Origin of the sequence: Clostridium neonatale (assembly GCF_900465025.1) — a bacterium.
In the GTDB taxonomy this organism is placed as follows: Bacteria; Bacillota; Clostridia; order Clostridiales; family Clostridiaceae; genus Clostridium; species Clostridium neonatale.
The window spans coordinates 2,320,586-2,378,256 of sequence record NZ_UICR01000001.1 but is presented as its reverse complement, the minus strand read 5'-3'; the positions used below and the strand labels follow the sequence as shown (position 1 = coordinate 2,378,256).

Below are 57,671 nucleotides of genomic sequence, written 5' to 3'. Positions count from 1 at the left end.
CTTATGCTTTCAGTAAGCTCTAAGTTTCTTCTTGAATTACTGTCGATAACCATGTAATTTACTATTTCATATTGTTCAAGTAAATTAATATTGCTTAAACTCATCATTTGAGTTTCATATATATATTTAAGAAGCACTCTACTTGTAATTTCACGTAAGTTTTCAAGAGCACCGGCTTCAAGATCTGAAAATTGAGCGATGAGTTCTTCCTTAGATACTAAAAATTCATTAAAGTTCTTTTTAGTTATAAGTGCAGAACATACACCTTTTATTTCGTTTATAATATCCTCACTTGTATTTTCATCTAATAAAATTTCTTTTGGTGAAAGTTTTGCTATTTCATCTAAAAGACTTGCCATAGAATATGAAAAAGATGTTGTCTTAAATTCTCCTGTACTTATATCAGATGTAGCAATTCCAATTATTTCACCATCTTCATGTATAGCCATTAAATATGTATTATCATTTTCAAGATTAGAATTATTATCTACAAATGTTCCTGGAGTTATGATTTTAACTACTCCACGTTTTACAATTCCCTTAGCTTGCTTTGGGTCTTCAAGCTGTTCACAGATAGCTACCTTATATCCCTTATTAACAAGTCTTGGTATATATGCAGCTGCAGCATGATGTGGTATGCCACACATTGGAGCTCTTTCTTCAAGTCCACAATTTTTCCCTGTTAAAACAAGTTCAAGTTCTTTTGATACTGTTATAGCATCTTCGAAGAACATTTCATAAAAGTCACCTAATCTATAAAATAGGATACAGTCACTATACTGCTCCTTTGTCTTCATGTATTCTACCATCATTGGCGTTAAAGCCATAATAAAAAGCCTCCTTTATCGCAATGCTATACTTTTATATCTATAATTTAATTTCTAGTATTGTATAGCTAGAGTGTTGTCTATTTTTATATTTTTTAAACTTAAAATTCAGTCTTATTTTAACATAGCTTTATTATGTAATCAAAGTATTTAATATAACTCATTTGTAATGAGGAGTTAAAAATGAATAAAGAAGAAGAAATAAAAGTCAGATATTAGTTTAAAATTCAAATCATAAATTTTAAACTATATCTGACTTTCTAACAACAAATTAATTTTCCATTCTTAAATTTATATATGATCTAATTAATTGTACACTTTTTTCAAATCCGAGCACACTGGTATCAATACTCAAATCATAATTTTTAGGATCTTCCCATTTTTCTCCTGTATGATAATAATAATACTCACTTCTGTACTTATCCATTTTTTTAATATGCTTAGCTGCATCTTTTTCGTTCATACATAGGCGCTCCATTTCATGCTTAATACATTCTTCAGCACATGCATGAATAAATATTTTAAATACATTTGGCTTATCTTTCAATATATAATCTGCACATCTTCCTATGACAACATATGATTCTTTTTCAGCTAGTTCACGAAGTACCTTGGCCTGATAATTAAATAAATTATCATTAGACGTAAAATCACTGCTTTCAGGAGGTATTAGTTCTCCTTGATAAACTTTTTTAGATACTTTATATAACAAACTCTTTTTCACATGTTCATCTACGTTTAAGAATAATAATTCGTTAATTCCACTATCTTCTGAAGCAAGACGTAAAAGCTCTCTATCATACATATTGATACCATAATCATTTGAAATCATTTTCCCAATTGTTGTTCCACCACTTCCACATGTTCTTGTAATTGCAATCACAAAATTTTTCATATCTCTGCTACCCCCTATTTTAATAAAAATGATTATATTTAATTATCGAAATATTTTTATTAAATTTATCAATTATTGTAAAAATATAATTTACTTAAATTTTAATTATTAACCATTCTTTAAATTATATGTAATAAAATTATAAAAGAATCATATATATTATTATTTGTATAATTTTTTAATAAAATAGATTCTAAAAAAATGATTAATTTAAAATATAAAAAACTTATAAGCAAATAAAATAATCGATACATTTGCTTATAAGTTTTTTATTATTTATCTAAATTCTACTTAATTTTACTAATATTCTCTTTAATTACACTGCAAGAATGCTTAAATTCTTTTAATTCTCCATCATTTAATTTAAGCTCTAATACTTTTTCAACTCCATCTTTTCCTATAATACATGGAGTACTTGCAAATAATCCTTCTTCACCATATTGTCCTTCAAGAAGTGTTGAACAAGGCATTATTTGCTTTTCATCATGGAATATGCATTGAACAAATCTAGCCAAAGTTGAAGCAATTCCAAATTCTGTTGCACCTTTACCAGTAAATGTTACCCATCCTGCAGCAGCAGCTTCTTTAGCTAATGTTTTTTTATCTAAATTTCCAAATGTTTTTGGATCTTCAATTTCAAGTTCTGAAAGTGGCTTTCCAGCAAATGAAACTTGTGACCATGCAGCCATTTGAGATTCTCCATGTTCTCCAAGCATATATGCACTTATTGATTTATGATCAACACCTGTTTCACGAGCTATGATTGCTCTTAAACGTGAACTATCAAGGCCTGTACCTGTTCCAAACACTCTGTTTTTAGGAAAACCTGAAAGTTCATAAACTCTTTTTGCAATAATATCACATGGATTTGTTATATTAATAAAGATCCCATTAAATCCGCCATCTACAACTCTTTTAATAAAGCTATCAACCATGTCTATGCTTCCTTGTAATTCATCTAAACGATCATGAGTTTGAGTTATAATTCCAACACTTATTACTACGATATGGCAGTCTTTAAGATCCTCATATTCACCTGTTTTTATGTTTACTCTGTGAGGCAGATATGTAACACTATCAATTAAATCCTGTCTTTCACTGATTGCTTTTTGCTTGTTAGTATCAACTAAAATTAATTCATCTACAATTCCTTGAGTAGCTAAACTAAATGCACAATGTGCACCAACATGTCCAACTCCAATGATTCCCACTCTTTTTAAATTTGTTGTCAAAATAATCATCTCCTTACACTACTGTAAATTATAGTCTTACAAGTGATAAAAATCAATTATTTTATATATTTTATTGATAAATTCACTATAGAGTTAGTGCTTTGTTAGCACATTCATATGTTTAGTTTTATCTTTTGACCTTTTATGCTTATCTTTTTTTGGATTAACATCTATTTTTGATAAAGCTCTTTCGCTGTTAATATGGAATGTAACTTTTACATCATTATATGCATATTGATACAATGTTTTTAGTATCAAAAATTCTATTAAATACCTAATTGCTCTTAATAAATAAACAAACCAAACTATAAAAATAGTTTGGTTATAAAAATTTAATCTATACCCTTCGTAAAATATTAACAGTAATACTAACATAAGTTTCACTCTGTATATTTTAATTCTGTGAGCATATTTCCACAAACTCTTGAAAAAGTCTTAGCTGATCTTCCATTCCTTCTGGATGCCATTGAACTCCAGCCATATAGAAGTCACCTTCATATTCAACTCCTTCAATGACACCATCTTCACAGCACTTTGCTGCAACTCTTAAATTTGATCCTATTATTTTTATACATTGCTCATGAAAAGAATTAACCTGAACTTCGTTCTCATTATATATATCTTTAAGAAAGGAATTCTCACACAGCGTAACCTTATGAAGCTTTTCATCAATCCTATGACCTGTTCCTTTATGATACACTTCAGTATTCAGTTCACTATCAATACTCTGTACAAGAGTTCCACCTTGAAGTACATTAATAAGCTGGCAGCCTCTGCATACACCTAAAATAGGCTTTTTCTTTTTCTTTGCTACTAAAAACAAATCTCTTTCAAATTTATTTCTAAGATCATCTTCTTTTGCTTCTTTTTCCAAAGACTTTTCTCCATACCAATTTGATTTTACATTACATCCTCCAGTAAATATAATTCCATCAACATCTTCAATAAGTCTATTAAGCTCTTCCTCACTATATTTCTGAAGCAATGGCAGAATTATAGGTATACCATTTGCTTTTTCAATTTTATCTATATATTCATATCCAACCTGTGAGTAATTTCTAAATACATCTTTTCTAATATATGATGTAATCCCTATAACTGGCTTCATTTTTAATCCCTTTCTTCTCAAATTTATTTATCATTTAGTATTTCTGATCTTATACATTATATTATGTTTAACAACTACATATATTTACATCATTTATCACATATCCATCATTATTTTTCAATATTATGACATGCTACAAAATGCTCTTTTTTTATCTCTATTAATTGTGGATTTTTTTTAAGGCACACTTCACTTGAATACTTACATCTGTTATAAAAGCTGCATCCCTTATTTTCTTTTGAAACTTCCAATTCATCCTCATCAAGATTTACCATCACTTTTCTAAGTTTTGGATGTTTTACAGGAATTGATTCAAGAAGCTTTTTAGTATATGGATGAACAGGATTTTCAAAAAGTTCATCTCTGTTTCCTATTTCAACTATTTTACCAAGATACATGACAGCAATCTTATCACAAAAATACTTCACCACACCAAGATCATGTGATATGAATAAAAAAGTAAGTGAATATTTCTCTTTAAGTTCATTTAATAAATTAATGATTTGCGCTTGTATAGAAACATCTAGCGCTGCTACTGGTTCATCTGCCACTATAAATTTGGGCTGTACTGCTAGAGCTCTTGCAATTACAATCCTCTGTCTTTGTCCTCCACTGAATTCATGTGGATAGCGGTCCATAGCTTCTTTATCCACTCCGCATATTTCAAGATAATGCTCTGCCATTTCAAGTGCTTTTTTACCTTTTGCAAGTTTATGCTTTTCTATTCCTTCTGTAATTATCTTTCCTATTTTCATTTTGTTATCAAGGCTTGCAAAAGGATCCTGGAATATTATCTGCATATCCTTTCTCAAGGCTGACATATCTTTACGGCTTATTTCATGCTTATTTTCAAAATCGAATAAGATCTTATCTTCAAATACAACTCGGCCTCCATCACCTTCTATGAGTTTTAATATTGCTCTTGCTGTAGTAGATTTTCCACATCCTGATTCACCGACAAGACCAAAACTTTCACCTCTTTCAATGGAGAAAGAAACATTATCTACTGCATTTACAGATGATTTTTCCCTTCCAAAGAAATCTTTATCAATAACGTATTTTTTTCTTAATCCTTCAACCTTTAAAATAACATCACTCACTTTTATCCACCTCCTTTTCATAAAGCCAGCATGCAGCCATGTGTTTTTCATTTATTATAAATAAAGGTGGCTCTAAATCTGTACATTTTGAACAGAACTTTTTACTACACCTTGTGCTAAATCTGCAGCCCTTTGGCATTTCATCTAGTTTAGGCACCATACCATTTATACTTGGAAGAGACTTTCCAACTTGTCCCATATGAGGCTGTGATTCTAAAAGACCGATTGTATACGGATGTTTTGCATTATCAAAAATCTCATTAACATCTGCTTTTTCAACAATCTTTCCTCCGTATAAAACTACAACTTCATCACATATTTCTGCAACTACAGATAAATCATGAGTAATAAAAAGGATTGATGTATTCCTCTTTTCATTAAGCTGTTTAAGAAGATATAAAATCTGAGATTGTATTGTAACATCAAGTGCAGTTGTTGGTTCATCTGCAATTATTATTTCAGGCTCACAACTTAAAGCCATTGCAATCATGACACGTTGACGCATTCCTCCACTTAAATTATGTGGATAAGCATTATATATTTTTTCAGGATTAGGTATGTGAACATCCTTAAGAAGCTCAATGACTTTATCTTTAAGCTCCTGTCCCTTAATATTTTTATGTATCTTTAACGGTTCTCCAATCTGTCTTCCAATCTTGAATAACGGATTAAGGGAAGTCATTGGCTCCTGAAATATCATAGAGATATTGTTGCCTCTTATTTTTTGAAGCTCATTTTCCTTAAGCTTTGATAAGTCTTTTCCATTAAAGAAGATCTCACCTTTATCAATACTGCTTGTCTTCTCTGGAAGAAGGTTCATTATTGATAATCCTAAAGTACTCTTACCACATCCTGATTCCCCGATCATGCCAAGGATTTTTCCATTATTCATATCAAAGCTGACATCATCAACTGCAGTAACCTTACTATCACCCTGAAGAAAGCTTACACTTAAATTTCTAATAGAAAGCTTTTTTTCATCCATAATATTACGCCTCCTAAATTTTCATTTTTGGATCAAGGGCATCTCTTAACCCATCACCTACAAAATTAATACACAATACTGATAAGAATACCAAAAGTCCTGTCGGTATCCATAACCACCATTCATACTGAAGCACCCTCATGCTCTGTGCTGCTGAAAGCATATTCCCCCAGCTTGGCTGTGGCTGTTTTACCCCAAGACCAAGAAAACTTATTCCTGCTTCCATCAAAATTCCATTAGCAACATTAAGTGTTGCATTTACAATAATAGGCGACAATACATTAGGAAGAAGGTGCTTACTTATTATTTCAAAACTACTAAGTCCCATAGCTCTTGCTGCTTCAATGAATTCACTCTGTTTTAAAGATAGAATTTTTGCCCTTACAATACGTGAAACTCCAGTCCATTGAAGACACCCTATTATAAGAATGATATTCCATACACTTGCACCAAATAGTGCTGCTATTGTAATTGCAATCACAAAAAAAGGAAAACACATTACAGTATCAACTACACGCATTACTATATTATCAACCCATTTTCCATAAAAACCACTTATGCATCCAAGACTTACTCCAATTAGAAGCTGTATTACAGTAGCGCATAATGCCACTCCAAGAGAAACCCTGCCTCCATAAAGAAGTCTTGTAAATACATCTCTTCCAAGTTCATCTGTTCCAAGAATATGTAATGAATTAGGTGCGCTTTCTATATTCATAAGATCTATAGAATCTCTGTCAAAAGATGTTATAAACGGAGCAAAGACTGCTGCTAAAACAAATATAGTCAGTATAACTAAGCCAATAACAGCCAGTTTATTTTTTAGAAATCTCTTTAAAACTTCATTTTTCACCTGTATCTTCCTCCTAATCATATTTAACACGCTTATCTACAACTACATAAAGCACATCTGCAAGTAAATTGGCAAAAAGGCTTATTACTGCAACCATCATTACAATTCCAATAATAAGAGGATAATCACGTGCCATTACTGCATTATAATTAAGCCTTCCTATTCCAGGCCACACAAAAATTGTTTCTGTAAGCAGCGCTCCTGAAATAAGTGATGGTATTTGCATTGTTACAACAGTAATCAAAGGCAGAAGTTCATTCTTTAATGCATGTACATAAATTATCGCCTTTCTTTTTACTCCCTTAGCCTTTGCTGTACGTATATAATCAGACTTTAAAATCTCTATCATATCAGAACGTGTGTAACGCATTAAACTTGCAGTATTCATAAGTCCAAGGACAATCATTGGAAGTATCATATGTTTTGCAATATCAAATATCTGTGCCCATCCACTATAGGACATTCCAGTTGTAACCATCCCCGAAATTGGAAGCCATCCAAGTTCTACAGAAAATATCTTTATTAAAAGCATTCCAAAGAAAAATGCTGGAATAGACAATCCCATAAATGCAAATACTGTAACAATATAATCAATTTTTGTCCTCTGATGTGTTGCACTTATAACACCACATGGAATAGCTATTGCTATGCTTAATATAAGTGAGCATATGGATAAAATAACTGTATTTCCAATACAGCTTCCTATTACTGAAACAACCGGCTGTTTAAAGGCAATGGAATATCCAAGATCACCATGAAGTGCGCGTATAAGCCATTTGAAATACTGCACAGGAAGAGGATCATTATATCCAAGTCTCTCAAGCATTTGTTCCTTCATCTCAAGTGAAAGATTAGGATCCATCATTGTTGAAAATGGATCGCCTGGCTGGAGATTTACAAGAGCAAATACAATTATAGATATTCCAATTAAAACTGGAATAGTCTGTATTAATCGCTTAACAATATATTTTTTCAAATTTTATCCAACCCCTTTAAATTGCTACATGAAATTAGTTTGACCTTCTTATAATTAATGTTTATTTTTGATTCTTTTATTTATTAACAGATCTTTTATTAAATGATTTTATATATTTTAAATCTATGTTATTTCTAAATATGTATTTTTTAACTCAGTTAATTATCTAATATATTAATTTCTGAGTAAATTAACTTCTATTAAAGATGGCCTTATAGTTTATATAATATTTAATACACTTAAATTATTGAATTTTATATTTAAATAATTAATGAGCAAATTATTATATCGACTGAAGCACAGACTTCAGCCGATATTTTTAAATTAATCATAAAGACAGGACATTAATTAAATTGGAAGGTATTTCAAAATAGTATAGTTATTTTTCATAGATAGTTTAGGAAATCTTCTTACTTTGATATTGTCCAATTCTCTATTCCAGGAAATACTGAATATGCTGAATAAGTATATCCTTCTAATTTAGGATTATATGCACGAATATCATTTTGTGAATACAAAAATACATATGGTGCTTCTTCATTAATTAATTTTCCCCATTCTGCATAGATTTTCTTACGTTCATTTTTGTCAATTGTCTTTGTAGCTTTGTCTAATAATTCATCACTTTGTGTATTTATAAAGTTCGAGAAGTTGAACTGTGAACCATTTGCAATTGATGAAGCCCAATAACGGTCAGCATCACCTGGATCTACTTCAAGTGTGAATCCAAATAGTCCCATGTCATAGTCACCTTCGCCATGTGTTTTTGCCATTGCAGATGCAATATCCATTGTGCTTATATTAACTGTTATTCCAACATCCTTTAAGTTCTGCTGTATTATAGGTGCACTCTGCTCACGAACTTTGTTTCCAGTTGGAACTAGCATATCTACTTCAAATTTAACGCCATCTTTTTGAAGTACACCATCCTTTTCAGTCCATCCTGCTTCATTTAACAATGATTTTGCCTTATCAACGCTATAATCATAAGTATTAAGTCCTGATTCAGGATAAGCCCATCCTGCTAATGATATTGGTGCATTAACAACTTGTCCATGTTCACCTATAAGGCTTTTTGCCATTCCCTCTCTGTTAATTGCATAAGTAATTACCTGACGAACCCTCTTATCCTTGAAGAATTCTTTGTTGCTGTTCATTGTCAAAAACTGATAATTTGCACTTGGCTTCTCTTCAATTTTTATTCCGGCATCTTTAAGCATCTTAAAATCTTCTTCTTTTGTGCTTGTAAGTGTTACAATATCAAGATCACCCTTAGCTAATTCTGATAATTCTGTTTCTGTATTTGTAACTTTAAATATGAATTTTTCAATCTTTGGAGCTCCTCCAAAATAATCTTCATTTCTTTCAAGTTCAACATATTGATCTGGCTTGAACTCAACAAACTTATATGGGCCTGTACCTATTGGCTTGTTAAGTAGTTCACTTGAATTTTCCCAATCAGCAATGTTCACCTTGCTCCATATATGCTTTGGAATAATTCCACGCTGTGAAAAATTAGATAATGATGGTGCAAACACTTCTGTATAAGTAAAGCTTATAGTATTTTCATCTATTACTTTTATTCCACTTATGGAATCAGCTTTTCCATCATGATAATCCTGTGCCCCAACAATCTTTGATATTTCATTGAATCTTGAACCTGTATAGTTTGGATCAGCCATGCTTGTAAATGTAAATAACACATCATCAGCTGTAAAAGGCTCTCCATCATGCCACTTAATACCTTTTCTCAAATGAAAGGTAATAGTTAAATTATCATCAGAGAACTCATACTTCTCTGCCAATCCTGGCTTGTATTCATTGTTTTCATCCAATAATATAAGTGGTGAATAAACTAAGTTATTTACATTGTTATCGTATGTGGTATTTGATAATAAAGGACTGAAAAGACCTTTAGGTGAAGAAGCTACTGCATATCTTAGTACAGATGAATCACTTTGCGATTCATTTGATGCTGAGCCTGCATCACTTGGTATTTCTGCAGATGTACTTCCGCATCCCGTAAATAGTAATAAACTCAATGCTATTGAAGATAGCCCTGATAAAATTTTTTTCTTTTTATAAAGCATACATTTCCCTCTTTTCTCTTACTTACTGCTTTTTTATTTATATTGTTATACTGCATTCAAATTAAATACAGTTTAACCACTTAATTAATAATAATCTATAAGTTCTAGTAATATAAAACTTAAATACAACAGAATAAATTTCAATAATACTCTTATAAAAAACACAATAGCCATTATAAATTGAGATATATTTACTATATTAGTTTATCTTTTTTAATTCATACTATTTCTATATGTTTTATTTTATTTAAGTATATACTCTCATGTATATATTGTCAATGAATATAATAATGTGTATTTTTTCATATATTTATTTTTTGCGTATAATATTATATATTTATACTAGAAATTCTATAAAAATATACAGCAAACATGAATATTGTTTTTCATTGCTAATATCAATACTATAATCCCAAAATAAAAAGAAGCCTAAGCAGCTCCTTACATTTCAATCTATATTCTATTTTCTATGTAACAATATCTATATATATCTGTGCCGCTCTTAATAAATCCTCTACTCTTTGCCCTATTAATGTATAATACATATCATCCCTACAAACCACATTATCAGTATGAATATATATCTTTCTTGGATTTATACCATTTTCACAGATGTACTTAACTATATCATAGCCATTTTTATCAATATCATTATCATCAATCCCTAAAGCATGATCTAATTTTAACTGTCTACTATAAAATGGGCCCATATCAAAACAATACTTTTTTCATTCCCTTTATTAATATAAAACACTCTATAAAAATATAAATTATCATAATAATTAATGGCATAATTAAATTATGTATATTAAAATGCATAAGATTTAAATATGCTTTTGAAATTTCATTTATAGGTGGAAAAACCCACAGTACATATTTTGAATATGAAAACTCCTTAAGCACTTCTACTTTAGCTATAGTCATAACCACAATAAAGATTGCACCTAGCATAGCCATTTTCCTATTTTCTATCATCCTTGGCTGCAATAACAGTCCTATTAATGCTCCCATTATTGATGAAGTCATATGAATAAGAAATGAAACAAATACATCGCTAAATGTAACAGGAACTTTAAAAACATTAAAAATCAAATTGAAAATAATAGGAACTCCCATAGATAATATAGAAAAAAACACTCCTACTACACTCATAAAAATAATTTTAGATATCCAGTAGCGTGTATGACTCTTTAATTTTAATATTAAAACTTCTTCCGCAATTAAATCTACATTATTACAATAAGTAAAACCAATCCATGTCATTAAAGCAAAAATTAAAGTTGCTGAAGATATCATGCTGCCTACAATATCAACTGGAATTATATAATAAGACATTACTGTATATATTATAAACAGAAAAAAAGGCATTATATATTTGTATGATTTCATATACATTTTAAAATTATATTTTAATACTGATATTAACATAATCTGTTTTACCTTTACCCTTCAAAATACTTTAAAGTATAACCATTATTGATCATTTCTGTTAGAACCTTATTGCTTTCGCTCACTTTTGTTTTAAATTTTATATAATCTTCATCTTCATCTTCATAATAACCACAAATGCCTTTAACCTTTTGAGTTATAAAAGATTTATCTGCTTCTTTTTTATAAAAAGTCATTGAAGCATATTTTTCAAAACTGATATCTGTCTTTTTAATTTCAAATATTTTAGAATCTTTTATCTGTAATATTCTATTAGATAACTGATCTATTAAAAATGACTCGTGACATGACATTATTACTGTCACATCATCCTTTATAAGCTCTTTTACCATTTTAATAAACATTTTTTGTGACTCACTATCTTGTCCAGATAGTGGCTCGTCTAATAGCAAAATATCTGGTTTCGATAAAAATGCCTGAATTACAGAAATCTTTTGTAGTGTTCCTTTAGATAGGTTTTTCATAGAAATATTTATCATTTTCTCTAAGTTAAATTCCTTATAAAAATAATTAGTTTTTTTCAACAAATTATCTCTTGATATTCCTTCTATTTCTCCTATTAATTTAATATATTCCCCTGCTTTTATATTAAGTTGCGAAAACTTTTCTGGAATATAATTGAATTTGAGATTTTTGTCTCTAATGATTTCTCCAGAATTTATACTTGTAAGACCACATAAAGCCTTTATTAATGTACTTTTCCCCATACCATTATTGCCTGTTAAAGCAATGCTTTCACCTTTCATTATATTTAAGCTTACATTATCAAAAATTACTCTATCATCATATTTTTTCACTAAATTTTTTATCTTTATTATTGGTATATTCATAATCTTCCTCCATTTATGACAATAAACAATGACTATTCGTTTATTGTACCACTTTTTAATATTAATTCAATTAATTGTAAAAATATGATTTTATATATTTTTTATAGATTTTAAAATTAACTATAACTGCTCTTGATAAATAAACAAACAAAACTATTCAATAGTTTGATCATAAAAAGTATATTTAACTTATAAGAGGTTCTTATTGTTCTTCTATATGTTTTGATACAGAGTATTCTTCTAAAATATCTTTAAATGTTAATATAGTCTTATCTCCAACATTATACTCAAATTTTACATTATTCATCTGATAATCAAAATACTCTAAACATTCTTGTAGCGCTATCTCTTTCCAAATAAGTAACGCTTCTTCTTTATTCATTTCTATTAATTCTTTTGGATTTAATATTGATGATATATTCTCATGTCTTGAATTTGGAAAATCAATATTTAAAGCATACTTTACTTCATAATATATAATATGTCGTGGGAATTCTACTTCATCATCTGAATTAGGAAATGCAGAAATATCTGATTCAGGACTAACTACTATTATTCCCTTTCTTGTTAATTCTCTTAATATTTCTTTAGTTAATTTTGCTGTAGGCGCTAGATTTCTTTCTACAGAATTTAATCGCTCAATTGTTCTCATATCTTCACTTAGAGCTGTTCTTAAAAGAGCTCCTAAATAAACTAATTCTCAAAAAGATATATCTGATAATTTTACTAGTTTACTTTTTCTTAAATCATATACTTCATTTATTAGAATTCTCTTTCTTCATTCTTTTTCACTTCTTCTAAACTTTTTAGTAACTTTTCTTCTCTTTTTTTCTCCGCCAAAATTGCATCTACAAGATGATTTTGATTCTCTATTCTTTATCATCTGTATCTTACATATTGGACATAATATCTTTAATTATGTACTATATTTCTTCATATATAATATCATCTTGATTCATTCGTAAATAATTACCTTCAGGCTTAACCGCAACTATGTTGCCAATGAAAGCCAATCTATCCAACTTCCATTAGTGTCAAATACATATTTACCCAATTGAAAAACATACATAATCTTTATATGACTTAAATAAATGTTTTACATTTATAGTATTCTCGTTATAAAAATTCAGTGTGCAAATTTAAATTAGAAAACTAGCCCCAAATTAGAAAATGTATACTAAGTAATATTACTTGACTATCATGGTTAAATAGACATAACGAAAAGTTAAAATTAAACTTTAAAGCGTTCTACTAGTTTATCAATAGCTCACCTCATTCTTAAAAAATTAATATTTGCTTTCAACTATTGTATTACATCAAACCCTACCATTTTAGCCTTTTCTGTAAACTCATTTATAAAAGCACTTATCTTACTTTTATCAACTATAATAGTAAGATTTTTTCTTGCTCTAGAGCAACCAACATAGAATAATCTATATGCACTTAAAACGCCATATACAGTACTGTTCTTAAAACATTTTTTAGCATTTCCAACAGTCTGTTTTTTCAAATAGTCAACATACACTTTACCAGCGATTTTTTCAAATAATTTGCTATTTGCAAATTCTGAAAGAATTTTATCAGACTGTTGAATTAGATATTCTTTATGTTTTTCATGTAGTTCCTTATTTAAGTTATCTGTTTTTATACCAATGGTATTCTGTACATCAGATACAAATTTGGCATATGAGAAATAAAAGCTTTCAAATTCATTAAGCGAAAAATCTGTTTTAGCCCAAACTTCAAAAAATTTATGTATATGAACAGTTGGTTCATTAAAACTATCTGCTGCAATAAAAACCACCGTATCATGACTTTCTCCTTTAACACCATGTTGCGTAGATATATGTGGTTCTTTAAGGTACTTGTATAATGACTGAACTTCCAAAACTGAAACTTCAAGTATCTTATCATATTCGTTATGAGGATTTATTTTATCTAAACATGACTCTACAATAATTTGATTATCTTTTAAGTATTTAATAAGTTCTCCTATATTTTTTGTACTATCATTAAATATTTCAAAAAATGCCGCCCATAAATGTTTAATTCTTAATTTGTCAGTATGTTTTGTAATAGAATTTACACCCGTGTTAAAATACTTTTTATATTTCTTACATTGGAAGATAAGATTTCCATATTGCCCACTTGTCCAATAATCACTCATCTCATTTATCCTAAATAAAAATTTCATCATCTCATCTGGATTATCTTCCCTAGTATCAGTTAAAACATTAATTGCAGAATATTTTTTTCCAAAACCATATTGATCCATTCTACTGTATACATCCAATAATGAACCTGCTCCTATTTCCTGAAATCTTTCTTTATTAAAGACGTATAAAATAAGTGTATCTGGATAACTCTTTAAATTACTATCTATATCCTTATGAATGTTATCAGACAAGATTATTCTTGGATTATATTCTGGATGTTTTCTCTTATTTTCTTCATATACTTCTTGCTTATATTTAGGATTATTATATAGATTGTTCAATATGTCTACAATAACAGGAATTGATCGATGATTTGTACCTAGCGAAACTTCTGTATTAAATTTCGAAAAAATACTTTCAAAGGAACCATCATAGGTTTTATATATCTGTTGCATTTTATCACCTAAAAAGAGGAGTTTAGTATCTGTATTTTTAATTGCCCTATAAAATATGTTAAGAACATCAGAGGAAGTATCCTGATACTCATCGATAAATATCAATTGATACTTATCGGATATCTTCTTTCTCACATTAGGATATCTATCCATTATTATTCTTGCAAACATTAATAAATCTTCATGACTTAACTTACCATAATACAAGGAGCTAAACTTTGTTTCACCATAAGAGATACGTTTAATATTTGTTTTTAATATGTTAATTGAAAGTTCTCCATATTTTTCGGTGTAACTCTTATTGCTTTCTTCTATTTTTTCATCATTGTTTACATTATTAATCCGCTCTTGTATACGCTCACCAAAAAATTCCCAATATAAATCTTTAATTGGAGTTAACACCAAAAGAGGTGCTACTAATGCATTAATAAATGAATGTATCGTGCTAATAAATATATGTTTATTATTAATACCAATCTTTAATTCATCAACTGCACGATTTGTATATGTAATGCATAATATATTATCTTCAGGATACCTAATAGTATGATCAATTAACATTTCTTTTATTTTTGTTGTTTTTCCACTTCCTGCAGGTGCATTAACTAAATATATATTTTTTTCTATCTCATTAGCCATTCTAGCCCCTCCTCAATATATGTTGGCAGCATCTTCTCATCAAAACCATACATAATAACTGAATACATAAAATCCGTTTTTCCGTTAGATGTAGCTTCCAAAATATCATATAATGAGAATACACTATCATCTTCTCTTTTTTTGGTTTTAGAATCAATAATCCTATCATTAGGGATCGAAAATTTTAATTTTGTAGCTTTTCTCTTTTTAACCCACTCGCTTCTTTTAATTTGATCATATGCATTAATATTAAATACTTTAGCTAACATTGCAGCCTCAAGTGTTCTAGCGTAATTATCTTTTTCTGTTTGAAATGCTAAGTATATTAAATCCTTTTTATCTTTATTCTCAGTTTCATATATGCAAACCACATTTTTCTTATCATTTATCCATTTATACAAATCTTGTATTTTGATTATAGTACCATGGGGCGCAAACTTACTACCGAATTTATCTTCACAATAAAACTTTATTATTGTTGAATTAGTTGATTTTGAAACTAATATATCATTTTTTGTCCTTGGATTTGAAGTATAATCAATATCTGTTATTATAAGAGTCTTTATCTTTAAATAGCTAATTAATTTCTTAAAATTATATGCATAAGCTCCTCCTACTTGAATAAATGCAATATACTTTTCCTGGAGGCTTTCAAACTTTGACCTTGTAATTACTCTTTTTATATATAATCGTTCTGTATCTCCTTCATATAAAATAGCAGAATCTGCAAATACGATTTCAGAATAACCAATCTCAAAAAACCAGTCATAAAAGTTTTCTAAGATATCATTGACTTCATCTACTGCGGCAGCAACTTCATCTTGTGCTTTTACTTCCTCCTCTGTGACCGTTGCATATTTTGATTGCACCTCTTCTCTTAGTTGCTTTCTAAATAAGCTAAGATTAAAAATTTCACTCTTAAATAAAGAGGTCATTCTGATGACCCTTAATTTAGATATGCTACAGTATTTAACAATTTCATTTGAATGTGTTGTAATCAATCCTTGAATATTATAATTGCTGTAGTATGTTAATAAAAATTTTATTAATACACTCTGCATTTGAGGATGCATATGTGCTTCCGGTTCCTCAATAAAGAACAAATTAACAACTTTTGGATCAATAGTCTTTAGAAACTTCTGAAGATCAATATGTATAAAAATCAAGTTACTATAGCCTAATCCTTGGGATGATTCATCTAATGAATATTGGTCAATATTATATTTAGCACATGTAATCCTGTTTAATAGACTATCAATATCCTCTTCTTCTATATCCATATTTAACTGAATTTTTCCAGCGTGGCTTCCATTAGTCTTTGACATAACATCAATTGTTTCATTTAACACTTTAGTGGATGTTTCCTTTACTTCATCTCCAATTTTAGAACTTTGAATTGGAATTAACACTTTATCTGGTAAATCCTTTATAAGATCTTTCCATTTGTTATCTTTACTGGCTAAAGAAATTAATTTTTTGCTTAAATTATGCCCATTATCATTTCCATAGTCATCTAATGGTCTTCCTGCATTAATAATTTCAAGATTGAATAATTTTCTAAATTGATTTAATTCCATTATTGAAGCATTTTCATATTTTTCATCAGTAAAATAACATTTTTCCTCAACACTTCTCGCATATATTCTGATAAGAATATCCTTTATAGACTCTTTATTTTTATTATTTTCAAACCTTGACACCAATTTATTATAACTTTCTATTATCATCTTTCCAAAGGTACTAACATTTAATTGAAGTGTGAAAACAAAATAAAATGAATATTTATCCTCATCTAAATCCATTAGATAATCCATAAAATTTCTAAGATCATCATCAACAGAATAATCAATTTTAAACTTTACTCTACATTCTGGTATTATTATTTTATTGTCTTCTGGAAAGACTTTATTTAGTATATTAGCTACATTTTTTTCTGGCTCATTTTTTAATTTCATATTTTCTTCAAAAATATCAAAAACACTATTGAACCACTTGTCAATTTCCATCACAGGAATATCCTGTTCTCCAAACTTAAATACATCCGACTTTATTATCTTTTTTAATAAATTAATCAGAGTTGTTTTTCCACTGTTATTTGGCCCCGCTAATACAGTCATATTCTTTTCAAGAGAAAGAGTAACATTATCTAATTGTCTAAAATTTTCTACTGCAATACTACTGATATACATCCAATTATCCTCCCAAACAATGTAATTATAGATTGTTTACTAATATAAATTTTCAAAATATAATGCTGTTAATTTTATTTAGCATTCCACTTTATTAAATTCCATATTTATCCTTAATAATCTCGTTAATTTTATTTAATATTTTAATTTCATGATAATCTTTCATATTTCTCTGATTATTTTTTCCATCCAAATCCTGATACACCACTGGTTTAATTTATAGCAACATCTATTAAATTTCTCCTACGAAGTGATACTAGACCTATTAGATATTTAGAACCTTACGTAAACATACTGCAATTATATTGGTATATGCAATTAATACCTCCTAAATTTTATTAGTCGTTTATTCAAGTATTATAAAATATCAATAACTTTATCATTACAATTCAATTACTCTAGTACTATTAATTCCCTTAACATATTATCCACCCCAATTATTACTATAAATATATCATTTGTAAACTTCCTATTATAGACATACCAAGAACATAAAAACATGAATGTACCGTATAACAACTCGAATCATATTTTCTACCTTTAATTGTATATATTTACACTTTTTAAATTTATTATATATTTTTATTTATATTATCGCAATATAATTAGACCAATTTATTCATTTAATACTAATTTATAGATTTATAAATATAAAGTAAAATTATTAATTTAAGTCCAGGCCCACTTACATTGCAGTGACATTCTTAAATTCAATAAAAAAAGCCAAAACCATAAAAATAGTTCTGACTTTATAATTATATCTACTTGTTATTCACTTTTAATTTTACTTTTCAATTAATAGTTACATTTTAATATCTCTATGTATGTACAATCTTCCTACTTAACCTTAACAAACACAACCTTCAAATAATCCCCTTCTGGGAATTTATCAGTAACAGCAAAGTCCATTGGCAGGCTATGTTCTTCTAATATATCATACTCCTTATTGCTTTCTTTAAATGCATCATCTATAAACTTCTTAAACTTAGCCATATTAAATGTAGCACAGTTTGTTGAGCATACAATTACTCCTTCATCTTTTGTAACATCTATAGCAAGCTTAACTAAGTCTTTATAATCCTTAGCTGCAATAAATCTATTATCTTTAGAAGTTGCAAAGCTTGGAGGATCTAGTATTACCACATCAAATTTTAATTCTTTCTTTTTTGCTTCCTTAAAATATACAAATATATCTTCAACAACTATTTCATGTTCATTATAATCTATATTATTTATCGTGAAGTTTTCACGAGTCTTTTCTAAGCTTCTGCTTGCTAAATCAACGCTTGTTGTTACAGCTCCGCCTTTAGCTGCTGCCATAGAAAATGCTCCTGTATATGAAAATGTATTTAATACAGTTTTTCCTTTTGAGTAAAGATTTTTTATGGATTTTCTTACATCCTTTTGATCTAAAAATACTCCAACCATAGCTCCATCATTTAAGTAAATTGCAAAGTTTACATTGTTTTCTTTAACTATAAGAGGTTCTGGTGCATGTTTTCCTATGTAGAAGCTGTCTTCATCTACTACCATTCCATTATTATCAAATCTCTTCTTTTCATATATTCCATCAAATGAAACCAATGATTTTATAGCTTTAATTATATGTTCTTTAAATACATACATTCCTCGGCTGTACCATGTAATAAGGTAGTATTCATTAAAGTAATCAATAGTTAAGCCGCCTATTCCATCACCTTCTCCATTAAATACCCTGAAAGCATTTGTATCTCTTGAATGATATAATTTAAGTCTTTTTGAAAAAGCATTTCTTAGTTTATCATAAAAGAATTTATAGTCAAAATTACTCTTTGGACTGTTGCTTAAAATCCAGCCTATGCCCTTATTTTGAATTCCATAATATCCTTTTCCTAAAAATTGTTTCTTTTTATCTAAAAGTACAACTATATCACCTTCATTTCTTAAAGCTTCAGGATTTTCTAAAGCTTCTTCAAGTATTAAAGGATACTTATTCATATATTTCTTAACAAATTCATTTTTAACTATAACATTTATTTCTTTCATCTTATCACATCCCAAATTTAATAAATAATATAATATATTTAAAGGGCTCTCTCACAAATATAAGATTATACTACATATAGTAATAAATGCTTAAATTTAAGTATTATATATAGTAGATATAGTACTTAGTGTGACATCCCATCAATAATTGACAATTATCCATTATCCATTGTCAATTGCATTAACATGTGTTATTATATCATACATTAAATTTTCTTTACTACCTAATTATTTCTTTTTTTATGCCTAAGACACAAAGTTTTAAAAATGCTACTATAAAAACTAAATTTGAAAATACAAATAAAATATTATTAGTCAAACTCAAACTATTTCTATTAAGCGCGCCTAACCCTATAATAAGTAAAGAATATGGAAAATACATGCCAGCATTTTTTACATATAAAAATAATCCAAAGAAGCATAAAACAAATCCAATTCCTATAGGTACAGCAAAACTTTTAAACTTTATTGATAAAAATAGCTGAACTATACCAATAGATATAGATGCTACATATCCTCTTATAAACCATCCTAATGCTTCACTTGGAAATGTTCCTGCAAAGCCAAGGATTTTTCCGCTTATAAAATACAATAAGAACAATACACAATGAATAATGAATGTAATTATAGATAAAACTATTAATTTGCTTATAATGATATGTTGTACTTTTAATGGAAGTGAAAATACTTTACTCCAGTTTTTATTTGTATATTCCATTCTACATAAATATGCTGCACAAATTCCAATTGTAACTGGATAGAAAAAATCACCATAAAATAATCCAACTTGTGTCCATAAACTATACCATTCTTTACTTAAAACCTCTTGATTTAAATAAAAGTTTGCATCACCAACAATTATACTTAATATAGGTAGTACTATCATTGGAATAAATATATAAGATTTTTTTAATTTAATAAGTTCACTTTTTATAACATTACTTAACTTCATTTCATATCTCCTCGTATAATATTTTTAATCTATTTCCGGTTTAATAATAATTAAATTTCTTTTTTACAAAACATCTTTTTTCCTAATATATATATCAAGATTCCAATAAGAAAAATAATTATAACTGGTATAATACTAATTCCTTGATAATTTATACCTGATATCTCATTTTCTTTAAAAACTAATGATATTGGTGATAGATCCCAATAATATGACCATAATATAATTCTTCGTATCCCTTCAGGGAAAAGTCCAGCTGTAAATCCTACAAATGAACCTGCAAGTCCTAAAGTTATTGCATATATTTGATTTTTATAAAAACTTGATATTAAAAGCTGTAATGCTATTATTGGAATACTCACCATAAACGTACATAATGAGAAAATCATAAGTAATAATAAAGAAAACTTAATTTTTGCAAAAAGTGAATAAATCAAAATAGTTGCAAATTCTCCACTTATACATAAAAATATTAAAATACTTGAAATAATGAATTTATTTAAATAAATACATTTTTTTGAAATTCCAACACAAAAGAGATTTTTCCAAAAATTATCTTTATGTTCAATTTCACATAATCTTGATATAATAACTGCAATTAGAATTGGAAAAAAGATTGCATTTAAATCTGTTAATTCCATAATTAAATATTCCATTTCAAATCCCTGAATGTTATAACTTAAATTACGCTTGGCTAAATGTACTCCAAAAATACATTCAAAGGAAATAAGCAAAATCATAAAAATAAATACTTTTTTCCTTTTAAGTTTAAAAAACTCTAAATATAATGCATTCATTATAATGTACTCTCCTTTCCTGTAAGTTCCATAAAGATTTCTTCTAAAGTTTTTCGATTTTTCTCTATTCTGTATATATTAACGCCTGACTTTACAAGAAAAGAATTAATACGTGAAACTACATTATCTTTTATATCCCCAAGTACTAAGTAATCATCTTTAATCTTTGAGCTAAATCCATTCATATTTAAAATATTTTGTGCTTTATTTAAATTATCACTTTTAAGTAAAATGCTAGCTTCTCCTTTTTCATGAAGTTTTTCTAATTTATCTTGAAATACAAGTTTTCCCTCTGTAATAATTCCAACTTGTGTTGCAATCATGTCAATTTCATTTAAAAGATGACTTGATATGATAACTGTCATATCATATTCTTTAGGAAAACTCTTTATAAGTTCACGAATTTCATGTATTCCTGAAGGATCTAACCCATTTGTTGGCTCGTCTAAAATTAGTAACTTTGGAAAATTTAAAATTGCCATAGCTATTCCAAGTCTCTGCTTCATTCCTAGTGAGTAATTGCGTACTTTTTTATCTTTTGCATTTTGAAGTCTTACAATTTCTAATGCTTTATCTATATTTTTAGGCGGTGCATTTAAAAGCTTCTGCATTATCCTCATATTTTCAAGGCCTGTAAGATGATCATAATATGCAGGCGACTCTATAAGTGAACCAATATTTTTTAATATTGATATTCTATTTTTCTCATTAAACTCCTTATTAAATATTTCTATTTTCCCATTAGTAGGCTTAACAAGGCCTAAAAGCATTTTTAAACTAGTAGATTTTCCTGCTCCATTTGGGCCTAAAAATCCATAAACTTCACCTTTATTAACTTCTAAGTTTAAATTTTTTACTCTCATAGTCTTGTCATATTCCTTACATAAGTCTGTTGTTGTTATAATATTATTCAAATTAATTCCTTCTTTCTTCATTTTAAATAAATATTAGATTTTCTTAAGCTTTCAAAAACATTATATAAATCCTTCCTTACGCAATTCTGACGCTTACCTTAACTGAACCTTAATTAATTTATTTCTTTAAAAACTATAAAAAATTTAATGATATAATATTTTTGGGTGATTTTATGAAAAATATAGAAAATGTGAAAAATCTCAAAATTTTAGTTGTTGATGATAATACTGAGATTTTAAATATGATTGATAATATTTTAAGAAAAGAAGGTTTTACAAAAATCTTTTTATCTTCTTCATTTAAAGATGCAAGTGAAAAATTCAAAACTATACAGCCTCATTGTGCGATTTTAGATGTCATGCTTGATGATGGTGATGGATTTACACTGCTTACTGAAATAAGAAAAACTTCTAAAATACCAGTAATTTTTCTTACTGCCAAAGGTGAAGATGAAGACAAGCTTCTTGGATTATGTCTTGGAGCAGATGACTATATGGTTAAGCCTTTTCTTCCAAAAGAACTTACACTTAGACTTACAGGAATTTTAAAAAGAGTCTACTTACCATTTACACAAGAAAAACTGCCATCATTTGAACTTGATTCATGCAAAGTTGATCTTGAATCTGGAATTGTATATAAAGATGGAAAAGAAATCCCTTTAACTGCAAAGGAACTTGCACTGCTTTTAAAACTATACGAAAACAAAGGAAAAATAGTAACTAGCGATGCTTTATGTGAGGCTGCATGGAATGATACTTTGTATGGATATGAAAATACTCTTATGGTACATATAAGAAGAATACGTTCAAAAATAGAAATTGATCCTTCTTCACCAAAACATCTCTTAACAGTGAGAGGCCTTGGATATAAATTAAAATAAGGGAGGCAGATTTATGAGTACTTCTAAAAATATTTTAAAAAAATTTATATTAACTACTGCTTTAATAACTTTGATTTTATTTCTATTTAATTACAGTATTATAGTAATGTATATGTCAGAAGGAGTAAGTCTAAATTCTTCTGAAAGTCCTGAAAATTTGCTAACTGATATTGAAAATAATTTAAAATTAGAAAATGGTGAATATTATATTAATGATAATACAAAGACAGAATTGAAAAATGCAGATGTGTGGGCTATGCTCATTAATAATGATGGCAGCGTAATATGGAATTATGATTTACCTAAAGATGTTCCCCTTAAATACAGCCTTACTGATGTGGCTTTATTTTCCAGAAATTATTTGAATAGTTATCCAGTTTATTCTTGGAAATATAATGAGAATCTTATCGTAATTGGATATCCAAAAGATAAATATGCAAAATACCAATATACATTTCCAGTTGAATGGGTAAAATCAGTTCCTATAAGAATTTTGGTATTTCTGTTATTAAATATACTGCTTGCATTGATTTTATCTTTGTTTATAGGAAGTAAAATGATTAAATCTATTAAACTGCTCATTTCTGCTTTGGAGAAGCTTTCAAAAGGTGAATTTGTAAAGGTGAATTGTGAAGGAGTCCTTAAAGGTATTTCAAATAGTATAAATGAAACATCAATAATTCTTAAAGAAAAGGACGAATTATTAAAGAAGAAAGATAAAGCAAGATTAAGCTACATAGCAGGAATTTCTCATGATATAAGAACTCCCCTTTCTATGATACTTGGCTATTCAAGTGAACTTCAAGATAATGAAAATCTATCTTTAAAAGAACGTGAAGAAATGAGAACTATCGTTAGGCAAAGCATTAAAATAAAAAGCCTAATCAGCGACTTAAATCTTGTATCATCATTAGAATATGATATGCAGCCAGTTAATTTAAAAAAAGTTAGAATTTCTTCACTTCTTCGAGAAATTATCTGTGACTTTATAAATAATGATTTAGATGAAAAATATGATATTTCCTTTGAAAATGATAATGAGAATATTATTATTTCTTGTGATGAAAACTTAATAAAAAGAGCAATTACAAATTTAATACAAAACAGCATTAATCATAATCCAAATGGATGCTCTATTGTTACAAAGCTTATATGTGATAATTCAAATAACTGCATCATAAAAATATATGACGATGGCATTGGAATAACAAAAGAAAAACTTCAAGATATTTTAAAAACACCTTACGAAAAAGAAAAAATATCAAATGATGGAACAGTAACTCATGGACTTGGCCTTGTTATTATAAATAGTATTATTAAAGCACATAAAGGTGAATTCATTATAGAAAATGATATAGATAAGGGATTTTCTTCTTTAATAAAACTACTTATTTAGAAACAAATAAGCCATAACAAGAAATTAAACATTCCTGTTATGGCTTATATCTTTATTTAAAATTGTGTTTATTAAGTTTTTATTAGAACATTTTATTTTTCAACAAGAATTTCGCTTGGATCTATAGAATCTCCATAAGCAGGAAGTAATGTAGCATCATATGCTTCCTTCATAAATCCATTTCCATTAAGTGTATCTATTTCTGTATTAAGCCATTCTAAAAGATCAGTGTTTCCTTTTTTAACTGCTGGAGCAATTGTATCTTGTTCTCCAAGATTTGTTATTCCAACTTCAAATCCTTTATTTTCTCTTGCCCATGCAAATAATAATGTATTATCATGTGCTAAAGCATCTCCACGTCCATCTTTTAACGCTTCAAATGTTTCAGTATTTTGGTCAAATTTTAATAATTCTATATCTGGATAGTTTTCAGTGAAGTATGTCTCTGCTGTTGTTCCTTTATTAACAAGAAGTTTTTTGCCTTTTAAATCATCAACAGACTTAATTGTTCCATCTTTTGATACAACTCCAAGTGCAACTTTCATATAAGGATTTGCAAAATCTACTACTTCTTTTCTTTCATCTGTTACAGTAAAGTTTGCAAGGATTATATCAACTTTGTCTGATTGAAGAAACTCTACTCTGCTTGCAGCTTCAACAAGAACAAATTCCACCTTGTTTTCATCTCCAAGTAAATCTTTAGCTATTCTCTTTGCAATATAAACATCGTATCCTTGGTTTTCACCATTAGAATCAACATATCCAAAAGGTGGTTTATCGCTAAATACACCTATTCTTACAGTTCCTCTCTTTTTAATTTCTTCTAATTTACTAGCAGTACTTGAACTAGCTTCTGATGAATTTGCATTACCACATCCTGCAAATATTCCTACGAATAATAACAGTGACATTAATAATCCAGTAATTTTTTTTACAGCTTTCATTTTTGGTCCCCCTAATTATTGTATTTAAATATATTTAAAAAGCGCCTAGCCCTTTCAGTTTTAGGCTCTTTAAAAAACTCATCTGGAGATGAAGTTTCAACAATCTGCCCTTCATCCATAAATATTATTTTATCCGCAACTTCTTTTGCAAAGTTCATTTCATGTGTTACAAGAATCATTGTCATTCCACCATTTGCAAGTTCAAGTATTACATCAAGCACTTCCCTTACCATTTCTGGATCTAGTGCTGCTGTTACTTCATCAAAAAGCATTATTTCAGGATTCATGCATAAAGATCTTACTATTGCAATTCTTTGCTTTTGTCCTCCAGATAACTTTCTTGGAAGTTCAAACTTTCTCTCAAAAAGTCCAACTCTTTTAAGTAATTCATCAGCTTGCTTCTCAGCTTCCTTAGGATCTCGTTTTTGCGCTTTTGTAGGCCCAAGAAGTATGTTTTTTATAACATTCATATGCGGGAACAATTCATAGCTTTGAAAAACCATACCTATTTTTTCTCTTGCTTCTTTCCAAGCTATGTCTTTTCCTATCAATTTATCTTCTAAGTAAATACTACCTGAATTTATCTTTTCAAGACCATTTAAACATCTTAAAAAAGTACTTTTTCCACATCCAGAAGGTCCAAGTATTACTATAACCTCTCCCTTATAAACATCTAAGTTTACTCCCTTTAATGCTTCAATATTTTCATAGTTTTTAGTCAGATTTTCTATTCTTAAAATAGATTTAGAAGAATCTATATCTTTTTTGTTTTCTATTATTTCGTTTTTTATTTCACTCATTTATTTTGCCTCCTTTTGTTCTAGCCTACCCACTTCTGTTCTAAAATTTTGGATATCTTAGAAAGAGGATAGCAAATTATAAAATATAAAAAGAATATAAATCCATAAACCCAAAATGATGCTGTTGGTGCTTTTAAAATTGAAGTTTCTATTATCTGCTGACCTATTTTAACAACTTCAACTACTCCAATTAAAACTACAAGTGATGTTGTTTTTATCATTCTTGTAGATAAATTTATTGCACCTGGAAGTATTCTCTTTAAAGCTTGTGGAAGTATTACATATAAATAAATATCTTTTCTGTTTAAATTAAGTGATATAGCCGCTTCCTCTTGATGTTTAGGTATTGATGTTATTGCGCCTCTTACAATATCACCCATTTCAGCAATTCCCCAAAGTGAAAATACTACAATTGAAACTACTTCACCACTTATATTTAAGTTAAATGCTTTATCAACTCCAAAATACAGTATGAAAAGCCACACAAGTATTGGAATTATTCTTACTATTTCAAGATATAATCTACAAATAGCATGTACTATTTTGCTTTTAAAAGTCATTACTATTCCAAATAATACTCCTAATATGCAAGCAATTATAACTGAAATAAATGCTATTTTAGCAGTAACATATAATCCACCAAAAAGCCTTTGCATATTCATTCCTTCGAACAAAACTCTGTAATCAGTGTTTTGTATTCCTAATAAATTAGTTACCATATTGTGCATATCTACTTCTCCTTTCTAAAACGCTAGTTAATATTGACACAGGGAGTAGAATTATTAAATATGCAACAACAAGCATGAAAAGTGCTTCATTTGTTTTATAATACATACCAATCAAATCTTTAGCTACAAACATTAAGTCCGCTATGGCAATTGCTCCAACTATTGATGTTTCTTTTAATAAGAATAAGCAATTAGCCCCAATAAGTGGAACTGATACTGAAAATGCTTGTGGTAAAATTATATATCTAAAAACTTGTAAATTGTTTAACCCTATGCTTGTTCCTGCCTCAATTTGTGACTTAGGTACAGATTCAAGCCCCGCTCTAAAGCTTTCACACATATAACTGCCTCCCAAAAAGGCTAGTCCAATTATTCCGCATGAAAATCCACTTAAATGTACTCCTATTTTAGTAAAACCATAATATAAAAAGAATAGTTGTATTAAAAGTGGTGTATTTCTAGACAATTCAATATATATATTTACGATTTTACGTAATACTTTCACTTTAAAATATAAAATAGAACTGCATATAATTCCAATAATAACTGATAACGCTATTCCACCTACTGCAAGTGCTAAAGTTAAGTACATTGCATCAATATATTTGGGAACATGCTTAAATATAAACCCCCAGTCCATTTATTTACCTCCTCTTATGATATTCTAAAATTGTCATACAATAATCCCGATTATCTTTATAGGAATTATTATATAACAATTTAATTAGATGTCAATACCACTACTTAAAAATAATGTAATTTGTTTATCAATTATGTATTTTTAACAAAAATTATTTTACTAAATAATATACCAGATTATTTTGTTGCTAAATTTGTAATCATCCTTCTCTAATATATGATTTTTATGGCCTATATTTAATAATGTATCAGCATCAGTATATTTTGTTACAAATCTAAATTAGGCTTTATTATTATTTTTTATAAGCTATAATAAAAAAATATCCCTTATTTATAGTTTTGCTAACCATAAATAAAGGACGTAGAATCATGGTTTAGTGGATAACAACCGAAATTCAATATATAAGAAAAGTTCCGAATTACAGTATAGCTGCTCTTTGGCATATAATGCTTGGTGAGGTACGAACTTAGCAGTATAGCCCCTATTCATCTAATGATGAATAGGTTTCCTTATAAGTGCACATTCGTAAGGATTTATATTCTGATATTTATAAATCTATATCTTTTAAAAAATGGTAAAATATTAACTTTTTAAATCTTTAATATCTATAAATAACTATTCCTTAATTTAAAAATGTATTTATGTATAGCAGCAATAATACAGATACTCTGAATTTAGATGAAACAAAGAAATAAAGCTCTTATGTGTGCGGTGTCTTGCATTCAAAAATTGAGCTTTAGAATTCTTCATGTAGACTTGTTCCAAAATTGTTTGTCCAATTTTATATTGGAGCAAACATTTGTGGGTGCAAGTCTGCATGTTTGAATTCTTAGCTTCATTTTTGTAGCAAGCGAGCACCACATAAGAGCTTTATTTCGGTTATTCACACTAAACTCAGTACGTCCCTTATTTAAATTGAGTATATGTCAGAAAATTCAATATCAAATCTTTCAACTTTTGATGTTATTTGTTTTGTATATGTATAATTCTCATTCTTTTCTTCAGTTAATCTAATTGGAAGAATAAATACAAATTTGCTACCTTTTAATTCTGATGTATCTACATAAATTCTCCCTCCATGCAATTCTACCAATAGTCTAACTAAAAACAAACCTATTCCTGTTCCTTCTCTTTGTCTTGTATATAAATTTTCAGACTGAGTAAACCTTTCAAATATTTTTTCTTTATCTTCATTATGTATGGGATCTCCATCATTTCTAACACTTATTATAACTTCATTTTTTTCAGAGTCCATATCAACAAATACTTCGATATTACCTTTTTCATATGTATATTTTAATGCATTTGAAAGTAAATTAAGTATTATCCGTTCTATTTTCATCGGATCACAAGCTAAAATAATTTCTTCTTCAGTTGTATCAAAAATTATATTTCTTTTATTTTCAGTTATATATTCTGCAACTGAAAGAACAATATCTTCAATTAGACTCACAATATTGTGATTTCCAAGTTCTAAACTGTAGCTTCCGCTATCAATTTTAGTAATATCCATTATATTATTTACAATCTTTAAAAGCCTGTATGAATTTTGCTTAATACCTTTTAAATACCTATTCATATCTACTTTACAGATATTACATGTATTGTTAGAATTATTAAATCTCTCTGCTAGTACTTGTACAGTTGTAAGTATTATATTTAATGGGGTTTTAAACTCATGAGACATATTAGCAAAAAATTCTGTTTTTAAACTTTCTAATTCAATTGTTTTTTCTAACTTCCTTTTTTCATCTTCTAATTTTAATCTAGAAGTTATATCTTTTCCTGAAATAAAAAATTTATTATCTTCACTAATGTACATTATATTCCACTCAATACTTTTATACTCATTATTTGCACATAAGTATCGTACTACAATTCCATGTATTTTCTTGCATTCTTTTGCAATTTTATATATCTTATCAACTTTTTCTTCATCATCTGGATGACGTAAAATTTTCTTTTTATATCTATCTCCTATTTCTTGAATATCATATCCAAAAAACTTCTCTAAATGTTCTATTTCACCTCCATTTTCAAAATAATTTTGCTCACCATCAAATATAATATAAAAATCAATTGTATTTTCTAAAAAAATCTGAAGCTTTTTTTCACTTTTTTTTCTTTTTTGCAGTTCCATTTTATACTTATTTGTAAGAATTCTGTTTTTTATAATTACTCCAAGTCTATCACATGTATTCCAAATTAAATCTTCCTCAATGTATGAATATGAACTTTTATCATCATAATGAATATTTAATATTCCAATTAATTCATTTTCATATTTTATAGAATAGGTTTTGATAAAACTTATGATATTCTTACCATTATATTCTATTTTAAAAGGCTTATTAACATTATTAGCATTCATCAAGTAATCTTCATATTCTTTATGTAATTTAACATTATAATCTTTTGGAATTATACTATCATTATATGTCTTTAAAAATATATTCATTTTTTTATTTTCTTCATCAAATATAAATACTGTTACCCCACTTGCTTTTAAGGTATTTTTCAAAATATATGGTAACTCGCTTGTATTGTTAGCGTTCTTATTATCTAATAGTGTAAGTGTACTTTCCTCAATTTCTTTATAAAGATTCTCATTAAGTGTTATATCTCTTCCTATTCCACCGATTAATTTTATATCTTTGTTGTTATTTTCTAATATCATTCTAGAAACTTCAAAAAAATTCTTGAATTTCATATTAACAGGGATTTTCCTATGAAATACAGTTTTCTCATTATCCAATATTTCTCTATCTTCTGATAAAAATAGTTGTGATGTTTCCTCATCTCTAATATCATAGTCACTTTTTCCTATTATGTCTTCTGGGACCATGTTAGTTATTTCTGCATACTGCTTATTAACATACTTATATATTCCATCGCTACCTTTAATCCAAACTGGATAAGGAATATTATCTATTAAATATTTTAAATCTTCTAATTTATAATCTTCAGTGTATTTATAATTATTTCTCATACTCTCAACCCTTTATATGTTATTTTAGCAATTATTCATAAGATATTTGTACAATATACAATAAGTATATCCTGTTATTATAATATTTACAATAAAATATAATTAATTACTTAATATTGAATTTATTCTTTGATAATTACAATTTCTCCAAGAATTTTTCAAGTATTTCAGCAGTTATTCCCCATATAACATAGTGATCATATTTATAAAATAAAGTTCTTCCTATTCCTTCTCTGAATTTATAATTTTCTCCATCTTGTATCAAATCATAAGGGAAATCTTTCTCACGTATAGCTATTAATCTTTCTTTTGTTTTTATAGGTTCTATATTATATATTTTCTTTATTGGAATATAAAAGATATGATCAACTTCATCCGTATTGATTTCTAATTCATCTAAATTCTTCACTTGCCCCAAAAAAGGATATATTATTGTAGACTCAAATTTAACAACTGTATCAAGTTCACATATTATATCAATTGACTTAAGACCGATTTCTTCTTTGGTTTCTCTAAGTGCTGCCTCATATGGGAATTCATTTTCTTCAATTTTACCACCCGGAAAGCATACATCCCCTGGCTGAGTTTTTAATGTTTTAGCTCTAACTTCAAATATTATATTCAGTTCGTTATTAATATTAATTAATGGTATTAATAATGAATATTTTTTCATAGTCTTATGTCCGCTTATATTAACTTTTCTATCTTTTAATTTATTTTTTATTATTTCAATATCCATATCTATAAAAATCCTTTTCTTTCATACTATGCTTATTATTATAATTTATTTTTTCAATGAAATATAATTCTTTACATAAAATATTGTTAAAATTCTTTTACTAAAGTATACTTATTTTATAAAGTATATATTAATTTTTTGTTACTTAAATGTTTTATTTTTAGAAAGGTTTGTTGTTATGGGTGATGTTTTAATAATTGGAATACTATTTATTGTAGCATACATAATTGGAAAAGTTATTGGTAATGTTATTTATAAAAAACGTAAAGGAAAAAAATAAAAAACCTGGGAGAACCCAGGTTTTCATTTTTTAATCATTATATTCGTAATTTGTTATTTCGTTTATTGTGTTATCATCATTCATAAATACAACCTTAGGTTTATGCTCTTTTGCTTCTTCCTCACTCATTTGAGCGTAAGCAATTATTATTACTTTATCTCCAGGCTGTACACATCTTGCTGCAGCACCATTTAAGCAGATTGTACCTGAACCTCTTTTACCTGGAATAACATATGTTTCAAGTCTTGCACCATTGTTATTATCAACAATTTGTACTTTCTCATTTTCAAGAATTCCAGCAGCATCCATTAGATCCTTATCTATAGTTATGCTTCCAACATAATTTAATTCTGCTTGAGTAACCGTTGCTCTATGAATTTTTCCTTTTAACATTGTTAATACCATTTTATATTTCCCCCATTTGTTTCTAAGTTATAATACATAAACAAAAATCATAGTTTTTTCAATTTTTTAATAAAAACTGTTTTTAGGTTTTTGTAAAAAATATTGTATTTTTAGATTTTATTAAAAATTTAGATTTTTATATATTATTTAAATTCTTATAGTTTTTTAATAATTACGTTTTTATAAAAATATCAAAAAATCAGATTATCAATAAGTCTTGTTTTTCCTATATAAACTGCTATTGGAATTAAAATTTTATTTTCTATTGTATTAACATCTTCTAAACTTTCTGCATCCACAACTTCTACATAGTCAATCCTAGCTAATGGATCTAAGTTTAACTCATTTCTTATTATCTCTTTAATTTTTTGTACATCTCTTTCTCCTGACATTAAAGCTTCTTTAGCTAACTTTAAACTTCTGCTTAAAACTAATGCTGACTTTCTTTCATCTATTGAAAGATAAGTATTTCTTGAGCTTTTAGCTAGTCCATCTTCTTCTCTTATTATTGGACATTCCACTATTTCAACATCAAAATTTAAATCTCTCATCATTCTCTTTAAAACAGCAACCTGCTGAGCATCTTTTTGACCAAAATAAGCTTTATCTGGAGTTACTATATTAAATAATTTAGATACTACTAGGCAAACTCCATCAAAATGGCCTGGTCTTTTAGCTCCACAAAGTTTATCTGTTAAATTCAATACACTTACACTTGTAGATTTATTTTCAAAATACATTTCACTTGGTTCAGGGTTAAAAACTATACATGATCCTGCTTCTTTTGCAGTTTCTAAATCTTTTTCTATATTTCTTGGATAAGCATCATAATCTTCAGTTGGTCCAAATTGAGTTGGATTTACAAATACACTTACAATAACTTTATCGTTTTCTTTTGCTGCTCTTTTTATTAAACTTTGGTGACCTTCATGAAGTGCTCCCATGGTTGGAACAAATCCTATGGTAAATCCTTGTCTTTTATATTCTTTAATTATATTTCTTAATTCTTTAATTTCTTTAACTAACATAATTTTGCCCCTTTTATAATTAATTAAATTTTAGATTTTATTTTTTATATATAATTCTTTTAAAATTCAGTTTTTGTGAAGTATTTTATTTTTTATAGCTTTTTTTAATTTATATAAAATTTATAATATACTGCTTTTTTTAAAATTTCTTAAAAATCATAGTTTTTATGATTTTTAAGAATTTAGTTAATTTTTTATTTTTTTAATTTATAATAAAAAATATATAAATTAAGATATATGACTTAATATAATTTCTTTAATTCTTCCTCATTTATACTAAAAGTATGTTTTTCCTCTGGAAAACTTCCATTTTGAACTTCACTTATATAACTTCCTACAGCTTCTTTTATAGCAGTTCCTAGGTTAGCATATTGTTTAACAAATTTAGGAACAAAATCATTAAACATTCCAAGCATATCCTGATAAACAAGTATCTGCCCATCGCATTCCTTTCCTGCACCTATTCCTATTGTTGGTATACTTATTGAATCTGTAATCATCTCTGCAACCTTTCCTGGTATTCCTTCTAGAACAACTGCAAATGCTCCAGCCTTTTCTATAAGTTTTACATCTTCAATTAATTTTTTTACTGTTTCTTCATTCTTTCCTTGAACTTTAAATCCACCAAAAGCATTTACTGATTGAGGAGTTAGCCCTAAATGTCCCATTACAGGAATCTGTGCATTAACTATTGCTTCAATTTGTTTTATTACATGAGCTCCACCTTCAAGTTTAACTGCATGAGCTCCACCTTCTTTTACTAATCTTCCAGCATTTAATACAGCTTGTTCAACTGATATATGATAAGATAAAAAAGGCATGTCACTTACTATTAATGCATTTTTTGCACCTTTTTTAACCGCTTTTGTATGATATATTACTTCATCTATTGTAACACCTAATGTATCTTCATCACCTTTTATAACCATGCCAAGTGAATCCCCTATTAATATCCCATTAATATTACATTCATCAAATAATCTTGCAGTTGAATAATCATATGCTGTAAGCATTGATATTTTTTTATGTTGTTTTTTCAAATCCTTAAATGTTAGAATTGTGTTTTTCATTACTTTCTGCTCCTTTAAGTAATTCATAAATTTCTTCATATTTTTGAATTTTATAAAAATTATTTTGATTCATTGCATTTTCCTTTTTACAAGCTAGTTCTAAAAGATTTAAAGATAGAATATCATAAAGCTTATTATGTTCTTCGAATAAAGATGCTTTATGTTTTTTTATTGTTTCTAAATCTCCACGTACAACTGGTCCTGTAAGTGAATTTAAAAAGCCCTTTTCAAAAATATTATTCATATTTCCATAAATAAGTGGTTTAAGTGCTTTTAAAGCTTCTTCTTCACTTAAATCAAAGTACTTTAGATAGCCTGTCCCAATATTTATTAAAGATAATACTAGGTTAGAAACAATAACATTACATAAATGATATTTTGAATCTATTTCGCCGTTTCTAATAAAATATTTATTAGGCAGTTTGTTCAATAAATCTACTATTAATAAATGACTGTTAAATTTTAAATTAGCATCTGTTTTCTTAGAAATATTTTGACTCTCTAAATTGTCTCCTTCAATTGAAAAATAGATTTCTTTTAAATCTCTCATAATTACATTTTTATTTGGAAATGCAAAGATTGGGTGTATAGAATAGATAAGTGCTCCAGCACTTTTTGCATTAGATAATACACATGATTTTAGAGAGCCACTGCAATGACAAATGCATCTGCCTCTTAAATCAAATTCTGAAATTTTTTTATCTATAATTGAAATGATATCGTCAGGAGTTGTAATAAATATTATATTACTTTCTTTAATTATATCTTCAATATTCACATAGTATTTCGAATTTGTAATTATTGAAGCCTCTTTTGCGCTTATAAAATTTTGACCATAAAAGCCTGTTACATATAATTTATTGTGAGTAAAGTAGCGTCCAAGGTTTACGCCTACCTTCCCAGGTCCTATAAAACCTATTTTTAAACTTATAAGTACCACCTCCATATAAAGTGATACAACATCCTAATTTCAATCTCATTCAATATACTAGATATGAGTTGTATTATTAAATAATAAAAAGTCTGGTGTAGTTCTATCTTGATACTACCCAGACTTATTTTATCATCTTGTTATAAAATTAACAATACAATTTTTATTTTTAATCTTCTTTGAGACAGCATACACCATCTATATTATTAAGCTGCATCATATATTCATTATGGTCTCTTTTTTCAGCAAGAGTAAGTGTCATAGAAAAGGCTATAGTATGGCTGTCTAATTTATCTAACTTTCTTACTTCTACATTTGTTATTTTAGTTCCATCAGACTTTACAACTTTCATAAAGTTTGCTATTCCTACTACTTCCTCAAGTTCAACGTATATATCTAATACCCTTGTATGCATTCTAGAATGAACATCCCATCTGTGGAGTACAGTAACAACTGCATATAAAAAAATACAAGAAAGTATTGCACCTTCATAAAAACCTATTCCAACAGCTAGTCCCATACAAGCACAAGCCCAAAGGCCCGCAGCAGTAGTAAGTCCTTTTACTTCATTTTTTCCTACAACCATAATTGTACCAGCACCTAAAAAACCAATTCCACTTATGACCTGAGCTCCCATTCTGCTTGCATCGCCAGTCATCCCAAGTATATCACTCATGTACTGACTTGTTATCATTATCATAGCTGCACCAATACATACAAGTATATGTGTTCTAAATCCTGCTGGTCTTTTCTTTCTTCCTCTTTCAGCACCAAGAATTCCTCCACAAATTGTTGCAAGAGTAAGTCTTATAATTATAGAAATAGTATTTATTTCTCTTAAGTATAATGTAAGTTCTTCAAAGTAGTTTTGTATATTCTGCATTATAAAATCACGTCCTTTGTATAATGTTCAAAATAACTCTTTTGTTAATAAAATATTCAACTATTAAAATTAAGTTCTATTATTAAATACTAATACTAATTGTTATTATCTTTAAGATATTAATTTTTTTACAAATTCCTCGTATTTGAAAATATGATTAGAGTATTATGGTACATATAAAATTAAATAATAAATAGTCATGTTAACTAATAAATATGAAATAGATTATATCATAAAATACTAGTTAAAACAGCATTCATTAAAATATATAAGTCTATAACTTTTATATTTTAAGTTATAGACTTATAATACTTAATTAAATAGTGATAAAATATCCTCCTCAGATAACGTATTAATATTATCTGCACTTAAATCATCACCTAAAATTTTAGAAATAAGTTCTCTCTTAGTATCTTGAAGATCAACTATTTTTTCCTCTATTGTTCCTTTAGCAATAAGCTTAATAACTTCTACAACATTTTTCTGTCCAATTCTATGTGCTCTGTCTGTTGCTTGATCCTCTACAGCTGGATTCCACCAAGGATCAAAATGTATTACAATGTCTGCACTTGTTAAATTTAACCCTGTCCCACCAGCTTTTAATGAAATTAGAAAAACACTATTTTCTCCATTATTAAATTCTTCAACCATCTTCATTCTATCAATTGATGGTATAGATCCATCTAAATATGAATATCTAAAATTATTTTTTTCTAACGTTTTACCTATATTTTTAAGCACAGAAGTAAACTGAGAAAATACTAGTACTTTATGATTTTCACATACACTTTGCTCAAGTAGCTCCATAAGTGAATCTATTTTCCCACTATCCCAATTATACTCCTCCATTACCACAGACGGATCTAAGCATAACTGACGAAGTTTTGTTATATAAGATAAAATTTCGATTTTACTACTAGTAAATTCTAAGTCTTCTACCTTTTTAGCAATTATATCTTTTACGTATTTTGAATAAGCTTCATATACTTTTGTCTGCTCATCACTAAGTGGAACATATAATCTTTTTTCAATCTTATCAGGTAATTCTTTAATTACATTTTTCTTATACCTTCTAAGTATAAACGGCTTAATAAGTCTATTTAATTCTTGAATAATTTCTGGACCTTCTTCAAGTCTTCTAAAATATCTATAAGTAAAACGCTTTTCATCATAAAGATAATTTGGCATTATAAAATCGAAAATTGACCAAAGCTCCATAAGGGAATTCTCTATTGGAGTACCAGTTAATGCAAATCTTCTTTTAGCATTAATAGTCTTCACAGCCTTTGCATTTTGAGATGATGAATTTTTTATATTCTGTGCTTCATCTAAGATACAATAATCAAATTCCATAGTATAAATATCTATATCACGTCTTAAAAGATTATATGTAGTTATAATAACATCGTATTCTTTATACTCTTTAAGGAGTTTTTCTCTCTCTTCTTTGCTGCCGTTTGCTATTGCAATTTTCATATTAGGTGCAAATTTTTTGAATTCATTATTCCAGTTATATATAAGAGATGTAGGTGCAATAATTAAACTTTTGCTTCCTTTGTTTGATAATAACAATGTTATGGTTTGAAGTGTTTTACCAAGGCCCATTTCATCACCAAGTATTCCACCAAAACCTAAATAATCTAGTGTTTTAAACCAATTATAACCACTTATTTGATATTCTCTTAAGCTTGCATTTAAATCATTTGGAACTTCAAATATTTTGCCTTCAATATTTGTAAGCTTCTTCTTAAGCTCCTTAATTTCTTTACGCCCCTTTATATAGCGCATTTTTTTATCTTCTAAATAGTCTTCTAAATATACAGCTTTATTTAAAGGTATTTCTATTACATTTTTATTTAATATTTCTTCTTCTATTAAATTATCAATAAGAGTTAATGCTTCTTTAATGTTCATTTCTTCTAAATCTAAAAATTCTCCATTTTCAAGCTTATAATACTTAACATTATCTCTAAAACTTCTTAAAATCTTAGTTATTTCTTCCTCTCCCAAATCCCCAAGATTAAATTCAAATTCAAAGTAGTCATATTTTCCTTTTCTAACTTCACCTTTAAATTGTGACTTAGTTAATTTCTTTAACCCCTTAAACCTTTCTGAATAATATACTTCTCCATAACTTTGAAGCTTTTCTATATCATACTTAAAAAATCTAAAGCCTTCCCCATCATCACCTATAAAGTAAAATTTATTATCTACTTCTTGGAAATGTAGTCTTCTTATAAGACCAAATACTTCACTTTCAGATGCAGTATCCCTATATATTACCTTATCTTTATATTCTTCAAAGTAATTAAATTCGTGGCCAGCGTATGAAACTTTAAATATTAAAGATATTTCCTTATCTTTATCAAAATAAAAGTTAAACTTAGGCTTTGATATTACAACCTTATTTTTTATACTTTTTGATAATATTAAACCATCAGTCACTTTTTGAATGGATGGTATTAAATCCGTTAATATTTTAGTTTCCTTATCTTTAGGAAAACTAATTTTTGAAGTTGCACCAAAAATCTTTAAGTAGGGCTCAAGCCTTTCACATTGTTCTAATGATGGTATATAGATTGAAGTTCCATATAAAAATACATCTTCATCTTTTGTTAAAGCTTCAGGCATTCCATTATTAGCTTCCAAAGTTACACTATCTTTTTTAGTATCTAAACTCAAAGGAATAGGTATATCTTCTTCTAATATCTCACTTTCAAGTACTCTATAAAAAAATCCATCCCCTAAATAAACTCTATTTTTTTTAATTATTCTTAAAAACTCTTTTACCATATAATCTGGAATTGTTATTATTTTTCCATCTATAAGTTTATCTTGTGATCTTCTAAAACTTCTATCATTTTCAGCAATAGATCGGATATTATTCATAAATTTAAACAATCTTTTATCTTCTAATGATAATCTTTGCCTTCTTAAATCAAACTCAAAATCTTTTCCATATTTTATAGGAACATTATTGTAACTACAAAGTAAAAATTGATTAATGTCCCTAATTATATACATCTTACTACTTTTCTTTCTAATCCCAACTTTAAATTCTGCTTGTAGTTTTGATGACCAATTATTTTTATTTATTATAATATCAAATTTAAGTAAATCCTTCTCTTTATCATCTATTAAAAGAGATAATAAACTTAAGCTGCTATCCCTAGATGTACTATTTTCTGATTTATTTTCTAAAGATTTAGAAAGTTTTTTTCTTAGTTCAGAATCATTATCTATACTTTTTAAGAAAGAGTAAAAGGTTGCTGTAATATGTTTACAGCAATAATTATCTTTCCTAAATTCATTTTTTTCAAAATCTGCACAACTACAGTGAGTTCCAATAAGTTCTCTAGTTATATTATCAATTTCTAAATTGCATGAATACTCACTATAAAGGCTTTCAGAAACAACATATGATTTTATATTAATAGAATCGTCTTCTACATTTATATTTATATCTTTAATAAGATCATTTTTTAAAACTCTTTCTCCTTTAGTTTTCATAAGATTTGTAATGTGCTTATTAAATTCTTCAAGTAAAATCTGTTTTATCAAAATATCACCCTTTTATTCAACTGACTTCATTCTAGTTATAAGTTTGCTATCAATATATTGTGATTTAGAAAAGCCTTTTCTAAAATATCTTATCTGCTTATATTTAATGCCTTTCATTTCTATATCTAGAACGTCAATTCTATCACCACTAAAAATCATAGGCTCCATCTTACCTTTTAAAAAAATATGTAATTCCATTATGATACTCCCTTTTGTATATATAATAAATCTTTTCTTTAATATAACATCACATTCAACCATTTAATAAAAGTTTTGCTGATATTAAATCTGATATTAAATAATATTTATTATATAAGTATACTAATTAATTTATTTTGAATAATTCTTTATAGCTTCAGCTATTTCATTTAAATATTCCCATCTCTCATACTTAAATTCAAGCTTTCCTTCAAGTTCTTCTTTTTCTTTCATAAGCTCATTAAGCCTTCCATAGTTTGAAGCGTTTTTGCTCATCTCATTTTCAATTTTTTCAAGATTCTCTTCAAGTTCAGCTATCTCGTCATCAATTACTTCATATTCTTTTTGTTCTTTAAAAGTAAATTTAGGTTTAGTTTCTTTTGTCTTTTCTTTTACATTTTTTGTTTTATCATCTTTTTCTTCTTTTATGATTGCATTGTTATTTTCAACATCTGATTTTTCTATTTCTTTATATATAAGAAAATCACTATAATTGCCGTGATATTCTTTAATAAGTCCATTCCCTTCATAAGAAAAAATCTTATTACATATTCTATCTAAAAAATATCTATCATGTGATACAACAACTACTATTCCTATAAATTTATCTAAAAAATCTTCTAAAATCTGTAATGTTTCTATATCTAAATCATTTGTAGGTTCATCTAAAATTAAAAAGTTTGGTGATTCCATTAATACTCTAAGAAGGTGCAATCTTCTTCTTTCACCACCTGATAATTTTTCAATTGGTGTATACTGCATAGTACCATCAAATAAAAATCTCTCACACATTGTTGAAGCGGTAATCTTAGTTCCATCTTCTACTGGAATATATTCTCCACCTTCTTTGACATAGTCGATTACTCTCATTTTAGGATCCATATTTTCGTTGTCTTGGGCAAAGCATGCAATCTTAACTGTATCTCCAATATGAATAGTTCCGTTATCCTGCTTAAGCTTTCCACGAAGAATATTAACTAAAGTTGTTTTACCTACACCATTTTCACCAACAATTCCTATTCTGTCATCTCTTAAAAATATGTAACTAAAATCTTTAATTATAACTTTATCATCGAATGATTTAGATATATTAGAAAGTTCAACTATCTTTTTACCAAGTCTTGTTCCTACAAAAGACATTTCTACATCGTCTTGTCTTTTTATACTCTCAGTATTTACAAGTTCATCAAATCTTTGAAGTCTTGCTTTTTGCTTTGTTGTTCTTGCTTTAGCACCACGTCTAACCCATTTAAGTTCATTTCTTATTAAAGCATTTCTTTTTTCTTCCTGTAAATTTTCTATTTCTATTCTTTCCATCTTTTTCTCTAGAAAATCTGTATAATTTCCAGGATATGAATAAAGATTACCACGATCAAGTTCAATGATTCTATTTGTTACTCTATCTAAAAAATACCTATCATGTGTAATCATAAGAAGGGCACCTTTTCTTCCATTTAAATATTCTTCAAGCCATTCAATAGAATCTGCATCCAAATGGTTTGTAGGCTCATCTAAAATTAAAAGATCACATGGAGTTATTAATGCACATGCAAGTGCAATTCTCTTTTTTTGTCCACCTGATAAATTACCTACTCTCTCATTGTAATTTTTTACTCCAAGCTTAGTTAAAATAGTCTTAGCACTACTTTCTAAATCCCAAAGATTTAAACTGTCTATTTGCTCTTGCAGTTTTAGTAATTTATCATTTAAATTATCAAAGTCATCTCCATTAGAATTTTCTATTCTTTCAATAGTTTCCTCATATTCTCTAAGTGTTATCATTTCTTTTGTTTCACCTTTAAATACCTGTTCAAGAACAGTTGCATCTTGGTCAAAAGGTGGATTTTGATCTAAATATTCAATTCTCATATTTTTGCCCTTTGATATACTTCCATCAAAGAATTCATCTTTTCCACCTATTATTTTTAAAAATGTAGATTTACCTGCTCCATTTATACCGATTAATCCAATCTTATCTCCATCATTTATCCCAAGAGATACATCTTTTAATAATACTTTTTCACTATAATTCTTACTTATATTTTCTAATGTTATTATGTTCATTTATTCATGCTCCTTTAAGAATCCTATATAAGCTTTATTGTATCATAATTTAATATATCTTGCATAAAAATTGAGTTTAGTCTTTTTAAAAGTAATATTAAAAAACTGTTTAAAATCCAATAAAATTCATTTATAAATGATTACCTTAATCGCTGAAAGCCCTATTTTTGAGTTTAGAACTTTTGTTGTATTTTGCTTTTTGTATAGTTTAGTTTACATAATATTTATTATTTCTACTAATTTTCTTAAATATAACGATTTTCTTACATTCTTTATTCTTTAAATTTCTCAAAATAAGGTAGCTCTTACTACGTTTATTTAATTAAGAATTTAGTAACTAAAAATTAAAGCTTCCTCTCTATTTAATTATAATAATCTTAACATCTTTGTGGCTTTTTTCATTATTACTTCTTCACTATTTATTATCTTTTCGATGTTTAACTTTTTATATCTTTATATTCAATAAAAAAGCTGTATCAAAATTATTATTAAAATTCTGATACAACTTATCCAATTAATATACTATTTATTTAACCAGCATCATCTTTTCTTCTACATCATTGTATTCTTTATTTTTATCATAAACTATCTTAAAATGCTCATATGCTTTATTCTTGTCATTTAAATTCAAATATGCAATTCCTAGAAGATAATCAAATTCTAATAGATCTCCTTTTAACTCATCTGAAGTATCTTTTTCTCTTTTTAAAAGTTTTATAGCTTGTTTATAATCCTTATTAAAACAATACGCTTTTCCAAGTAATATGTTTTTTACATGTTTCATAGGATCGTTGTCATCATATCTAACTAAATTTAAATATTTAATTGCTTCTTTATATTTATTAAGCATATAATAACAGCTTCCAACTAAATAATTATATTTACTTCCTTCTGTGGTTAATACTTTGCTGTCTTCTAAGTTTTTTACAGTATTTATATAATCCTTTTCTTTATAATATATAGATGATAACAAAATATATGCTTGTCTGTTTTCTGAATTTAATTTTATAGCATTATTTAGTTCTTCTTTAGCTTTATTCATCTCATTTTTTCCAATACTATCTAATGCCATATTAAAATAAGTAGCTGAAGTATTTTTAGGACTTTTTTTATATAAAAGAAATATAGCTACTGATACTAACATTAAAAAAATTCCGCCCTCTAAATTCTTAATAGATAATATAATTCCTGAAATAAACATCCAAATTACCCAGCTTCCAGCTAGTTCTTGATAATTACTGCATTCTGTTAAGTCTACATCTATTTTTAAGACATTATTTTTAAAATTCACATTAAATCCCCCTTACCATTAACTATATTAACTATTTTTATATTCTTTCTTTAATAAAGAATAGTATTTACAATCTATAAATTTGTTATTGTTATCTTTTATAACACTCCTTAAATTACCTTCATATAAAAATCCACATTTTTTTAAAACTCTCATTGAAGGTATATTATTTATAGCACATTTAGAAGTAATTCTATTGATTTCCATTTGATTAAATACAAAATCTAAAACTAATGTTAAGCTTTCAGTCATAATGCCTTTGTTCCAAAATTTGTCGCTTAAACAGTATCCAACTTCTAGGCTTTCGTTTATATTGTCAATATTGGTCAAATTTATGCTTCCTATAACTGTACTACTATTTCTTTCTTCTATGCACCAATTATAGTAATCTATATTTTTATAATTTTGAATCCAATTTCTTATAATAAATTTTGTTGTTTCAATATTAGTATGAGGCTTCCATGTTAAATTTTTAGTTACTATAGTGTTAGATGCCCAATTTTTATACATGCCATAAGCATCACTTAATTGAAATTGCCTTAATATAAGCCTATCACTTTCGAGTCTTACGGTACCCTTATGATTTATCATTTTCTCTCCAACCTTAATTATAAAATCAATGAAATTATAACATGATAAATAATTTTATACCAATGATTTCATATAATATAAAAATTTTATATTATAACCTATGAACTTTTTAAATCATTTACATAATTTTTTTTTATAAGTTTATAATAAAAGTGTAGAAAATATATGAAAAATATTATGTAATTTAGACATAATTATTTATTTTATGGTTTTCATATCCACAAATTTAGAGTATAATAATCTCTAGGGATAAATTATTATATATATTATGTCCCTAGAAAATTCAATTTCTATACTATTTAGAAAAAATTTATTTAATTATGGAGGTTACATTTATGTTAGTATCAGCTAAAGAAATGTTAAACAAAGCAAGAGATGGAAAATATGCTGTTGGACAATTCAACATCAATAATTTAGAATGGACAAAAGCTATTTTATTAACAGCTCAAGAAAATAATTCACCAGTAATTTTAGGAGTATCTGAAGGTGCTGGAAAATATATGTGTGGTTACAAAACTATAGTTGGAATGGTTAACGGAATGATGGAAGAATTAAACATCACAGTTCCAGTTGCTCTTCACTTAGACCACGGTAGCTATGAAGGATGCTTCAAAGCTATGGATGCTGGATTCTCATCAATAATGTTTGATGGATCTCATTATCCAATCGATGAAAATGTAGAAAAAACTAAAGAATTAGTTAAAATAACTTCAGAAAAAGGATTATCTTTAGAAGCTGAAGTTGGATCTATCGGTGGAGAAGAAGACGGAGTTATTGGTAGAGGTGAAGTTGCAGATCCTCAAGAATGTAAGCAAATTGCTGATTTAGGAGTAACAATGCTTGCTGCAGGTATCGGTAATATTCATGGAAAATATCCATCAAACTGGCAAGGTCTTGCTTTCGATGCTTTAGAAGAAATCAATAAAGCTTGCGGAAATATGCCATTAGTATTACACGGTGGTACTGGAATTCCTGAAGATATGATAAAGAAAGCTATATCACTTGGAGTATCAAAGATCAACGTTAATACTGAATGTCAATTATACTTCCAAGAAGCTACAAGAAAATACATTGAAGCTGGAAAAGACTTAGAAGGAAAAGGATTCGACCCAAGAAAGCTTTTAGCTCCAGGTTACGAAGCAATAAAGACTATAGTTAAAGAAAAGATGGAATTATTCGGTTCAATAAACAAAGCTAACTAATTCTACTCATAAAAAAAGAGCTACAATCTGTAGCTCTTTTTATGCATTCTATTAAACATATCCTAAAATAAATAATTTACTTACTAAGATTAAGTGAAATAACATCATTTATTTTAAACGCTCTACTCCTCACTTACGATAATAAATTCGCTTATATAAACTTCATCTTTTTGAGAAATCTTATCTATTACCCATTTATTATCTTTTTTTATAAATTTCCAAAACTCAATAAAACTGCTACTTTTAAAATTTCCCTCAATAACTTCATTTTTTTCTTCATTTATAATATAGTCAATCATTGATCCCTTTATATAAAACCATACTATATCTTTAGAATTATCTTTATAATGTTCTATTGATACTGGTTTAAAATCTAAAAGTTTTATATTACTTAATACATTTCTCTCATTTCTTACTTTCATCCATTCAAGTTTGTTACTATGAAGATTATATATAGAATCACTCATATATTCTTTAGATATTTCTACATCTCTATTGGTCCATGCTTCCTGCATTTTAAAATAAGTTTCTTTTACTCTATCATTAAGTATATCCTTTGAATAATTATTATCAATCTTTCTAAGATATATTATTAATTTATTAGCTTCCATGCTTTTCCTTGCAACTTTTACTTTACATACAATTTTTTCTCTTTGCCATATAACCCCGGCAAAAATAATAAAAATCACATTACCCAATGGATTTGACTTCCCAGTACTTCTATCTGAATGATTGGTACTGCTACTGTGGCTACCGCCACCTCCTCCGCCACCACCACCGCCAGATCCTCCACCACCTGATCTTGCAAATGCTATGGTATAACTTTGAAATATAATCATAATCATCATTGAAAATATAATAAAATATCTTACTAATCTTTTCATAAATGTTCTCCTTAATTTCTATTAGACTCATAGGACAACCCTTACTTTATTATAACTAATATGAAAAATACAGTCTATAAATTTAGTATTTTTTATTGTGTATATAATATAAAAAGCATCAACAATTACTAAATTGAAATTGCTAATGCTTATTTTATATTATTAGGGTAAATATGAAAAAGCTTTAATTAATATTTGAAATACTAAATTTATATTCTAAATCTTTGCTAGAATCTATTAGATATTCATCTAAAACAGGTGCGCCCCAGCTATCATCTCCACCTACTCCCATTTGTTTTCCTATAATATTTACATTTGTATAGTTTACTTTTGGAAGCTCTTCTATATGAAGTGCATTTTCAAGTTCCATATAATTATAATTAAGTACACTAAATTCAAATGGAACTTTATCATAAGTAAATTTTAATCCTTCTCCTTTATGATTTCTTATTTTTACATATCTTGTATTTGTTCTATTGCCGCATTCCTGTGGTACTAAATACCTTGACAAGTTATTTTCTGGGGTATTTGTATAAACTCCTAGTTTTGCTCCTTCACATCTATCTATATAATTTTCCTCTGGTCCCATTCCATAGTATGTGAATACGTTAAACTCACTTAAAAGTCTAAAATTCATACCAAGTAGTGGAAGTTCAGGAAGTCCATCTACTCCATTATATTTTACATGTATTTTTATTACTCCATCTTCATCAACTGTATAATTTATGTTAACTAATGTTTTTGGAATTGTAGGCAGTTCATAAATATATTTTAATTTTATCATATCTTCATTTTCTTCAACACTAAAATCTATATACTTTTGTCCTACACTTGCAGCCATCCATTGTGAGCATCTGAAGTCATATTTATTACCTCTATCATTGTCTGTAGCAGCCCTATAATAATATGGTTTTGGAACCCTTGTTATAAACTCTTTACCCGAGTATCTTAAAGATACAATTCCACCTTCTTGTTTTGAAAATATCACTTTAAAATCTTTCCCTGAAATGCCTATATTAGCATCTCCATGAATTACTTTAAATTTAGATAATCTCTTTTCTATTTTTTCTTCATTATTTAATACATACTGTCCAAATGCTATCTCATATCCTTTTTCTTCCCAAATAGTATTACATGATAATCTAATAGAAACAGTATACACATATTCTCCTGAAGACTTAATATCTATAAATGGAAGCTTTATATATTTTTCTTCTAATGGCTTAACATTTACCTTTGTTACACCTTCCATAATTATTTTTTCTTCTTTTTCAATCTTATAGTATAAATCATAAATATCTGTATTAATAAATAAATTTTGATTTTTAATATTTACACCATTTTTATCTACATTTAATTTTATATTTTGATAGAGATATTTTACTTCTTGGGCTTTTGGAGATACAGTTCTATCTGCATATATAAGCCCATTTCCAGAAAAGTTATAGTCAGTTGGTCTGTCAGTAAAATCTCCTCCGTACCCTAATACTTCTTCCCCATTTTCTTTTTTTCTATATAATGCTTGATCGCCATAATCCCATATAAAACCACCTTGATACATAGGATACTTATCTTCAAGTTCCGTATATTTCATCATTCCACCAGTTGAATTACCCATAGAATGCATATATTCACAGCTTATATATGGCTTTTTAGGATTATTATTTAAATATTCTTCAATATCCTTAACTTTTGCATACATTCTACTTTCCATATCACTTGTTTTATCATATTCTCTATTCCAGAACACACCTTCATAATGAACCAGTCTTGAAGAGTCTTTTTTTCTAAAATACTCAGACATCTTAAATATATCTTCTCCTGCATAGCTTTCATTACCACAAGACCATATTAATACTGAAGGATGATTCTTATCTCTTTCAAGCATTGATTCTGCTCTGTCAAGAACACATGCTTCCCATTCTTTCAAGTTTCCTGGAACATTCCAAGATGGTTCACATTGGCCCATCTTTTGCCATGATCCATGGCTTTCAAGATTGGCTTCATCTATTAGATAAATTCCATATTCATCGCATAATTTATACCAAAGACTTTGATTTGGATAGTGTGATGTTCTGACTGCATTAATATTATGCCTTTTCATAAATTTAATATCAAAAAGTATTTCTTCTTTAGTTATAGCACGTCCATGTCTGGCACTAAACTCATGTTTGTTTACACCTTTAAAAACAATTCTTTTTCCATTTAGACACATGACTTTATCCTTCATCTCAAAATGCCTAAACCCTATATTTTCTGGAACTATTTCAATCAAATTATCTTCTATATCATTTACTTCTATATAAAGCTTATAAAGATATGGATCTTCTGCACTCCAGAGATTTATATCTTTAACATCTAGTGATAAAGTTAAGAAATTTTCTATATCCATTTTCTGAGTTTCAGCTTTTATATTATTATCTGCATCTTTTAAGTAAGCTTTTATGCTTCCTTCTAAATTACCAATTATTTTAACTTCTGTCTTTAACACTGCATTTTTAAATTCATCATCTAAATCTGTTTTTATAAATATATCATTTATATGTGTTTTAGGAACTGCATATAAATACACATCTCTAAATATTCCTGAAAATCTAAAAAAGTCCTGATCTTCTATCCAACTTGCACTGCTTCTTTTATAAACTTCTACTGCAAGTTTATTTTCTCCCTCTTTTAAATATTCAGTAATTTCAAATTCACTTGGCGTAAATGTATCTTCACTATATCCAACAAATTTTCCATTTACCCATATATAAAATGCTGTCTCAACTCCTTGAAAAGATATGAATGTATCCTTATTTTTTAATTCTTCTTTTACCTCAAAAAATGTCACATAGCTTCCAACAGGATTATATGTTTTTGAAATGTGTGGTGGTCTTAATTCATCATGACCATCCCATGGATACATTGTATTTATATATTGACATTTGTCATATCCTTGAAGCTGAATATGTGCAGGTACATCAATATAATCAAATCCACTTACATCAAAATCTTCTTTGTAAAAATCTCTAATTCTAAGTGATGGATTTTCGCTATATGAAAATCTCCATTTACCATTTAAACTTTGCTTGAGTGGCATGTTATCTTCTAATTTTATATGATTCATTTCTTCATAAAAATAATGATCTGAATGTGCATCAATTCTATTAATTCTAAATACTTTTGGATCTTCTAACCAATCTAATGTTGGTTCATTTATTTTCATAAAATTCCCTTCTTTCTTGCATTTAAATTTTTATTTAATCCTTTACACTAATCTTATAGTATTTTTAGTAAAACTTCAACTTATTTTTACTAAATTTTATTTATATATTTTTATAAAAATTTGATAAAAATATTGTTTTATATTATAATATTTTAGAATAATAAATTTAAATTTATTATTTTGGTCTATGAATACGTATTCTAAAGTATTACTATATATTGTTAATTATTTTAGTAAAGTATTTTTTTCTTTTTATCCATATACATAGAAAGGGTGAATATTCTTGAATGAATATTGCAAAATTCTAATAGTTGATGATGAACTAATTATGAGACAAGGTATAACGCATATGATTGATTGGGAGAAAGAAGGATTTCAAATAATAGGTCAAGCTTCTAATGGACAAGAAGCTATTGAGTTTATAAATAATACACTTCCGCATATAGTAATTACAGATGTTGTTATGCCTAAGGTTGATGGTGTTGAACTTATAAAATTTTTACAATCTAACTATCCAAGTATAAAAATTATTGTTCTTAGCAGTTATAGTGATTTTGATTATGTAAAATCATCTTTTACTTATGGTGCCATCGATTATATATTAAAGCCTTCATTAAATATTGATGAACTTTTAAATACTTTAAAAAAAGCTGCAAGCAAACTTGAAAACTTTAAGCTTTCAACTAACAATGCTACATTAACAGAGAAAAATATGTTAAGCAGATTACTTATCGGCTTTGAATCCTTAGATGATCTTACTTACTTTAACAATATTTTTACTAATGACTCATTTTGTTTATTAGGCATAAGCACAAAAGGTCTTGGATATGACTATAAAACAAAATCAGCTTTAATGAATTCCTTATATCATGATTTAAATGAGGAAAAATCAAAAAATTTTATTATTAAAAATATAAGCATAGATTATGATAATATAGTATTTATTGTAAATTTTAATAGTAATCACTACAATGAATTAAAAGATACATTCATTAAAATTTCTAATTCTTTATTTGATAGATATGAAAATTCTTTATTTATGCTAAGTAAAATTTTCTTATCCCTACATGACTTAAGAAATATATTTGAAAACGATTTTTTAAAACTTACAGAACAGGCCTTTTATAAAAAAAATTCATCTTATATTATTTCATCGGAAATTAAATCTTTTTCTAATATGGAAAAGTTTAATTTTAAGCATTTTTCAGAATTAACATCAAAACTTGAAATTGAAGATGCCCTGGATATGCTTACTTCTTATATTAATGATTGTATTTTAAAAGAAAGCATTAGTAAATTTGAAGTAAAAGCCCTAATTCAAAATTGCTTTTATAACATAATTTCTACATTGGAAACACTAGATTATAATTTGGAGAAACTGCAATCTTTAAAATATAAATGTTTTAGCATTATCGATAAAGATCTATATGCTGAAGATTTACTAATAAATTATAATAATTTATTAATCGATTTCAAAAAAATTATTTATGAATGTCAAAATAGATTTAATTCTCACATGATTAATAAAATAATAAAATATATTAATGAACATTTTGCAGAACAACTAACCCTTTTGGATGTTTCAAAAATATTTAATTTCAATTATTACTACCTCTCTTCATATTTTAGTAATCACAATAAGGAAGGTTTTAATGAATTTTTAAATAAAATAAGAATAGAAAAAGCCTGTGACTTTTTAAGGACAGATATACCTATATCAGATATAAGCAGCATGGTTGGTTATTCAGACCATAGTTATTTTTGCAAGGTATTTAAAAAATTCACTGGTGTTACTCCAAGTAAATTTAGAAAAGATAGCATTAAAGTAGTACCATAGATATTTTGTGTTTAGAGAGGATTTTTATAATGTATAAAATTTCAAAGTTTATGCACTCAACTAGCCTTTTCTTTAGAGTTGCATTTATCGTATTAATAAGTATAATATGCGTTTTTCTTTTAACCTGCACAATAACTATAAGTATTTCTAAAGATGTACTTGTTGATACATTTAGCAAGTCAAATTATAAAATTTTAAATCAAATTACTGATAGACTTGGTGTTTTAAATGATAATATCATAAATATAATGAATGTTATAGATTCGAGCTCTGATTTCGAAAATTATTTAACTTTAACAAATGTAACTTCAGCTGAAACTTTTAAAACCTTGTATAATATGGATATAACATTAGATACTATTCCTGAGAAAGACTTTAATGACATTACATTATTAGTTATAGGACGTAATGGTGAATCGTTCTTAAAAGGACATAATTATTTTAAATTTGATACAGATGAAATTTTAAATAGCGATTTAACCAAAAATGCGGTTTTAAATAGTAACGTTGTATTTTATCAATATTCTGAATTTCAATTAGTCAACGCTCAAAATAACTCCAGTGCTATAACTGCTGTTAAAGTACTATGTGACGATAAAACAAAAGAAATTTATGGATTCGTTTATGTTATTATAAGCCAAGATGATTTTAAAAAATATTATGTTCCATTTGTAGGTACTTCAAATAATATAGCTATTATCTCCAATGATGGACAAATTGTATCATCAAGTATTCCATATGAAATTGGTAGCACAAATAATAAATTATTAGATATATCTAATAAAATTCAAAATGATAATTTGCAATATTATAATACAAACATGAACAATAAAGATGTTGCAATTTTATCAAAATATCTTCCAAGATATAATTTTAATATTGTAGGTATAATTGAAAAAAGTGCTATTTTAAATGAAGTATATAATACATCTCAGATTTATTTTGTAACAATAATAATTGCATTAATTTTTCTTTTAATAACATTCGTTATAATAAGAAGAACAACAAAACCACTTTATAATTTATCATATAAAATGTCACAAGTTACGGATGGTAATTTTAAAAACTACGTTAAAGTGGAAGGTAGCTATGAAGTCCGTCAACTCTCCTCTGCTTATAACTATATGCTGGATGGTTTAAACTCTTATATGAATGAACGAATGGAAATGGAAAAAGAAAAAAGAAAAGCTGAAATACATGCTCTTCAAATGCAGATAAACCCACATTTCCTTTATAACACATTATCATCTATAAAATGGCTTATATGGCAAGGTAATACGGATAAATCAATAAAGACAATAGATGCTTTCATTTCTCTTTTAAGAAATACAATAAGCAATAAAAATGAAATGATTACTATTAGTGAAGAAATTGAAAATCTAAAAAATTATGTTTTAATAAATCATATGCGTTATGGTGAAAGTATTACAGTAAACTTTTTTGTTATGCAATCATGTGAAAACTACATAATTCCTAAGCTAATACTACAGCCATTTATTGAAAATTCATTTTTTCATGGTTTTGTTGATAAAGATAGTGGATTTATACATGTTTTTATCAATGAAAAAAATCATATTATAACTTGTGAAATTATAGATAATGGAATTGGAATTTCTAATGAAACCATATCAAATCTTTTAAAGACTTCAGTAAACAAAAGTGATCATTTCACGAGCATTGGTATAAATAATGTTAATGATAGAATAAAACTTCTATATGGAGATGAATATGGTGTTGTTATTTCAAGTGAAATAAATGTTGGAACTACTGTTAAAATTAAAATTCCAGCCATAAAAAAATCTGATCTTCATGATTCAAATCAATCAAGCACTTAAATTAAACTGTTACACATATAAATATATTGTGTAGAATCAGAGTTTAGTGGGAAATAACCGAAATTCAATATATGATATGCTCGATTGTAGGGAAATTTAAGCTAAAACTTCTAAAGACACAGGCTGTGCCCAAAACAATTTGCTCCAACAGCAAGTGTTGGACAAATTATTTTGGAACAGCCTATATCTAAGAAGTTAAAAACTTAAATTTCTTAATGCAATACTACGCCTATCATATATTGAATTTCTTTGTTTTGATCTAAAATCATAGATGTCTAACTTTTTTTAGTTATAATTTATGTTTTTAGGAATATTACAAGTCTAAAAATATAGTTTTCAATCACTTGTAATAATTTAGGAAGCTACTTATAAAACACCAGTATCCACAAATAAATAAGCAAAGATCCGAATTGCAGCATAGCTGCTCTTCTTATAAGTGCACATTTGTAAGAATTTAAATTCATATATTCATAAAATTACACCTTTTAAAAAATGATGAAATATTAACTTTTTAAATCTTTACCATATAAAAATAGATATTCCTTAATTTAAAGATATATTTATTTACAAAAATATATCTGGATACTCAGAGTTTGTATGGAACAAAGAAATAAAGCATTTATGTTGGCGGTGTCTTGCATTGAAAAATGAAGCTTTAAAATTTTTCATCAATGATTGTTCCAAAATTGTTTGTCCAAAAACTTGCTTTTTGGAGCAAACATTTTTGGGCACAATCATTGATGGTTAAATTTTTAGCTTCATTTTTGTAGCAAGCGAGCCAACATAAATGCTTTATTTCGGTTGTTATCCACTAAACCATGATTCTACGTCCTTTATTTATATTGTTTAATGATTCTTTTTATAATTTCTTTAATACTTTTACATCATATTTACCTAGAGTTATATGATCAGTTATATTTTCTTCTTTTATCATATCTGTATATTGTATATTTCCAAGTTCTACTTTCTTTTCTTCTTCTGTAAAGTTCATTATAAATACATACTCATTTGAATCCTTTGTACGAACTTGAGCTGTAACACCAATAGGAAGCTTTCCTTCTATTACACTTTTAATATTAAGATCTTTAGCTAATTTCATATAAAAGTCATTATTGAAGTCTCTGCTTGTTCTAGCTGCTATATAATAACATTTTCCTTTACCATAATAATTAACTGTAAGTGCAGGCATGTTTTTATAAAAATCATTTTTATATGTTCCAAGAACTTTTGCAGTTTCTGCATGGATTAATTCACAGTAATCTTTTACTTCATATTCTCCATTTACGCCTTCAAGTACATTTTCTTTAACTATTATGTGATTATTTTCATCATCATATAATGAGTCAATTTCTTCTGCCCAAATTCCAGTTAAATCTTTAAGTGGTCCTGGAAAGCCACCAAGGAAACATAAATCATTTTCATCTACTACTCCACTAAAGTAGCTTGTTACTAGAGTTCCTCCATTTTTAACAAATGCCTCAAGTCTTTCAGAAACATTGGGTTTAATCATATAAAGCATTGGAGCAACAATAAGCTTGTATTTTGAGAAATCGCAATCACTGCTTATCACATCTGTGCTTATTCCATTTTGCCAAAATGCTCTATATTGTTCCTGGCATATTTCTTCATATCCCTTTTTATCAGCGCCATCTTTCTTAGCTTTAGTTTTTAGTCCTTGAAGATCATCAATTGCCCATCTATTTTCAACATCATAAATAATTGCAACTTCTGAATTTTTCACTGATCCTTGTATTTCATTAAGCTTTTCAAGAGCTTCTCCAACTTCTGTAACCTCTCTAAATACCCTTGTATTTTCATGTCCACAATGATCTACTACAGCTCCATGGAATTTTTCTGATGCCCCTCTTCCCTTTCTCCATTGGAAATAAAGAATTGAGTCTGCTCCATGGGCTAAGCTTTGCATTGATGATAAAAAGTGTATCTTTGGACGTTTTAGCTTATTAACTTCATGCCAGTTAACAAGACTTGGAGCATTCTCCATTATTAAAAATGACTGTCCATCTTTAAGGCTTCTATAAATGTCATTAACAAAACTAACATTAGCTGCCAGATCATAAGTTGTTTCAAAATTATTATGCCATGCAGGATAACTGTCCCAGGATACTATATCAACTTCCTTTGCAAATTTCCAGTAATCTAACCCTGTGAAAAGTCCCATGTGAGGATAATTCCCCATAAAGTTTGCTGTAACAGGAACATCAGGCGTAATTTCTCTTATTGGTGCTATTTCATTTTTATAAAAATCTATTGTTTGATCTGTAACAAATCTATTCCAGTCAAGATTATGTCCATGTACAAATATTTCACCAAGTTCTGATGGACTTTCAATTTGTGAAAAATCATTAAATCTATGGCTCCAGAATCCTGTCCACCATGCATCATTTAGCTTTTCTATATCATTATCATATTTTTTCTTAAGCCAGCTTCTAAACGCGTCCTGGCACTTATCGCAATGACACTCTCCGCCATATTCATTAGAAATATGCCACATAATAAGTGCCGGATGGTCTTTATATCTTTCAGCTAAAAGCTTATTTATATTATAAGTTTTTTCTCTATAAACTGGTGAAGTAAAGCAGTGGTTATGTCTTTGTCCATGAAGATTTTTAGTTCTATCCTTATTTACCCTTAATACCTCTGGATATTTTTTTGACATCCATGCAGGCCTTGCACCACTTGGTGTAGCAAGTATTACATTTATATTATTTTCAGCCATTCTATCCATAAGCTTATCAAGCCATTCAAATGTATATTTGTCTTCTTCTGGCTCAATTGCACTCCATCCAAATATATTTATTGATACAGTATTGCAATGTGCAATCTTCATAAGGCGCACATCTTCTTTTAATATTTCTGGATATTTAAGCCATTGATCTGGATTATAATCACCACCATGTAAAAGTCCTTTTATTTTATCAAGTCTTGAATTCTGTTCCATATAAAGTCCCCCTGTCTATTATAAGTTTTGCAAATATAAATCTGTTTATTTCAATTTAATTACTTGGATTTAATATAAATTTCTTTAGAATATTGTTTAAATTTTCAGATTGTATTGCAAGTTCTTCACTTGCAGATGCACTTTCTTCTGCTATTTCTGAATTTGATTGAACAACTCCAACAATAGATTCTATTCCTTCCTTTATCTGCTCAATTGACATTGATTGTTCCTCTGATGCCATTGTTATTTTAGAAACTAAATCTGTTGCTTCTTTAGTCTTTTCTAGAACAATTTTTAAGGAGTTTGCTGTGCTATTTGTGATATTTTTTCCATTATTTACCGATGCAATAGACTCTTTAATTAAACTCTCTGTATTCTTAACAGCTTCTGAAGACTCACCTGCAAGCTTTTTTATCTCTTCTGCAACTACTGCAAAACCTTTTCCTGCTTCCCCAGCTCTTGCTGCCTCTATTGCAGCATTAAGCGAAAGCAAATTTATTTGTTCTGCTATCTCATATATAGTATTTATAATATTTTTTATATTACTTGAAGATTTTTCTATGTTCATCATAGCTTCAAGCATATTATTCATTCCTTTATGGCCTGTTTCCATTTCATCAACTAGCCTTTTTACTATCTCATCAGTACTTTTAGCATTTAAAAGGTTATTTCTTGCTTTTTCATTTATTTCACCTGCAAGCGCTGTTAATTCTTCTATAACACTTGCTTGATCTGTAGCACCTTGTGATAAATACTGTGCATTTTTTGCAACCTGCTCAGATCCATTTTCAACTTCAATTGCAGACATTCTTATTTCATGAAATGTACTATTTAATGATAAAATTATGTTATCTAGTGACTTCTTTAAAGCTATAAAATCTCCACTATAATTATCACTAGTAAATGTATTTAAATTACCATTTGATATATTTCCCAATACTTCATCTATTTCACCAATATAATTTTTAAAATTATATATCATAACTTTAAAAGATTCAAAAAGATAGCCGATTTCATCTTTTGACTTATAGTCTAATTCTATGTTAAGCTTTCCGCAAGATAAATCGTTTGCTGCATCCTTTATGGATTCTAATGGCTTAGAAATCGATGTTGAAACTTTTTGGCTTAATCTTGATGATATAATAATAAATACTAATATTGAACTTAATGAAATAATAATTGATATTATTTCAAGTCTCTTAAGATTATTAATTATAATCTCACTCTGATTTATATTTTCTTCTAACAAACTATTTATCTCTTCTGATATTACATCTGATATTTGATTTCCTTGTTCTGTAAGTAAAAGTAACCCTTCTTCATTCTTTTCATCAAGAAATAAATTCATGGCCTTTTCTCTAATTTTTCTATATTCTAATGAATTGTTTGTAATTTGCGAATAAATCTCTTTTTCTTTATTTCCAACTATTGTTTTTCCCAATTCTTCTAAAAGCTTAGATACGTCTTGAATATTTCTATTTAAAGATTTATTAATCTCCGCTAAAGTAATTTTATCATTACTTAATGCCATATTACTAAGCAATGCTCTTTGTTCATTGAATTCCATACCAAGCTTACCTATTGTTCCTTGAGAATATCCATAATTTTTCACTGCATATTTATAATCATGATTTGTTTTAATTAGAAAAATCACTCCTAGTAAAGATACAATAATCCCTAGGATCCATACATATCTAAATGATATATATATTTTTTTTCTTATGGTTAAATCATTAATTTTATTTTTATATTTGAATTTTTTAATTTTCATATGATTTAACTCCTATCTAAATAAATACAATAATAATCAAATTCCTGAATTATTCAATTTTTTAGTATAATATAATTCAACTGA

The 57,671-nt window shown here is 27.5% G+C and carries 45 protein-coding genes (1 of these 45 cut by a window edge); 5 read left to right on the top strand and 40 right to left on the bottom strand.

The features are described from left to right. From mutS to CNEONATNEC86_RS10805, 20 genes are all read right to left on the bottom strand, one after another. Positions 1–827, bottom strand: the start of a protein-coding gene (mutS, locus tag CNEONATNEC86_RS10900; RefSeq protein WP_159135991.1) for a DNA mismatch repair protein MutS. The gene continues 2,002 nt to the left of window position 1, outside the view; 827 of the gene's 2,829 nt are visible here — the first part of the coding sequence; it begins with the start codon at positions 825–827; its stop codon lies off the left edge, out of view. Between the two features lie 271 nt (positions 828–1,098). Beyond that, a complete protein-coding gene (locus CNEONATNEC86_RS10895) occupies positions 1,099–1,722 on the bottom strand; it encodes a cytidylate kinase-like family protein (protein ID WP_159116260.1) in 624 nt (207 codons plus the stop codon). A gap of 287 nt (positions 1,723–2,009) precedes the next feature. After that, positions 2,010–2,954, bottom strand: coding sequence for an L-lactate dehydrogenase (locus CNEONATNEC86_RS10890; RefSeq protein ID WP_125149949.1), 945 nt, complete (start codon positions 2,952–2,954; stop codon positions 2,010–2,012). 93 nt (positions 2,955–3,047) lie between these two features. Then, on the bottom strand, positions 3,048–3,329 hold the full coding sequence (locus CNEONATNEC86_RS10885) for a hypothetical protein (RefSeq protein WP_125149948.1): 282 nt from the start codon (positions 3,327–3,329) through the stop codon (positions 3,048–3,050). Positions 3,330–3,348: 19 nt separating this feature from the next. Next, on the bottom strand, positions 3,349–4,062 hold the full coding sequence (locus CNEONATNEC86_RS10880; protein WP_058295282.1) for a gamma-glutamyl-gamma-aminobutyrate hydrolase family protein: 714 nt from the start codon (positions 4,060–4,062) through the stop codon (positions 3,349–3,351). A 110-nt stretch (positions 4,063–4,172) separates the two neighbouring features. Next, positions 4,173–5,162 (bottom strand): ABC transporter ATP-binding protein, encoded by a 990-nt coding sequence (locus CNEONATNEC86_RS10875; RefSeq protein WP_159135990.1) that lies wholly within the window; start codon positions 5,160–5,162, stop codon positions 4,173–4,175. Next, entirely contained in the window at positions 5,155–6,147 is a 993-nt protein-coding gene (locus CNEONATNEC86_RS10870; protein WP_058295284.1) for an ABC transporter ATP-binding protein, read from the bottom strand. The genes CNEONATNEC86_RS10875 and CNEONATNEC86_RS10870 overlap by 8 nt, the downstream gene beginning before the upstream one ends. Before the next feature lie 13 nt (positions 6,148–6,160). Further along, on the bottom strand, positions 6,161–7,000 hold the full coding sequence (opp4C, locus tag CNEONATNEC86_RS10865; RefSeq protein WP_338149276.1) for an oligopeptide ABC transporter permease: 840 nt from the start codon (positions 6,998–7,000) through the stop codon (positions 6,161–6,163). Between the two features lie 13 nt (positions 7,001–7,013). Then, positions 7,014–7,976, bottom strand: a complete 963-nt coding sequence (locus CNEONATNEC86_RS10860; RefSeq protein WP_159135989.1) for an ABC transporter permease — start codon at positions 7,974–7,976, stop codon at positions 7,014–7,016. A gap of 410 nt (positions 7,977–8,386) precedes the next feature. Continuing rightward, complete coding sequence (locus CNEONATNEC86_RS10855; protein ID WP_159135988.1) at positions 8,387–10,066, bottom strand: peptide-binding protein; 1,680 nt, start codon at positions 10,064–10,066, stop codon at positions 8,387–8,389. Positions 10,067–10,533: 467 nt separating this feature from the next. Continuing rightward, entirely contained in the window at positions 10,534–10,776 is a 243-nt protein-coding gene (locus CNEONATNEC86_RS10850; RefSeq protein WP_097919279.1) for a cyclic-phosphate processing receiver domain-containing protein, read from the bottom strand. A gap of 1 nt (position 10,777) precedes the next feature. Continuing rightward, positions 10,778–11,494: a hypothetical protein gene (locus tag CNEONATNEC86_RS10845; RefSeq protein ID WP_125149941.1), complete on the bottom strand. Its 717-nt coding sequence runs from the start codon at positions 11,492–11,494 to the stop codon at positions 10,778–10,780. A 14-nt stretch (positions 11,495–11,508) separates the two neighbouring features. Beyond that, complete coding sequence (locus tag CNEONATNEC86_RS10840; protein WP_125149940.1) at positions 11,509–12,345, bottom strand: ATP-binding cassette domain-containing protein; 837 nt, start codon at positions 12,343–12,345, stop codon at positions 11,509–11,511. A 202-nt stretch (positions 12,346–12,547) separates the two neighbouring features. Next, positions 12,548–12,997, bottom strand: a complete 450-nt coding sequence (locus CNEONATNEC86_RS10835) for a hypothetical protein (RefSeq protein ID WP_159135987.1) — start codon at positions 12,995–12,997, stop codon at positions 12,548–12,550. 651 nt (positions 12,998–13,648) lie between these two features. Continuing rightward, positions 13,649–15,595 carry a UvrD-helicase domain-containing protein gene (locus CNEONATNEC86_RS10830; RefSeq protein WP_125149937.1) on the bottom strand — a complete coding sequence of 649 codons (1,947 nt, stop codon included), beginning with the start codon at positions 15,593–15,595 and terminating at the stop codon, positions 13,649–13,651. Further along, positions 15,580–17,784 carry an AAA family ATPase gene (locus tag CNEONATNEC86_RS10825; protein ID WP_125149936.1) on the bottom strand — a complete coding sequence of 735 codons (2,205 nt, stop codon included), beginning with the start codon at positions 17,782–17,784 and terminating at the stop codon, positions 15,580–15,582. Before CNEONATNEC86_RS10825 ends, CNEONATNEC86_RS10830 begins: the two co-directional genes overlap by 16 nt. 837 nt (positions 17,785–18,621) lie before the next feature. After that, entirely contained in the window at positions 18,622–19,809 is a 1,188-nt protein-coding gene (locus CNEONATNEC86_RS10820) for a class I SAM-dependent rRNA methyltransferase (protein ID WP_159135986.1), read from the bottom strand. A gap of 220 nt (positions 19,810–20,029) precedes the next feature. Continuing rightward, positions 20,030–20,761, bottom strand: a complete 732-nt coding sequence (locus CNEONATNEC86_RS10815) for an ABC transporter permease (RefSeq protein ID WP_125149934.1) — start codon at positions 20,759–20,761, stop codon at positions 20,030–20,032. 50 nt (positions 20,762–20,811) lie between these two features. Beyond that, positions 20,812–21,558 carry an ABC transporter permease gene (locus CNEONATNEC86_RS10810; protein WP_125149933.1) on the bottom strand — a complete coding sequence of 249 codons (747 nt, stop codon included), beginning with the start codon at positions 21,556–21,558 and terminating at the stop codon, positions 20,812–20,814. After that, on the bottom strand, positions 21,558–22,472 hold the full coding sequence (locus CNEONATNEC86_RS10805; protein WP_230132052.1) for an ABC transporter ATP-binding protein: 915 nt from the start codon (positions 22,470–22,472) through the stop codon (positions 21,558–21,560). The genes CNEONATNEC86_RS10810 and CNEONATNEC86_RS10805 overlap by 1 nt, the downstream gene beginning before the upstream one ends. Positions 22,473–22,654: 182 nt before the next feature. Between CNEONATNEC86_RS10805 and CNEONATNEC86_RS10800 the strand changes: the two genes are divergently transcribed. Continuing rightward, positions 22,655–23,353 (top strand): response regulator transcription factor, encoded by a 699-nt coding sequence (locus tag CNEONATNEC86_RS10800; protein ID WP_200848524.1) that lies wholly within the window; start codon positions 22,655–22,657, stop codon positions 23,351–23,353. A 13-nt stretch (positions 23,354–23,366) separates the two neighbouring features. After that, entirely contained in the window at positions 23,367–24,749 is a 1,383-nt protein-coding gene (locus tag CNEONATNEC86_RS10795) for a sensor histidine kinase (protein ID WP_159135983.1), read from the top strand. A gap of 92 nt (positions 24,750–24,841) precedes the next feature. Here CNEONATNEC86_RS10795 and CNEONATNEC86_RS10790 read toward each other — a convergent pair whose 3' ends face one another. The 16 genes from CNEONATNEC86_RS10790 to CNEONATNEC86_RS10715 all read right to left on the bottom strand — a co-directional run bounded on the left by CNEONATNEC86_RS10790 (position 24,842) and on the right by CNEONATNEC86_RS10715 (position 43,891). Continuing rightward, positions 24,842–25,693 (bottom strand): cysteine ABC transporter substrate-binding protein, encoded by an 852-nt coding sequence (locus CNEONATNEC86_RS10790; protein ID WP_159135982.1) that lies wholly within the window; start codon positions 25,691–25,693, stop codon positions 24,842–24,844. Between the two features lie 11 nt (positions 25,694–25,704). Beyond that, positions 25,705–26,493 (bottom strand): amino acid ABC transporter ATP-binding protein, encoded by a 789-nt coding sequence (locus CNEONATNEC86_RS10785; protein WP_159135981.1) that lies wholly within the window; start codon positions 26,491–26,493, stop codon positions 25,705–25,707. A 20-nt stretch (positions 26,494–26,513) separates the two neighbouring features. Then, a complete protein-coding gene (locus tag CNEONATNEC86_RS10780) occupies positions 26,514–27,191 on the bottom strand; it encodes an amino acid ABC transporter permease (RefSeq protein ID WP_058296911.1) in 678 nt (225 codons plus the stop codon). 10 nt (positions 27,192–27,201) lie between these two features. Further along, complete coding sequence (locus CNEONATNEC86_RS10775) at positions 27,202–27,861, bottom strand: amino acid ABC transporter permease (RefSeq protein ID WP_058295303.1); 660 nt, start codon at positions 27,859–27,861, stop codon at positions 27,202–27,204. A gap of 910 nt (positions 27,862–28,771) precedes the next feature. After that, positions 28,772–30,850, bottom strand: a complete 2,079-nt coding sequence (locus CNEONATNEC86_RS10770) for a PAS domain-containing sensor histidine kinase (RefSeq protein ID WP_125149928.1) — start codon at positions 30,848–30,850, stop codon at positions 28,772–28,774. A 136-nt stretch (positions 30,851–30,986) separates the two neighbouring features. Then, the gene (locus CNEONATNEC86_RS10765) at positions 30,987–31,589 is read right to left on the bottom strand and encodes an NUDIX hydrolase (protein WP_058295305.1); all 603 of its coding nucleotides are present in this window, start codon (positions 31,587–31,589) and stop codon (positions 30,987–30,989) included. A gap of 310 nt (positions 31,590–31,899) precedes the next feature. Further along, positions 31,900–32,274, bottom strand: coding sequence for an aspartate 1-decarboxylase (gene panD / locus CNEONATNEC86_RS10760; protein WP_058295306.1), 375 nt, complete (start codon positions 32,272–32,274; stop codon positions 31,900–31,902). 191 nt (positions 32,275–32,465) lie between these two features. Continuing rightward, positions 32,466–33,302: a pantoate--beta-alanine ligase gene (gene panC / locus CNEONATNEC86_RS10755; protein ID WP_159135980.1), complete on the bottom strand. Its 837-nt coding sequence runs from the start codon at positions 33,300–33,302 to the stop codon at positions 32,466–32,468. A 242-nt stretch (positions 33,303–33,544) separates the two neighbouring features. Continuing rightward, complete coding sequence (gene panB / locus CNEONATNEC86_RS10750; RefSeq protein WP_159135979.1) at positions 33,545–34,372, bottom strand: 3-methyl-2-oxobutanoate hydroxymethyltransferase; 828 nt, start codon at positions 34,370–34,372, stop codon at positions 33,545–33,547. Continuing rightward, on the bottom strand, positions 34,347–35,318 hold the full coding sequence (locus CNEONATNEC86_RS10745) for a Rossmann-like and DUF2520 domain-containing protein (protein ID WP_125149925.1): 972 nt from the start codon (positions 35,316–35,318) through the stop codon (positions 34,347–34,349). The genes panB and CNEONATNEC86_RS10745 overlap by 26 nt, the downstream gene beginning before the upstream one ends. 154 nt (positions 35,319–35,472) lie before the next feature. Beyond that, positions 35,473–36,186: an MgtC/SapB family protein gene (locus CNEONATNEC86_RS10740; RefSeq protein ID WP_058295309.1), complete on the bottom strand. Its 714-nt coding sequence runs from the start codon at positions 36,184–36,186 to the stop codon at positions 35,473–35,475. A gap of 312 nt (positions 36,187–36,498) precedes the next feature. Next, positions 36,499–39,747: a DEAD/DEAH box helicase gene (locus CNEONATNEC86_RS10735; RefSeq protein WP_159135978.1), complete on the bottom strand. Its 3,249-nt coding sequence runs from the start codon at positions 39,745–39,747 to the stop codon at positions 36,499–36,501. 12 nt (positions 39,748–39,759) lie between these two features. Next, positions 39,760–39,945 carry a hypothetical protein gene (locus tag CNEONATNEC86_RS10730; RefSeq protein ID WP_058295311.1) on the bottom strand — a complete coding sequence of 62 codons (186 nt, stop codon included), beginning with the start codon at positions 39,943–39,945 and terminating at the stop codon, positions 39,760–39,762. Positions 39,946–40,077: 132 nt separating this feature from the next. Next, complete coding sequence (locus CNEONATNEC86_RS10725) at positions 40,078–42,009, bottom strand: ABC-F family ATP-binding cassette domain-containing protein (RefSeq protein WP_159135977.1); 1,932 nt, start codon at positions 42,007–42,009, stop codon at positions 40,078–40,080. A 526-nt stretch (positions 42,010–42,535) separates the two neighbouring features. Beyond that, complete coding sequence (locus tag CNEONATNEC86_RS10720; protein WP_125149690.1) at positions 42,536–43,300, bottom strand: tetratricopeptide repeat protein; 765 nt, start codon at positions 43,298–43,300, stop codon at positions 42,536–42,538. A 27-nt stretch (positions 43,301–43,327) separates the two neighbouring features. After that, on the bottom strand, positions 43,328–43,891 hold the full coding sequence (locus tag CNEONATNEC86_RS10715; protein ID WP_058295314.1) for a GNAT family N-acetyltransferase: 564 nt from the start codon (positions 43,889–43,891) through the stop codon (positions 43,328–43,330). 335 nt (positions 43,892–44,226) lie between these two features. Here CNEONATNEC86_RS10715 and fba point away from each other — a divergent pair, with 335 nt between their 5' ends. Further along, positions 44,227–45,093: a class II fructose-1,6-bisphosphate aldolase gene (fba, locus tag CNEONATNEC86_RS10710; protein ID WP_058295315.1), complete on the top strand. Its 867-nt coding sequence runs from the start codon at positions 44,227–44,229 to the stop codon at positions 45,091–45,093. A gap of 122 nt (positions 45,094–45,215) precedes the next feature. On the opposite strand, the gene CNEONATNEC86_RS10705 is transcribed toward fba, so the two are convergent. Together CNEONATNEC86_RS10705 and lacZ are read right to left on the bottom strand one after the other, a co-directional pair. After that, the gene (locus CNEONATNEC86_RS10705) at positions 45,216–45,977 is read right to left on the bottom strand and encodes a Tim44 domain-containing protein (RefSeq protein WP_159135976.1); all 762 of its coding nucleotides are present in this window, start codon (positions 45,975–45,977) and stop codon (positions 45,216–45,218) included. A 184-nt stretch (positions 45,978–46,161) separates the two neighbouring features. Next, the gene (gene lacZ / locus CNEONATNEC86_RS10700) at positions 46,162–49,185 is read right to left on the bottom strand and encodes a beta-galactosidase, LacZ type (RefSeq protein ID WP_159135975.1); all 3,024 of its coding nucleotides are present in this window, start codon (positions 49,183–49,185) and stop codon (positions 46,162–46,164) included. A gap of 283 nt (positions 49,186–49,468) precedes the next feature. Here lacZ and CNEONATNEC86_RS10695 point away from each other — a divergent pair, with 283 nt between their 5' ends. Beyond that, positions 49,469–51,022: a response regulator transcription factor gene (locus CNEONATNEC86_RS10695; protein ID WP_125149693.1), complete on the top strand. Its 1,554-nt coding sequence runs from the start codon at positions 49,469–49,471 to the stop codon at positions 51,020–51,022. A gap of 29 nt (positions 51,023–51,051) precedes the next feature. Beyond that, positions 51,052–52,857 carry a sensor histidine kinase gene (locus tag CNEONATNEC86_RS10690; protein ID WP_125149694.1) on the top strand — a complete coding sequence of 602 codons (1,806 nt, stop codon included), beginning with the start codon at positions 51,052–51,054 and terminating at the stop codon, positions 52,855–52,857. An 859-nt stretch (positions 52,858–53,716) separates the two neighbouring features. On the opposite strand, the gene CNEONATNEC86_RS10685 is transcribed toward CNEONATNEC86_RS10690, so the two are convergent. Together CNEONATNEC86_RS10685 and CNEONATNEC86_RS10680 are read right to left on the bottom strand one after the other, a co-directional pair. Continuing rightward, positions 53,717–55,816, bottom strand: coding sequence for a beta-galactosidase (locus CNEONATNEC86_RS10685; protein WP_159135974.1), 2,100 nt, complete (start codon positions 55,814–55,816; stop codon positions 53,717–53,719). Positions 55,817–55,871: 55 nt separating this feature from the next. Beyond that, positions 55,872–57,587 carry a methyl-accepting chemotaxis protein gene (locus tag CNEONATNEC86_RS10680; protein WP_159135973.1) on the bottom strand — a complete coding sequence of 572 codons (1,716 nt, stop codon included), beginning with the start codon at positions 57,585–57,587 and terminating at the stop codon, positions 55,872–55,874. Positions 57,588–57,671 lie beyond the last annotated feature (84 nt).

What these genes read in the sequence shown, in the direction of transcription:
- lacZ (WP_159135975.1), bottom strand. Translation starts at nt 49,185, where the DNA reads ATGAAAATAAATGAACCAACATTAGATTGGTTAGAAGATCCAAAAGTA.
- fba (WP_058295315.1), top strand. Translation starts at nt 44,227, where the DNA reads ATGTTAGTATCAGCTAAAGAAATGTTAAACAAAGCAAGAGATGGAAAA.
- CNEONATNEC86_RS10870 (WP_058295284.1), bottom strand. Translation starts at nt 6,147, where the DNA reads ATGGATGAAAAAAAGCTTTCTATTAGAAATTTAAGTGTAAGCTTTCTT.
- CNEONATNEC86_RS10730 (WP_058295311.1), bottom strand. Translation starts at nt 39,945, where the DNA reads ATGGAATTACATATTTTTTTAAAAGGTAAGATGGAGCCTATGATTTTT.
- CNEONATNEC86_RS10895 (WP_159116260.1), bottom strand. Translation starts at nt 1,722, where the DNA reads ATGAAAAATTTTGTGATTGCAATTACAAGAACATGTGGAAGTGGTGGA.
- CNEONATNEC86_RS10885 (WP_125149948.1), bottom strand. Translation starts at nt 3,329, where the DNA reads ATGTTAGTATTACTGTTAATATTTTACGAAGGGTATAGATTAAATTTT.
- CNEONATNEC86_RS10690 (WP_125149694.1), top strand. Translation starts at nt 51,052, where the DNA reads ATGTATAAAATTTCAAAGTTTATGCACTCAACTAGCCTTTTCTTTAGA.
- CNEONATNEC86_RS10825 (WP_125149936.1), bottom strand. Translation starts at nt 17,784, where the DNA reads ATGTATATCAGTAGTATTGCAGTAGAAAATTTTAGACAATTAGATAAT.
- CNEONATNEC86_RS10785 (WP_159135981.1), bottom strand. Translation starts at nt 26,493, where the DNA reads ATGAGTGAAATAAAAAACGAAATAATAGAAAACAAAAAAGATATAGAT.
- CNEONATNEC86_RS10815 (WP_125149934.1), bottom strand. Translation starts at nt 20,761, where the DNA reads ATGAAGTTAAGTAATGTTATAAAAAGTGAACTTATTAAATTAAAAAAA.
- CNEONATNEC86_RS10740 (WP_058295309.1), bottom strand. Translation starts at nt 36,186, where the DNA reads ATGCAGAATATACAAAACTACTTTGAAGAACTTACATTATACTTAAGA.
- CNEONATNEC86_RS10820 (WP_159135986.1), bottom strand. Translation starts at nt 19,809, where the DNA reads ATGAAAGAAATAAATGTTATAGTTAAAAATGAATTTGTTAAGAAATAT.
- CNEONATNEC86_RS10705 (WP_159135976.1), bottom strand. Translation starts at nt 45,977, where the DNA reads ATGAAAAGATTAGTAAGATATTTTATTATATTTTCAATGATGATTATG.
- CNEONATNEC86_RS10845 (WP_125149941.1), bottom strand. Translation starts at nt 11,494, where the DNA reads ATGTTAATATCAGTATTAAAATATAATTTTAAAATGTATATGAAATCA.
- CNEONATNEC86_RS10835 (WP_159135987.1), bottom strand. Translation starts at nt 12,997, where the DNA reads ATGAGAACAATTGAGCGATTAAATTCTGTAGAAAGAAATCTAGCGCCT.
- CNEONATNEC86_RS10850 (WP_097919279.1), bottom strand. Translation starts at nt 10,776, where the DNA reads ATGGGCCCATTTTATAGTAGACAGTTAAAATTAGATCATGCTTTAGGG.
- CNEONATNEC86_RS10790 (WP_159135982.1), bottom strand. Translation starts at nt 25,693, where the DNA reads ATGAAAGCTGTAAAAAAAATTACTGGATTATTAATGTCACTGTTATTA.
- panD (WP_058295306.1), bottom strand. Translation starts at nt 32,274, where the DNA reads ATGGTATTAACAATGTTAAAAGGAAAAATTCATAGAGCAACGGTTACT.
- CNEONATNEC86_RS10855 (WP_159135988.1), bottom strand. Translation starts at nt 10,066, where the DNA reads ATGCTTTATAAAAAGAAAAAAATTTTATCAGGGCTATCTTCAATAGCA.
- CNEONATNEC86_RS10880 (WP_058295282.1), bottom strand. Translation starts at nt 4,062, where the DNA reads ATGAAGCCAGTTATAGGGATTACATCATATATTAGAAAAGATGTATTT.
- panC (WP_159135980.1), bottom strand. Translation starts at nt 33,302, where the DNA reads ATGTTAGTTAAAGAAATTAAAGAATTAAGAAATATAATTAAAGAATAT.
- CNEONATNEC86_RS10745 (WP_125149925.1), bottom strand. Translation starts at nt 35,318, where the DNA reads ATGGAGGTGGTACTTATAAGTTTAAAAATAGGTTTTATAGGACCTGGG.
- CNEONATNEC86_RS10725 (WP_159135977.1), bottom strand. Translation starts at nt 42,009, where the DNA reads ATGAACATAATAACATTAGAAAATATAAGTAAGAATTATAGTGAAAAA.
- CNEONATNEC86_RS10830 (WP_125149937.1), bottom strand. Translation starts at nt 15,595, where the DNA reads ATGGCTAATGAGATAGAAAAAAATATATATTTAGTTAATGCACCTGCA.
- CNEONATNEC86_RS10770 (WP_125149928.1), bottom strand. Translation starts at nt 30,850, where the DNA reads ATGAGAAATAATTATAAATACACTGAAGATTATAAATTAGAAGATTTA.
- CNEONATNEC86_RS10680 (WP_159135973.1), bottom strand. Translation starts at nt 57,587, where the DNA reads ATGAAAATTAAAAAATTCAAATATAAAAATAAAATTAATGATTTAACC.
- CNEONATNEC86_RS10840 (WP_125149940.1), bottom strand. Translation starts at nt 12,345, where the DNA reads ATGAATATACCAATAATAAAGATAAAAAATTTAGTGAAAAAATATGAT.
- CNEONATNEC86_RS10765 (WP_058295305.1), bottom strand. Translation starts at nt 31,589, where the DNA reads ATGGATATTGAAATAATAAAAAATAAATTAAAAGATAGAAAAGTTAAT.
- panB (WP_159135979.1), bottom strand. Translation starts at nt 34,372, where the DNA reads ATGAAAAACACAATTCTAACATTTAAGGATTTGAAAAAACAACATAAA.
- CNEONATNEC86_RS10795 (WP_159135983.1), top strand. Translation starts at nt 23,367, where the DNA reads ATGAGTACTTCTAAAAATATTTTAAAAAAATTTATATTAACTACTGCT.
- CNEONATNEC86_RS10715 (WP_058295314.1), bottom strand. Translation starts at nt 43,891, where the DNA reads ATGATAAATCATAAGGGTACCGTAAGACTCGAAAGTGATAGGCTTATA.
- CNEONATNEC86_RS10810 (WP_125149933.1), bottom strand. Translation starts at nt 21,558, where the DNA reads ATGAATGCATTATATTTAGAGTTTTTTAAACTTAAAAGGAAAAAAGTA.
- CNEONATNEC86_RS10775 (WP_058295303.1), bottom strand. Translation starts at nt 27,861, where the DNA reads ATGGACTGGGGGTTTATATTTAAGCATGTTCCCAAATATATTGATGCA.
- CNEONATNEC86_RS10685 (WP_159135974.1), bottom strand. Translation starts at nt 55,816, where the DNA reads ATGGAACAGAATTCAAGACTTGATAAAATAAAAGGACTTTTACATGGT.